Source organism: Pseudomonas sp. LB3P14, from assembly GCF_054898045.1.
In genome coordinates this window covers 5,142,532-5,200,202 of sequence record NZ_CM142714.1, presented here as the reverse complement: position 1 = coordinate 5,200,202, position 57,671 = coordinate 5,142,532, and the positions used below count along the sequence as shown (strand labels likewise).

Annotated in this window: 49 protein-coding genes and 1 tRNA gene (2 of these 50 only partly in view); 39 read left to right on the top strand and 11 right to left on the bottom strand. The window is 60.1% G+C overall.

Annotation, left to right across the window (positions count from 1 at the left end; translation table 11 throughout):
- The 7 genes from ACYZT5_RS23790 to ACYZT5_RS23760 form a co-directional block, all read left to right on the top strand.
- Positions 1-5, top strand: partial view of an MFS transporter gene (locus tag ACYZT5_RS23790; protein WP_462047661.1) — the 3' portion only. 1,531 nt of this gene lie to the left of the window's left edge; 5 of the gene's 1,536 nt are visible here — the last part of the coding sequence; its start codon lies off the left edge, out of view; the stop codon is at positions 3-5.
- Positions 6-31: 26 nt separating this feature from the next.
- The gene (locus tag ACYZT5_RS23785) at positions 32-1,099 is read left to right on the top strand and encodes an HlyD family secretion protein (protein WP_462047660.1); all 1,068 of its coding nucleotides are present in this window, start codon (positions 32-34) and stop codon (positions 1,097-1,099) included.
- Positions 1,096-2,658 (top strand): efflux transporter outer membrane subunit, encoded by a 1,563-nt coding sequence (locus ACYZT5_RS23780; RefSeq protein WP_462047659.1) that lies wholly within the window; start codon positions 1,096-1,098, stop codon positions 2,656-2,658. The genes ACYZT5_RS23785 and ACYZT5_RS23780 overlap by 4 nt, the downstream gene beginning before the upstream one ends.
- A 280-nt stretch (positions 2,659-2,938) precedes the next feature.
- Positions 2,939-3,715, top strand: a complete 777-nt coding sequence (locus tag ACYZT5_RS23775; RefSeq protein ID WP_462047658.1) for an efflux RND transporter periplasmic adaptor subunit — start codon at positions 2,939-2,941, stop codon at positions 3,713-3,715.
- On the top strand, positions 3,712-5,031 hold the full coding sequence (locus ACYZT5_RS23770) for an efflux RND transporter periplasmic adaptor subunit (protein ID WP_462047657.1): 1,320 nt from the start codon (positions 3,712-3,714) through the stop codon (positions 5,029-5,031). The genes ACYZT5_RS23775 and ACYZT5_RS23770 overlap by 4 nt, the downstream gene beginning before the upstream one ends.
- The gene (locus ACYZT5_RS23765; RefSeq protein ID WP_462047656.1) at positions 5,032-7,128 is read left to right on the top strand and encodes a site-2 protease family protein; all 2,097 of its coding nucleotides are present in this window, start codon (positions 5,032-5,034) and stop codon (positions 7,126-7,128) included.
- Positions 7,129-7,139: 11 nt separating this feature from the next.
- A complete protein-coding gene (locus ACYZT5_RS23760; RefSeq protein ID WP_462047655.1) occupies positions 7,140-7,637 on the top strand; it encodes a GNAT family N-acetyltransferase in 498 nt (165 codons plus the stop codon).
- Between the two features lie 122 nt (positions 7,638-7,759).
- On the opposite strand, the gene ACYZT5_RS23755 is transcribed toward ACYZT5_RS23760, so the two are convergent.
- From ACYZT5_RS23755 to ACYZT5_RS23740, 4 genes are all read right to left on the bottom strand, one after another.
- Entirely contained in the window at positions 7,760-8,071 is a 312-nt protein-coding gene (locus ACYZT5_RS23755; protein WP_462047654.1) for a DUF6916 family protein, read from the bottom strand.
- A gap of 96 nt (positions 8,072-8,167) precedes the next feature.
- Entirely contained in the window at positions 8,168-9,718 is a 1,551-nt protein-coding gene (locus ACYZT5_RS23750; RefSeq protein WP_462047653.1) for an anti-phage dCTP deaminase, read from the bottom strand.
- A 20-nt stretch (positions 9,719-9,738) separates the two neighbouring features.
- Entirely contained in the window at positions 9,739-9,933 is a 195-nt protein-coding gene (locus ACYZT5_RS23745) for a hypothetical protein (protein WP_462047652.1), read from the bottom strand.
- Positions 9,934-10,325: 392 nt separating this feature from the next.
- Positions 10,326-10,913, bottom strand: coding sequence for a phage tail protein (locus ACYZT5_RS23740; protein ID WP_415758421.1), 588 nt, complete (start codon positions 10,911-10,913; stop codon positions 10,326-10,328).
- 246 nt (positions 10,914-11,159) lie between these two features.
- Here ACYZT5_RS23740 and ACYZT5_RS23735 point away from each other — a divergent pair, with 246 nt between their 5' ends.
- The 7 genes from ACYZT5_RS23735 (at position 11,160) to ACYZT5_RS23705 (ending at position 26,505) form a co-directional block, all read left to right on the top strand.
- Positions 11,160-12,731, top strand: a complete 1,572-nt coding sequence (locus tag ACYZT5_RS23735; RefSeq protein WP_462047651.1) for a glycosyltransferase family 39 protein — start codon at positions 11,160-11,162, stop codon at positions 12,729-12,731.
- Positions 12,732-12,850: 119 nt separating this feature from the next.
- Positions 12,851-13,696 carry a sulfotransferase family protein gene (locus ACYZT5_RS23730; RefSeq protein ID WP_462047650.1) on the top strand — a complete coding sequence of 282 codons (846 nt, stop codon included), beginning with the start codon at positions 12,851-12,853 and terminating at the stop codon, positions 13,694-13,696.
- A gap of 50 nt (positions 13,697-13,746) precedes the next feature.
- The gene (locus ACYZT5_RS23725; protein ID WP_462047649.1) at positions 13,747-22,527 is read left to right on the top strand and encodes an Ig-like domain-containing protein; all 8,781 of its coding nucleotides are present in this window, start codon (positions 13,747-13,749) and stop codon (positions 22,525-22,527) included.
- Between the two features lie 40 nt (positions 22,528-22,567).
- Positions 22,568-24,082 (top strand): TolC family protein, encoded by a 1,515-nt coding sequence (locus tag ACYZT5_RS23720; RefSeq protein ID WP_462047648.1) that lies wholly within the window; start codon positions 22,568-22,570, stop codon positions 24,080-24,082.
- Positions 24,066-24,671 carry an adenylyl-sulfate kinase gene (gene cysC, locus ACYZT5_RS23715; RefSeq protein ID WP_462047647.1) on the top strand — a complete coding sequence of 202 codons (606 nt, stop codon included), beginning with the start codon at positions 24,066-24,068 and terminating at the stop codon, positions 24,669-24,671. Before ACYZT5_RS23720 ends, cysC begins: the two co-directional genes overlap by 17 nt.
- Positions 24,668-25,453: an aspartyl/asparaginyl beta-hydroxylase domain-containing protein gene (locus tag ACYZT5_RS23710; protein ID WP_462052301.1), complete on the top strand. Its 786-nt coding sequence runs from the start codon at positions 24,668-24,670 to the stop codon at positions 25,451-25,453. Before cysC ends, ACYZT5_RS23710 begins: the two co-directional genes overlap by 4 nt.
- Positions 25,441-26,505, top strand: coding sequence for a sulfotransferase family protein (locus ACYZT5_RS23705; protein WP_462047646.1), 1,065 nt, complete (start codon positions 25,441-25,443; stop codon positions 26,503-26,505). Before ACYZT5_RS23710 ends, ACYZT5_RS23705 begins: the two co-directional genes overlap by 13 nt.
- Here ACYZT5_RS23705 and ACYZT5_RS23700 read toward each other — a convergent pair.
- The 3 genes from ACYZT5_RS23700 to ACYZT5_RS23690 all read right to left on the bottom strand — a co-directional run bounded on the left by ACYZT5_RS23700 (position 26,495) and on the right by ACYZT5_RS23690 (position 28,497).
- Entirely contained in the window at positions 26,495-26,878 is a 384-nt protein-coding gene (locus tag ACYZT5_RS23700) for a DUF6124 family protein (protein WP_462047645.1), read from the bottom strand. The two genes, ACYZT5_RS23705 and ACYZT5_RS23700, sit on opposite strands and share 11 nt — an antisense overlap.
- A 324-nt stretch (positions 26,879-27,202) precedes the next feature.
- A complete protein-coding gene (locus tag ACYZT5_RS23695; protein ID WP_129439535.1) occupies positions 27,203-27,961 on the bottom strand; it encodes a slipin family protein in 759 nt (252 codons plus the stop codon).
- 2 nt (positions 27,962-27,963) lie between these two features.
- Positions 27,964-28,497: an NfeD family protein gene (locus ACYZT5_RS23690; RefSeq protein ID WP_462047644.1), complete on the bottom strand. Its 534-nt coding sequence runs from the start codon at positions 28,495-28,497 to the stop codon at positions 27,964-27,966.
- 198 nt (positions 28,498-28,695) lie between these two features.
- Between ACYZT5_RS23690 and ACYZT5_RS23685 the strand changes: the two genes are divergently transcribed.
- The 14 genes from ACYZT5_RS23685 to pgaD all read left to right on the top strand — a co-directional run bounded on the left by ACYZT5_RS23685 (position 28,696) and on the right by pgaD (position 44,144).
- Positions 28,696-29,157, top strand: coding sequence for an aminoacyl-tRNA deacylase (locus tag ACYZT5_RS23685; protein WP_462047643.1), 462 nt, complete (start codon positions 28,696-28,698; stop codon positions 29,155-29,157).
- A 139-nt stretch (positions 29,158-29,296) separates the two neighbouring features.
- The gene (locus ACYZT5_RS23680; RefSeq protein WP_462047642.1) at positions 29,297-29,542 is read left to right on the top strand and encodes a DUF2789 domain-containing protein; all 246 of its coding nucleotides are present in this window, start codon (positions 29,297-29,299) and stop codon (positions 29,540-29,542) included.
- Positions 29,543-29,639: 97 nt separating this feature from the next.
- Positions 29,640-29,831, top strand: coding sequence for a type II toxin-antitoxin system Phd/YefM family antitoxin (locus ACYZT5_RS23675; protein WP_462047641.1), 192 nt, complete (start codon positions 29,640-29,642; stop codon positions 29,829-29,831).
- A gap of 137 nt (positions 29,832-29,968) precedes the next feature.
- Positions 29,969-30,397, top strand: a complete 429-nt coding sequence (locus ACYZT5_RS23670) for a MarR family winged helix-turn-helix transcriptional regulator (RefSeq protein WP_462047640.1) — start codon at positions 29,969-29,971, stop codon at positions 30,395-30,397.
- Positions 30,394-32,466: an FUSC family protein gene (locus ACYZT5_RS23665; protein WP_462047639.1), complete on the top strand. Its 2,073-nt coding sequence runs from the start codon at positions 30,394-30,396 to the stop codon at positions 32,464-32,466. Before ACYZT5_RS23670 ends, ACYZT5_RS23665 begins: the two co-directional genes overlap by 4 nt.
- Positions 32,463-32,672, top strand: coding sequence for a DUF1656 domain-containing protein (locus ACYZT5_RS23660; RefSeq protein WP_149416595.1), 210 nt, complete (start codon positions 32,463-32,465; stop codon positions 32,670-32,672). Before ACYZT5_RS23665 ends, ACYZT5_RS23660 begins: the two co-directional genes overlap by 4 nt.
- Positions 32,669-33,556, top strand: a complete 888-nt coding sequence (locus ACYZT5_RS23655; protein WP_461967679.1) for an efflux RND transporter periplasmic adaptor subunit — start codon at positions 32,669-32,671, stop codon at positions 33,554-33,556. The genes ACYZT5_RS23660 and ACYZT5_RS23655 overlap by 4 nt, the downstream gene beginning before the upstream one ends.
- Entirely contained in the window at positions 33,553-35,001 is a 1,449-nt protein-coding gene (locus ACYZT5_RS23650) for an efflux transporter outer membrane subunit (protein WP_462047638.1), read from the top strand. The genes ACYZT5_RS23655 and ACYZT5_RS23650 overlap by 4 nt, the downstream gene beginning before the upstream one ends.
- A gap of 82 nt (positions 35,002-35,083) precedes the next feature.
- The gene (locus ACYZT5_RS23645) at positions 35,084-35,722 is read left to right on the top strand and encodes an NADH:ubiquinone oxidoreductase subunit N (protein WP_462047637.1); all 639 of its coding nucleotides are present in this window, start codon (positions 35,084-35,086) and stop codon (positions 35,720-35,722) included.
- Between the two features lie 283 nt (positions 35,723-36,005).
- Positions 36,006-37,511, top strand: a complete 1,506-nt coding sequence (locus ACYZT5_RS23640; protein WP_462047636.1) for a YdgA family protein — start codon at positions 36,006-36,008, stop codon at positions 37,509-37,511.
- 261 nt (positions 37,512-37,772) lie between these two features.
- Complete coding sequence (gene pgaA, locus ACYZT5_RS23635; protein WP_462047635.1) at positions 37,773-40,253, top strand: poly-beta-1,6 N-acetyl-D-glucosamine export porin PgaA; 2,481 nt, start codon at positions 37,773-37,775, stop codon at positions 40,251-40,253.
- 12 nt (positions 40,254-40,265) lie between these two features.
- Positions 40,266-42,263, top strand: coding sequence for a poly-beta-1,6-N-acetyl-D-glucosamine N-deacetylase PgaB (gene pgaB, locus ACYZT5_RS23630; RefSeq protein ID WP_462047634.1), 1,998 nt, complete (start codon positions 40,266-40,268; stop codon positions 42,261-42,263).
- A gap of 1 nt (position 42,264) precedes the next feature.
- Positions 42,265-43,620 carry a poly-beta-1,6-N-acetyl-D-glucosamine synthase gene (gene pgaC / locus ACYZT5_RS23625; RefSeq protein WP_462047633.1) on the top strand — a complete coding sequence of 452 codons (1,356 nt, stop codon included), beginning with the start codon at positions 42,265-42,267 and terminating at the stop codon, positions 43,618-43,620.
- Entirely contained in the window at positions 43,617-44,144 is a 528-nt protein-coding gene (gene pgaD / locus ACYZT5_RS23620; RefSeq protein WP_462047632.1) for a poly-beta-1,6-N-acetyl-D-glucosamine biosynthesis protein PgaD, read from the top strand. The genes pgaC and pgaD overlap by 4 nt, the downstream gene beginning before the upstream one ends.
- Here the strand turns inward: pgaD and ACYZT5_RS23615 are convergent.
- A complete protein-coding gene (locus ACYZT5_RS23615; RefSeq protein ID WP_462047631.1) occupies positions 44,141-45,670 on the bottom strand; it encodes an FAD-dependent oxidoreductase in 1,530 nt (509 codons plus the stop codon). The genes pgaD and ACYZT5_RS23615 overlap by 4 nt on opposite strands.
- A gap of 139 nt (positions 45,671-45,809) precedes the next feature.
- On the opposite strand from ACYZT5_RS23615, the gene ACYZT5_RS23610 reads away from it, so the two are divergent.
- The 8 genes from ACYZT5_RS23610 (at position 45,810) to ACYZT5_RS23575 (ending at position 50,883) form a co-directional block, all read left to right on the top strand.
- Positions 45,810-46,370: a YbhB/YbcL family Raf kinase inhibitor-like protein gene (locus ACYZT5_RS23610; RefSeq protein WP_462047630.1), complete on the top strand. Its 561-nt coding sequence runs from the start codon at positions 45,810-45,812 to the stop codon at positions 46,368-46,370.
- Between the two features lie 87 nt (positions 46,371-46,457).
- Positions 46,458-48,170: a vWA domain-containing protein gene (locus tag ACYZT5_RS23605; RefSeq protein WP_462047629.1), complete on the top strand. Its 1,713-nt coding sequence runs from the start codon at positions 46,458-46,460 to the stop codon at positions 48,168-48,170.
- Between the two features lies 1 nt (position 48,171).
- Positions 48,172-48,738, top strand: coding sequence for an RNA polymerase sigma factor (locus ACYZT5_RS23600; RefSeq protein WP_462047628.1), 567 nt, complete (start codon positions 48,172-48,174; stop codon positions 48,736-48,738).
- Positions 48,735-49,364 carry a hypothetical protein gene (locus ACYZT5_RS23595; RefSeq protein WP_462047627.1) on the top strand — a complete coding sequence of 210 codons (630 nt, stop codon included), beginning with the start codon at positions 48,735-48,737 and terminating at the stop codon, positions 49,362-49,364. Before ACYZT5_RS23600 ends, ACYZT5_RS23595 begins: the two co-directional genes overlap by 4 nt.
- Before the next feature lie 20 nt (positions 49,365-49,384).
- Positions 49,385-49,660 carry a hypothetical protein gene (locus tag ACYZT5_RS23590; RefSeq protein WP_462047626.1) on the top strand — a complete coding sequence of 92 codons (276 nt, stop codon included), beginning with the start codon at positions 49,385-49,387 and terminating at the stop codon, positions 49,658-49,660.
- Positions 49,657-49,848 carry a hypothetical protein gene (locus ACYZT5_RS23585; RefSeq protein ID WP_462047625.1) on the top strand — a complete coding sequence of 64 codons (192 nt, stop codon included), beginning with the start codon at positions 49,657-49,659 and terminating at the stop codon, positions 49,846-49,848. The genes ACYZT5_RS23590 and ACYZT5_RS23585 overlap by 4 nt, the downstream gene beginning before the upstream one ends.
- Before the next feature lie 451 nt (positions 49,849-50,299).
- Positions 50,300-50,554: a type II toxin-antitoxin system HicA family toxin gene (locus ACYZT5_RS23580; protein ID WP_046047280.1), complete on the top strand. Its 255-nt coding sequence runs from the start codon at positions 50,300-50,302 to the stop codon at positions 50,552-50,554.
- On the top strand, positions 50,551-50,883 hold the full coding sequence (locus ACYZT5_RS23575) for a type II toxin-antitoxin system HicB family antitoxin (protein ID WP_046047281.1): 333 nt from the start codon (positions 50,551-50,553) through the stop codon (positions 50,881-50,883). Before ACYZT5_RS23580 ends, ACYZT5_RS23575 begins: the two co-directional genes overlap by 4 nt.
- A gap of 119 nt (positions 50,884-51,002) precedes the next feature.
- On the opposite strand, the gene ACYZT5_RS23570 is transcribed toward ACYZT5_RS23575, so the two are convergent.
- A tRNA-Arg gene (locus ACYZT5_RS23570) sits at positions 51,003-51,079 on the bottom strand.
- Between the two features lie 349 nt (positions 51,080-51,428).
- Here ACYZT5_RS23570 and gabD point away from each other — a divergent pair.
- The 3 genes from gabD to ACYZT5_RS23555 all read left to right on the top strand — a co-directional run bounded on the left by gabD (position 51,429) and on the right by ACYZT5_RS23555 (position 55,697).
- Positions 51,429-52,871, top strand: coding sequence for an NADP-dependent succinate-semialdehyde dehydrogenase (gabD, locus tag ACYZT5_RS23565; protein ID WP_462047624.1), 1,443 nt, complete (start codon positions 51,429-51,431; stop codon positions 52,869-52,871).
- 184 nt (positions 52,872-53,055) lie between these two features.
- Positions 53,056-54,333, top strand: coding sequence for a 4-aminobutyrate--2-oxoglutarate transaminase (gene gabT, locus ACYZT5_RS23560; protein ID WP_462047623.1), 1,278 nt, complete (start codon positions 53,056-53,058; stop codon positions 54,331-54,333).
- Positions 54,334-54,482: 149 nt separating this feature from the next.
- Complete coding sequence (locus ACYZT5_RS23555) at positions 54,483-55,697, top strand: HDOD domain-containing protein (protein ID WP_462047622.1); 1,215 nt, start codon at positions 54,483-54,485, stop codon at positions 55,695-55,697.
- 124 nt (positions 55,698-55,821) lie between these two features.
- Here ACYZT5_RS23555 and ACYZT5_RS23550 read toward each other — a convergent pair whose 3' ends face one another.
- Positions 55,822-56,811, bottom strand: coding sequence for a GGDEF domain-containing protein (locus tag ACYZT5_RS23550; protein WP_462047621.1), 990 nt, complete (start codon positions 56,809-56,811; stop codon positions 55,822-55,824).
- Between the two features lie 142 nt (positions 56,812-56,953).
- Positions 56,954-57,671 carry the 3' portion of a delta-9 fatty acid desaturase DesA gene (gene desA / locus ACYZT5_RS23545; protein ID WP_462047620.1) on the bottom strand. Its footprint extends 467 nt past the window's final position, so the window shows 718 of its 1,185 coding nt (coding positions 468-1,185); its start codon lies beyond the right edge, outside the window; its stop codon occupies positions 56,954-56,956.

The window sequence follows — 57,671 nt, the reverse complement described above, 5'->3', positions numbered from 1 at the left end:
CTTGAATGCTTCGCTGAAACAGAAGGTTTTTATGACGACTCAATCAAAGCAAAAAGTGGCCGTTGGCGTCGCCACAGTGGTGGCGCTCGGCGTACTGGTTTATCTGCTGGCACCCGGCCTGTTGGGCAAACGTACGCAGCAAAACACCAATGACGCCTTTGTCTCGGCGGACTTCACGCTGGTGGTGCCGCGTGTGGCCGGGTTCATCAAGGAAGTGCTGGTGGAGGACAACCAGCAGGTCAAGGCCGGGCAGCTGCTGGCGTTGATTGATGATCGCGATCTGCGTGCCGCCGCTCAAGCCGCTGACGCTGAAACCCTGGTGGCCAGGGCGCAACTGCAAAATGCCCGTGCGACCCTTGAGCGCCAGGCTTCGGTGATCGCTCAGGCCCAGGCTACGGTCGTGTCGGCCAAGGCTGAAATGGCCTTCGCCGAGCATGAGTTGAATCGCTACAACCATCTCGCCGGCGTGGGCGCCGGCACCGTGCAGAACGCTCAACAAGCGCGGACTCGCATCGATCAGGCCGCCGCGCGGTTGGCTAACGTGACAGCGGTGCTGGCGGCGGAGCGCAAGCAGGTGGAAATCCTCACCGCCCAGCGTGACGCGGCGGAAGGTGGGCTGAAACGGGCGCAAGCGGCGCTGGAAATGGCCAGCTACGAGCTGTCCTACACGCGCATCGTTGCACCTCAGGACGGTATGGTCGGCGAGCGCGCCGTTCGGGTCGGCGCCTATGTCACGGCAGGGAGCAAGATCCTCGCGGTAGTGCCGCTTGCGCAGGCCTATGTGATCGCTAATTTTCAGGAGACCCAACTGACCGACGTGCAACCGGGGCAGGGCGTGCAAGTGCGTGTCGACAGCCTTGGCGGTGAGGCCCTGAGCGGTCGCGTCGAGAGCATCGCACCGGCCACGGGTGTGACGTTCGCCTCGATCAAACCGGACAACGCCACCGGCAACTTCACCAAGGTGGTGCAGCGGATCCCGGTGAAAATCGTCCTCGATCCGGGTCAGGCATTGGCCGAACGGTTGCGCGTGGGGATGTCGGTTGAGGCGAGTATTGATACGGCCGGTGCGGCGACGGCGTCTGAGGTGGTTCAGCGATGAAGAGCTTTGTTGACCGGGCTGACGCCTTCGCGAGCAGGTCGAATCGTCGCACCGTCGCTCCCACAGGGGAATGCATTTCAATGAGGGAGCGAGCCTGCTCGCGAAGAGGCCGGTGGCCTCACCTCACCTTTTGCGCCTTGTTTGTCATGAGCCTTTGCGCCTGCACCGTCGGCCCGGACTTTCAGAAACCTCAGGCACAGCCCATCGCCGAGTGGTCGAAACCGTCCAAGTCCGCCGCCAGCCAAGCCATCGCCGAAACCATGGACGAGCGTTGGTGGGAGGTGTTCCACGACCCGAAACTCTCAGCCCTGAGCCAGCGTGCCCTGACCGACAACCTCGACCTGAAACTCGCCAGCAGCCGTTTGCAGCAAAGTCGCGCCGCGCGTCAGGTGATCACCGCCGACCGTTACCCGAATACCGCCGCCACTGGCAGTTACGGGCGTAAACGCAACAGCGGCGAAGGCTTGAGCGATCCGTCGGGGCACAACGGCGACTCGGCGTTCAACCTGTGGGACGCAGGCTTTTCCGCGTCCTGGGAACTGGATTTCTGGGGCCGTGTGCGCCGCGAAACCGAAGCGGCTGACGCCACCCTGGAAGTCGCGGAAAACGACCGACGTGGCGTGCTGCTGTCGGTCCTGGCCGAAACCGCTCAGGACTACATTCAGTTGCGCGGTGTGCAAAGTACGCGTGCCGTCACCGAGCAGAACCTCGACGTCGCCCGCCACAGCCTGAAACTCTCGCAGCTGCGCCTGGCCGACGGTGTCGCCACCGACCTGGACGTCGCCGAAGCCGCCGCCCAGGTCGCGGTCATCGAATCGCGCCTGCCAGCGCTGGAGCAGCGCCAGTCGCAACTGATCAACGCCTTGAGCTTGCTGATGGGCGAGCCGCCGCAAGCGCTGCATGCCGAGTTATCCACCGACGCCCCGGTGCCGGAAACCCCGCGTCAGGTCGCTATCGGTCTGCCCTCGCAACTGGCCGAACGCCGCCCGGACATCCGCCAGGCCGAAGCCCGCCTGCATGCCGCGACCGCGAGCATCGGTGTGGCCAAGGGTGATTTCTATCCGCGGATCACCCTGTCGGGCAACATCGGATCGCAAGCCATGCAACTCAGCGATTTCGGCTCCTGGGGCTCGCGCTCCTTCGGTATCGGCCCGCAATTCAGTTTGCCGCTGTTCGACGGCGGACGCCTGCGCGGCGTGCTGCACCTGCGCGAAGCCCAGCAACAAGAAGCTGCTATCGCCTACCAGCAAACCGTGCTGCGCGCCTGGCATGAAATCGACGATCAACTGACGGCCTACAACGCCAGCCAACTGCGCCGCGACAGCCTCGCCGAAGCCGTCCGCCAGAACCAGATCGCCCTGCGCACCGCGCAACAGCAATATGTGGAAGGGGTGGTGGATTTCGTCAACGTGCTGACCGTGCAAGGCGCGTTGTTGGCGACTCAGGAGCAGTTCGTGGAGAGTTCGACCGGGGTATCGCTGGCGATGGTGGGGTTGTACAAGGCATTGGGTGGGGGGTGGGAGTCGGTGTATCCGGTGGCAGAAACGGCACAGCGTTAATCGGTTCGCAAAAATTGAAAAACCGGCCGAAGCCGGTTTTTACGCCTTTAACGGCCAGCCGAACTTAATCGCTGCGTACAAGGGTGGTCACGGCGAGATTACGGTGACCCGCTCGTGCCTGCAATGCACGGCTGTCCGGGGATGGTGTAGGACTCGTCTTGGTAGTTTGTAAGGGAATGAACACTCATCACTGAACACTCCCTTTCAGCAATGATGGCTATTCGCTTGACGCAACCCCCCGCTGTCGTAGACTCCGCTCATCCGTCAGGGAGTTACGGTTATGCGGCTTGTTCGTGTGTGGGTTATCGGATTGACCTTTGTAACGTGCGCAGTACAAGCGCAAACACCTGCGCCAGACGATCCGCTGCTGGAAAACAGCGCGGCCAATGCGCAGGCCGGCAGTGAAGCCCGAGGTGTGCTTCGGGCTCGGGATCAGGCGGTGCTTGCCAGCGAGTTACCCGGGCGGATTGTCGAATTGCCGTTCAGCGAGGGTGAGTCGTTCAAGAAGGGCGACACCCTGGCGAAGTTCGATTGCTCGGGTTTTCAGGCCCAGCTCAATGCGGCCCAGGCCGCCAGCCGTGGGGCCAGTGAAGAACTGGCTCATAACAAGCAATTGGCGGCGTTGAATTCGGTCGGGCGTTTCGAAGTGGCGCGGGCCGAGGCCAAGGTCAGCGAAACCCAGGCGCAGTCCCAGGTTTATCAGGTGCAGGTCAAGCGTTGCAGCGTGCTCGCGCCGTTTGACGGCCAGGTGGTGGAGCGCAAGGTCCAGCGTTATGAAAGCGTGGCTGCCGGCGCGCCGTTGCTGGATGTGGTCGACAACCGCACCCTGGAAATTCATCTGCTGGTGCCGTCGCGCTGGATGGGCAAGCTCAAGCCCGGCCAGACCTTCAGTTTTGTTCCCGATGAAACCGGTCAGCCACTGGATGCCACGATCAAACGCCTGGGTGCGCGGATTGACGAAGGCAGTCAGACCTTGCTGCTGGTGGCAACGCTTCCCAGCGCTAACGGTTTGCTGGCCGGCATGAGTGGCACGGCGCGTTTCGCGGAGTTGAAGTGAACGCCCCGGTCACGGGGGGCGCCGAACAGGTATTCGCGCGCTTTCTTGATCTTGAACGCCTTACCCGTGCCGCTCGCACGCCTTCGCAACTGGCTTACAGCCTGGTCAATGACGGCCAGGCGCTGTTTGGCTTTCGCCACGCGGCGCTGTTGATTGCCGGCAAGGTGCAGGCCGTGACGGGTGTCAGTGCGGTGGAGCCGAATGCGCCGTTCGTGGCGTTTATCGAGCAGGCAGTGGCGCAGTTGTTCAAGCTCGAGGTGCTGAAACAGGCGCGGGTGATCCCGGCGAATGTTCTCAACGAATCGATTCAGGTGGACTGGCAAAGTCTTTCCGCGGCTCAGGTGTTCTGGCTGCCGCTGATCGATCACCAGGGTGAGGTGTTTGGCGGTCTGTGGCTGGCGCGGGATCAGCCGTGGAATCCTTCCGAGCAAGTGTTGCTGTCGCAACTGGGGGACACCTACAGCCATGCCTGGCTGGCGCTGCAACCGCGCAAACCGTGGCGACTGCGCTGGACGCGAAAACGTCAGGTGGCGCTGGTCGCGGTGGTGTTGCTCGGGTTGTTCATTCCGGTGCGCCAATCGGTGCTGGCACCGGCCGAAGTCGTTCCACTGGGCGGTCGAGTCGTTGCGGCGCCGCTGGACGGGGTGATCGCCGAGTTTCTGGTCAAACCCAATCAGACGGTGAAAGCCGGCGACCTGTTGTTGCGCTTTGAAAGCACCACGCTCAAAGCCCAGGCCGACGTGGCCGAGCGGGCTTTGGGCGTCGCTGAAGCAGAGCTCAAAGCCAATTCCCAACGCTCCTTCGCCGACGCCGAGTCCAGCTCGAAAATCGATCTGCTCGCCGCACGAGTCGAGCAAAAACGCGCTGAACGGGATTACGCCCGCGAACTGCTCAAGCGCAGTGAAGTACGCGCCGAGCGGGCTGGCATTGCGGTATTCGCCGACGCGGAACGCTGGACCGGTAAACCGGTGCAGACCGGCGAGCGGTTGATGGAAATTGCCGACCCGACCCAGGCTGAATTGCGTATCGAACTGGCGGTGGGCGATGCGATTGCTCTGGAGCCGGGCGCGCAAGTCGCGCTGTTCCTCGACAGTGATCCGTTGCAACGGCATTTGGCCCGACTCGAACGCGCAGCTTACGAAGCACAACCCACGGCCGGCGGTCAGTTGGCTTATCGGCTCGACGCCAGTTTCCAGCAAACACCACCGCGTATCGGGCTGCGAGGGACGGCGAAAGTCTTCGGTGACCGTGCACCGCTGGCGCTGTACCTGTTACGTAAACCCCTGGCCGGTTTGCGCCAGAGCGTGGGGCTTTAGATGAACCTGCCGAGCCTGCGCGCAGATTTGCAGCTGACGCCTGCATCACCGGCACTCGATGGCTCGCCGCGCTGGACCCTGGCCGATCCGGTGCGCGGTCGCTATTTCAAACTCGGCGCGGCGGCGATGCGCCTGCTGCGCCATTGGTCCTTGGGTGATCCCGAACACGTGCTGCGTGCAGCCAACCGCGAGCCAGGTTTGCCGCTGGATGGCACGGAGCTTGAGCAATTGCTGGGCTTTTTGCGCAGCCACGACCTGATCACCGCCCTCGATCCGCAACAGCGCGCCAGTTACAGCCTCAAAGCGGCCGCTCAACGACAGACGCTGTGGCAGATCCTGTTGCACCAATACCTGTTTTTCCGCATTCCGCTGTGGCGCCCGGACGCTTTTCTCAATCGCGCCTGGCCATGGCTGCAGCGTTTCGGCCCGCGAGCGTTACGCTATGGATTGCCGGTAACCCTGGGGCTCGGCGTGTTTCTGGTGTCTCGGGACTGGCAGCGCTTTATCGCGACCTTCCCGCATTTGTTCAGCCTCGGTGGCGCACTGGCGTTCGGCGTGGCGCTGTTCTTTGCCAAGCTCTGCCACGAGTTCGGTCACGCCTTCATGGCCAAGCGCGCCGGTTGTCGGGTGCAGAGCATGGGCGTGGCGTTCATGGTGTTGTTGCCGATGTTTTACACCGATGTCAGCGACGCCTGGCGGGTCAATGATCGTCGCGCACGGCTGCTGATTGGTGCCGGCGGCGTACTGGCTGAATTGCTGCTGGCCTGCCTCGCACTGCTCGCCTGGTCGCTGCTGCCAGACGGTCCGGGACGCACCGCGGCCTTCATGCTGGCCAGCGCCACCTGGATGACCACGCTGCTGATCAACCTCAACCCGTTCATGCGTTTCGATGGCTATTTTTTGCTCAGCGATTTTTGGCAAGTCGACAACCTTCAGGGGCGTGCGTTTGCCCTGTGTCGCTGGCGGTTGCGCGAGTTTTTATTCGGTTACGGTGCAGCGGCGCCGGAGCCATGGTCGCCGAAGATGCAACGGCGTTTACTGATTTGGGGCTATGGCTCGTGGCTGTGGCGCGCGGCGTTGTTTTTCGGGATTGCGCTGGCGGTCTACCACCTGTTCTTCAAAGTGTTGGGGATTTTCCTGATGCTGGTGGAGCTGGTGTGGTTCATCTTCCTGCCGATCATGAGTGAGTGGCGGCAATGGTGGACTCGCCGCGAACAGGCTCATGCACCTCGGGTGCTGCTCAGTGGCCTGGCCTTGCTTGGGCTGTTGCTGATGCTGGTTGTGCCGTGGCGCAGCGCCGTGGAGTTGCCGACGATGCTGGAGGCCGGCCGCGCCAGTGCCTTGTACGCGCCAGTCGCGGCGCGGGTCAAAACGGTGAATGTTCACGATGGCCAGGGGGTTGCCCAGGGCGAGGTGTTGATTGAACTGGAATCCCCGGATCTGGATTCGCGTCAGGCCATCGTCCGCCGCGAAATCCAGATCCAGCAGTTGCAGATGCGCCGCCAGGCCAGTCGCAGTGAAACCGCCGCCGACGCCGGTATCGTCGAACAGCGCCTGGCCGAAGCGGTCGCCGAATACCGAGGCCTGGCCGCCCAGCGTGAGCGCCTGCTGCTGCGAGCGCCCCACGCCGGCAAGGTGCGCGATCTGTTGCCGCAGTTGGCGGTTGGACGCTGGTTGTCGACCAAAGATCCCCTGGCGCGGGTGGTCGAGGACGGCGCGCGGTTGCGCGGTTATCTGGCCGAGGTCGAGCTCTGGCGCGTCGCCACGGGCGCCAGCGGACGCTTCATCGCCGACGATCCGATGCACCCGGCGATCGCCGTGCAACTGACCGAAATCGACACTAACGGTGCGGCCTTTGTCGATCAGGAAGCGTTGACCTCCGATCACCATGGACCGATTGCCGTGCGCCGGGATCAGCATCAAAGAGCGGAGCCGGTACAGGCTCAATATGGGGCGCGGTTGAGCGTCCTCGAAGACGTACCGACGCCGGTGCAACCCTTGCGCGGCATTGCGGTGTTGCAGGGGCGAGGCGAATCGTTGCTGGGTGTCGCCTGGCGACGCATGGCGGCGCTGGGTGTCAGGGAAAGCGGTTTTTAAGGAGAGCTGGGATGGCGAATAACGATTCAGTGGCGGCCGATGGCTTGGTGATTCGGCCTTCACGGGCAAGCGATGGGCCTTTTCTGCACAGTCTTTATCAGGCAGCGCGGCCGGATCTGCAGTGGATCGACGGTGAACCAGAGGTGGTTGAGCACGTGGTGGCCCAGCAATTTCAGGTGCAGGAGCAAGGTCTGGGGGAGCGTTTTCCCAACGCCATGCATTACGTGATCGAAAAACTCGGCACAGCCATCGGTGCGTTGACCACCGATTTTGGCCCTAATGAAATTCGTGTGCTGTACCTGGCGTTCATTCCAAAGGCTCGCGGCCAGGGCTATGGCCGCACGGTGCTGCAAGGTGTGCAGAAAGCCGCGCAACAGATTCGTTGCCCGGTAGCGACGGTGGTCTGGGCCAATAATCCCCATGCGCGCCAGCATTACCTGGCGCTGGGGTTTCAGGTCGAAGAGCGCAACCCGGCGGCGGAGCGGTTGGTGTGGTATCCGCAAAGTTGAATACACCACAGTCCCCTGTGGGAGCGAGCCTGCTCGCGAATACGGTGTATCAGTCGACATCCCTGTTGGATGTCATACCGCATTCGCGAGCAGGCTCGCTCACACATTGGGATTCGGTGTGTTCAGTTGAAGGCGATGTAGAAATATCCCACGTCCGGGTCACGTCCCATGGCCGGTATACGGGAGACAAAGATGTCTTGCACCTGACCCAGTTCCGGCAACTCCAGCGTACATAACCCATCGACAAAGTCTGTGGGTCTCAGGCTGTTGAATTCGACACTGAACGGCATGCGCTCGCTCTTGGGCATCCGCGATCGGGGTGTTTCTTCAAGGCTGTCGATATGGATCGGCAATTCACTTCCATCCGGCAGCCGCAGCGTTCCTGTCTTGCCCAGCAGCGCCTTAAAGTGTTGGCTTTGAACCTGTTCTAACATTTTATCAATCCAAATCTGGTTACCGATTTGATGGGGTTTTCAAAATGTGATGTGGCTTGGTAGTTAATTTTTTTTAATGTTTTAGGCGTTATGGAGTTAAGGTGTGCTTGGAAGCTGTTTGTTTGCTTGTACTACGACTTTTAATTCGACATCCAAGTAAGAGTCTATGTATTCGACTGATATGTGGTTTGCACTTTTGTTGATGATGTCGGTTGCAAAGCCGTTTGCATCTTTGCGGGGGAGATTTGCGGTGAAAAAAGAAGAATATCGACTCGGGGCGACCCCTTCAAACGTTTCAAAAAATGTCTTTTGTTTGTCGTTCCTGTTGGTGGTAATTGCGTCAGAATGAAGTTTCATTGCGAGGCTTTTATCATAAGGTTGGATATAAAGAACTCTATCGATTCCGGCAGCAATAATATGCCTTGCACAATTATGGCAAGGGAAGGTAGTGGTATATAGAGTCGCACCTTCTGTAATGCAGCGTTGTGATCTGGCAATGTTTAATATAGCTTCCATTTCTGCATGAATAGCCCGAGAGTATTCGATTATTGATCCGGCTCTTGTTTCTTCATGAATTAGTTTTGAGATTTTCTCAATTTGAATTCTGGATAATTTAACTTCGTCGCTAATTAAATCTGTGATGCTATCCACAAGTTTGTTTTTGTAGATGTCATTGGAGCATTTTTTTCCGCTATAAACGCATCGATGATCAGGCTTATCATCTGCAGAATAGAGGCCTCCCCCAAAGCGAGGAACATCATTCCATCCTAAAGATATTATGGTTCCTGACTTGTCTGCAATTGCAGCGCCTACTTGTCTACTTAAACAGGCCGAGTTCAGAGATGCAGAAAAGGCTGCATACATGCCAGATTCGTCCTTGGTTGGGGTGATTCCATTTTTTCCGTGAACAAGACCTACAAATCTAGCACAAGGGCCCTCTAAATTAGTTCCATCTGTAAGATTGTTGCGAATAAAAAAATCTGCTTGTTGAACAGTCTTTTCTAACCGTTGACCGTAATTGATATTTTCATATCTGTCGCGTTCGATCAGCGTATGAGCATCTACGATGCTGAGATCATCATTCTCTAGTTGGCGAAGTCGAGCTTCTTGGTCACTCAAAATACCAACTAAGTAAAAGATATTTTTGTATACAAGCCGAAAAAAATCAACTTCGGCTGGGTTTTTTAGTTGGTTTATTATGTAGACAGTACGTGGTGGTGTTAGATTGTCAGACTCGCTCATTTGTAGTTCGCGTTCTACCGAGATCTGCTTAATGGCTTGAACGGCAAGCGCTGTTGAGTCTAGGTCTTTTCTGATCTGGTTTCCCAAGTCCTGGAGAGTATTATAGCGGTCGGCGCCTTTTAGGGACTTGAGGTCTTTACTTGCATGAGCGGGAGGGAGTTGGTTGATGTTGAAGTATTCAATTATAATGTCGCTTATTTTTATATGTTTTACTTCGTAGCCATAACTCTTGAATTGATCGGTTATCTCTCGCGAAACTTCCGCGATTCCGCAGCCCGCAGCGCCACATAGGGCAATTACGATTTCGTTAGTGCTTCGGCCTTTAATGCGAGTGGTTAAATCTTTGTCTTTGGTAGTTCTAGATTTTAACAGAGACGCCAAATCCTTTCTGACGGTAGTAGACATCCTTGAACCCCATTGCTGAATTACCAGTCTGTTTTAGATGCCCTGCTCAATATTTTTTCCAAGGCCTTCTTATGATCATTTTGTTTGCGTTTTTGCATGAAAACTTCGGCTGAAGTAATAACAGAGTCGGAGTTATCAGAGATATCATGATATTCCAGACTATGTTGAGCCAGATTTTTCGACTCCATTACCGTGCGGATATCTTGAATTTTCATTGCCCTTCTCCTGCTTTTGGCTCTGTAGCAAAAAACTTCGTAGCATAGACACTATGGATAACTATATCGGTGAGCGTAGACCTATAGGTTCATTACGCAAGGGCAAGGTTCCGAAAAGGTCAACTGCTTTGCGATGAACGGAGCGTTTGTCAAGATCCTAATACGACGTTTTTATATGAAGAACGTCAAATTTGATCTCAGATTTTCTGGGCGGCGAGCTTACCACTTCCAAAATCGAGAGATGTATCAATTCTTTGTATCAATCGACATAGCAGTCTATTGAAGTAAAGAGGATTTGACCTACAAGGCGTCTCATTTGAGCCACATGAGACGCCTGGTTGTTAGCTAACCCTTTTAATTGAAAGAGATTTTTTTCTGACTGGTCGAAGTCCTCAGTTGCGAGAAGGGAACAACCCGTTCAGGGCGATGCTGAAGTTGAGCACCAGGAACGGGTTCATCGTTTCCATGGGCAGGCCGTTACCGGCGGACGAGATTTCCCCCGTGACCGTGGTGGCCACGCCTTTGAGTGGCACGGCTGAAGCGCCTTGCGCATCGGAGTAGATGCTCGCCGAACCCGGGCCGCCGCCGGAGGCGCCGATGTACGAGTTGGTGGCGGTTGGATTGGTGACCGGGTTGCTCGCCGGGCTGGCCAGTTGCAGGGTGGTGGTGGCCGTGAGCCCGGACAAGGCGTGGGTGTGGTTGGGCAGGTTGGTGATGGTCGCGGTGACGTTCTCGGTCCCGGAGAATTCGCCAATGACGCGTGGGGTCAGGCCCAGGCCGTTGCCCTGTGCCATCGGCAGACGGCCTTGCAGGTTGGGTAGCATGAAATTGGTGGTGCCATTGCCTCCATAGTAGGTTCCCAGCAGTGAGAAAAGCGCCTGGTATTGCGAGATCCCCAGCGTCTGGCCGTTGCACAGGGCCCAGCCGTTTGGGGCAAAGTTAAAGGCGAAAGACTGAATAGTGCCCATGAATACTTCCATAGTTCCTCATCCCTCAGGTTAGTTGTCTGGCGCGAGACGCAGGTGGCCCGGGTATTGCGGGCAGACCGTTGTGATCAGCCGATTTCCTTTCATCTCCGTGGCTACGTCACGCCAAGCCAGAGCGTAGACCCGGATCCACATGGCTGCCGAATGTCGTTGGTCGCAAAGCCAGCATCGACGACGGCGCTGCCGCTGTCCTACAGTGATTGCAAGCTTCAAGGTTTTTTACCGGTCCGAGGGGAGGCAATGGAGGCGCACAGAGAAACGCCGCTTGACGGCACTCAAGGCCCGCACGCGGCACCCGGCGCCTGGGCGAGTGTTCAGCGCTTGCTTCGATGGGTGCGTGAGCATTGGCTGATACCCATCCTGGCATTGGCCGCACTGGTGCGTTTTTATGACCTGACAGCGGCGGCTGTCTGGGGCGACGAAGGTTCCAGTCTGCTGCTGAGTCAGTATTCGCTGGCCGGGATCTGGGTGCATGCCGCCCATGATGTGCATCCGCCGCTGTATTTCATGCTGCTGCATGGCTGGATCGAGCTGTTCGGCGATGGCATTTTTTCGATTCGAAGCCTGAGCGCACTACCTGGGATTGCCACCGTGGCGCTTGGCGTCTGGCTGGTGGACTTGCTCGCCACTCGCCGCGCTGCGTTGTTGGCCGGCGTCCTGTTGGCGCTGCTGCCTACCGCCGTGCGTTACAGCCAGGAAGTGCGCATGTATTCGTTGCTGGGGCTGTGGCTGATCGGTGCCACGATCGCCCTGGTTTACTGGATCAAACGCCCCGGGCGTAGGCGTTATCTGGTGATTTACGCACTGCTGATGAGCGCGGCGTTCTACACCCATTACTTCACGGCCCTGTGCGTGTTGTGCCACTGGCTGTATCTGGGGGTAATTCGCGTACAGCCAGGCTATCGCTTGCGGCATATCCAGCAGCCCGGTTGGTGGTTGGCGAATGTGGCAATCGTGCTGTTGTACTTGCCGTGGGTGCCGAGCCTGATCGATCTGATCCAGCACATGGGTCAGCTCAAAGCCAATGGCGATGTAGGGTGGGAAACGCCGATCACGTTCGGCTCGCTGCCTTCGATGATCTGGTCGTTCCTGATCCAGGACGATGGCGAGAACCTGCCCACATCGACTTTCATCACGTTGCCTTTGGCGTCGCTGGCCTTGGTCTGGGTGGCGCTGGCGCGGGATCGCAGTGTCATTCGTGGCAGTGCGTTGCTGGTGATCTACACCGTTTTGCCGTTGTTGCTGGTGTTTTCGGTGTCGTTCATCTCGCCGGTGTTCATCGAGCGTTACCTCACCGCGTATGCCCTCGGCCTGCCGATGATTGCCGCACTGGCCATTGATCGCTTGTACGCAGTCTTTCGGGTGCTGGCCCTGACGGTGCTGGTGTTGTTTGTCAGCGTCGAACTGGTGGGCCTGAACAACAACGCCACGGTCGATACCAACGATCAAATCAGTGTCATGGTGGACTACGTGAACCAGCACTTCGTTGCCGGTGACCGGATCGTCACCAGCGACATGCTCTGGTACCTCAGTTACGTCTATTACAACCGCGCCGACGCCAAACCGCTGCTGTACACCCCGCCGTTGGCCAAGGGTGTTTCGAGCCGGCCGAATGCCTATGGTTTCGGCACGCTGGTGACCCAGGACATTTACCTCGACAGCCTCGGCGATTTGCCCAAAGGCACTGGCCGGGTGTGGTTGATCGGCACCCTGGATGTGCCGGACGAATTCGCGCCGTTGCCCGCAGGCTGGCAGAGCGTTGGCGTAACGCAGGCGGGAGGCGCCAACGCGCGTTTGTTTGTGTTGCATTGAGTCTGTAACAGAAAACGCGTTTTCCAGGCGATTTAGCTTCGATTTGATATCAAAACACCACTACCCATATGGCCATCCATGGTCTAGGCTCCGTCGTACATAAAGGACTTATGACTAGGGTGAAGGGATTGTCACAGTTCCACTTTATTTCCGGCTTGCCGCGCTCAGGCTCGACCCTGCTTTCTGCAATCCTTTTGCAGAACCCGCGCTTTCATGCCGGCATGACCAGCCCCGTGGGCGCCCTGTTTTCCGGTGTTCTGGAGCAGTGCAGCGCCGGCAGCGAGTTCGGTGCGGTGATCGATACCGATCTGCGCCGCCGTTTGCTTCGCGGTCTGTTCGACTCCTTCTACGCCGACAAGGCCGACAAACCGGTGGTGTTCGACACCAATCGGTTATGGAGTTCGCGCCTGCCGGCCATCAGCGATCTGTTCCCTCAAGCCAAGGTCATTGCCTGCGTGCGCAATGTCGCCTGGGTCATGGACAGCATCGAGCGTCTGTACCGCGCCAACCCTTTTGAAAACACCAAGCTGTTCGGCGACGCGATCGAGCGCAACACGGTCTACAGCCGTTGCGAAACTCTGGCGCAGCGCAATCGTCTGGTGGGTTTTGCCTGGGCAGCGCTCAAGGAAGCCTATTACGGCGAACACGCCGACTCGTTGCTGATTGTCGATTACGACTTGCTGACCCAGGCACCTGATCGGGTCATGCGGCTGGTCTACGACTTCATCGGCGAACCGTGGTTCGAGCATGACTTTGACAACCTCGCCTACGACGCGCCGGAGTTCGATCTAGCCCTCGGTGTATCCGGTTTGCATAAAGTAAAACCCAAGGTCGAGCTGCAATCGCGGCGCACGATCCTGCCGCCGGACTTGTTCAAACAATACGCAGAATTGTCCTTTTGGCTCGATGGCTCAGCCAGCGCCGCCAATGTCATTCGTATGAAGGCCGACGCCGCGATCAGTTGATCGCGGCGTTTTCATTGATCCGTCAAAAAGTTCGAGTCCGGGTGAGCAACATGTGGTGGAGCAACGGCAAGTCACGGGTTACCAAAGGCGCACGAGCGCTGGCCTCTCCAATGATCATGTCCCTGGAGCCGCGCATGCTGTTCGACGGCGCGGTGGCGGCCACTGTGGCCGATACCGCCCAGGCTGACAGTCACAGCACTGTTGACGCCGCCAAGACGCCGACGGCCGACCAACCGGTCGCCAGCAAGGACACCCACGGCCAGGCCGATGCCACACCCGCGCCAGCCCCCGTTGCAGTGCCGGGCCAGAGCGTGGTGTTCGTCGATTCCCGGGTCAAGGATGCCGACAGCCTGCTCAAGGGCGTGGCGCCTGGTACCCAAGTGGTTCAGCTGGATGCGACCAAGGACGGCTTGCAACAGATTTCCGACTATCTGGACACCCATCAGGGCATCAGTTCGGTGCAGATCATTGCCCACGGCAACGCGGGCGATCTGTGGCTGGGCAACAATTATCTGTCGGCCGACAACGTCGCGGCCCGCAGCGCCGTGCTGGCGGAAATCGGCAAGGACATGAACGTCGGCGGCGACATCATGATCTACGGCTGCTACACCGCCGAAGGTGAGCGCGGCTTGAGTTTTGTCGACTCGCTGGCGCAACTGACGGGCCGTGATGTGGCCGCGTCCAGCAACCGCACCGGGATCGGTGGCGACTGGAATCTGGAGATCGCCACCGGCAACATCGAAAGCGCCAACGTGCTGTCGACCCAGGCCATGAGCGAGTATCAGTGGGGCCTGGCGACCTGGACCGCCACCAACAACGCCAACACGGGCGTTGGTTCGCTGCGTGCCGCCATCGCCTCGGCGCAGAACGGCGATCTCGTCACCTTCAACGCCAGCATGACGGTGCAGCTGACGTCCGAACTGCTGATCAACAAGAACATCACCGTTGATGGCGACTTGAACAACGACGGCGCGGCGGATGTGATTCTCGATGGTCAGTACAGGACCCGAGTGATTGAAGTGGTGTCTGGCAGTACCGTGACACTCGATGGCCTGGTGATCACCCGAGGCCTGGTGTCGGGCACGGGCGGCAACGGAGGCTACGGTGCCACGGGTGCGATGGCCGGGGGCATTTTCAACGCAGGGCTTCTAACCCTGAACAACGTTACCGTGACCTCCAACGCCGCTTCCGGTGGCGGTGGCGGCGGCGGTGTCACAGGCGCTTTTTACGGCGGCGGCGGTGGTGGTGGCGGCGGTTTGGGCGGCCAAGGCGGCGGGCATGGCGGTTCGGCAGGGCCGGGCACCGGCACGTTGGGCGGCGGTGCGGGGGGCGGTGGCGTCGGTGGTTACGGCGGCGGTTATGACGCGACCCACATGGGCGGTCGCGGCGGCACCACCACCGGCGGCACTGGCGGTGTGGGTGTTTCCTACTACAGCAACGGCGGTAACGGTTCGACGGCCAGCAATGGCACGATTTCCATTGGCGGCGGCGGTGGCGGCGCCGGTTGGGACAAGGTCGGTGGCGCGGGCGGCAACGCGGCGGGCGGGATCTACAACGCCAGCAGCGGCACCATCACCATCATCGGCACCTCAAGCATTACCAACAACATTGGCGCCGGCGGTGGCGGCGGCGGTGGGGGTGGCTATGGCAGCAACGCCTCCAACGGCGGCATCGGCGGCCGGGGCGTCGGTGCAATCTGGAACAAAGGCACGCTGCTGATCACGGCAGCCAACTTCGCGGCCCTGGCCGGTAATGCCGCGGCCAGTGGTGCCGGGGGTGCCGCGCTGGGCGGGGGGACAACCGGTACTTCGCCGACCTCCTTCGCGACCATCTACAACGATGGCGGTGTGCTAAACACCGCGTATTCACCGCCGCCGACCGCGACCATAGTGGTCGCTGACACCACACTGAGCATCGGCGAAACGTCCTTGGTGACGATCACCTTCTCCGAGGCCGTGACCGGTCTCACCAATGCGGACCTGACCATCGCCAACGGCACCTTGAGTGCGGTCAGCAGCGGCGACGGCGGTATCACCTGGACGGCAACGTTCACGCCGACCGCCAGTCTTTCCGATACGACCAACGTCATCACCCTGGACAACACCGGGGTGATAAACGGTCTCGGCACTGCCGGCGTCGGCACCACCAATTCCAACAACTACATCGTCGACACCGCACGCCCGACAGTCGGCATCGTGTTTACCGACACGGCCCTCAAGGTCGGCGAAACCTCGCTGGTGACCTTCACCTTCAACGAGGCCGTGACCGGTTTCACCAACGCCGACCTGACAATTGCCAACGGCACCTTGACTGCCGTGAGCAGCAGCGATGGCGGCATCACCTGGACGGCGACTTTCACGCCGACCGCCAGCATCACTGACGCGACCAACCTGATCACCCTGGACAACACCGGGGTTAGCGACCTGGCGGGCAACGCCGGTAGCGGCACCACCGATTCGAACAATTACGCCATTGATACTGTGCGGCCAACGGCGACCATCGTGGTGACGGACACGGCGCTGAAAATTGGCGAAACCTCACTGGTGACCATCACCTTCTCCGAAGCGGTGAGCGGTTTCACCAACGCTGACCTGACGATTGCCAACGGCACATTGACCTCGGTGAGCAGCAGCGACGGCGGCATCACCTGGACCGCCACATTCACCCCGAACGCGAGCATCAATGACACGACCAACCTGATCACCCTGAACAACACAGGGGTCAGCGACCTGGCGGGCAACGCTGGCAGCGGCACTACCGATTCCAACAACTATGCCATCGATACACTCCGTCCGACCGCGACCATCGTGGTGGCGGACAATGCGCTGAAAATCGGCGAAACCTCGCTGGTGACCATTACCTTCGCCGAAGCGGTGACCGGTTTCACCAACGCCGACCTGACGATTGCCAACGGCACGTTGAGCACGGTGAGCAGCAGCGACGGCGGCATCACCTGGACGGCGACTTTCACACCGACCGCCAGCATCACCGACGCGACCAATCTGATTACCCTCGACAACACCGGAGTCAGCGATCTGGCCGGCAATACCGGCAGCGGCACTAGCGACTCCAACAACTATGCCATCGACACCGTGCGCCCGACGGCCACCATCGTGATCGCGGACACGGCACTGAGAATCGGCGAAACCTCCCTGGTCACTATCACCTTCAGTGAAGCGGTCAGCGGTTTCACCAACGCCGACCTGATCATTGCCAACGGCACGTTGACCGCGGTGAGCAGCAGCGACGGCGGCATCACCTGGACGGCGACCTTTACCCCGAGCGCGAGCATCAACGACACGACCAACCTGATCACGCTGGACAACACCGGGGTCAGCGACCTGTCGGGCAACGCCGGGAGCGGCAGCACCGATTCCAATAACTACGCCATCGACACCGTGCGCCCGACCGCGACCATTGTGGTGGCCGACACCAGCCTGAGCATTGGCGAAACGTCGTTGGTGACCATCACCTTCTCCGAGGCGGTGAGCGGTTTCACCAACGCCGACCTGACCATCGCCAACGGCACATTGACCTCGGTGAGCAGCAGCGACGGCGGCATCACCTGGACCGCCACGTTCACCCCGAACGCGAGCATCAATGACACGACCAACCTGATTACCCTGAACAACACGGGGGTCAGCGACGTGGCGGGCAACGCCGGGAGCGGCACTACCGATTCCAACAACTATGCCATCGATACACTCCGTCCGACCGCGACCATCGTGGTGGCGGACAATGCGCTGAAAATCGGCGAAACCTCGCTGGTGACGATCACCTTCGCCGAGGCGGTGACCGGTTTCACCAACGCCGATCTGACGATTGCCAACGGCACGTTGAGCGCGGTGAGCAGCAGCGACGGCGGCATCACCTGGACGGCGACTTTCACACCGACCGCCAGCATCACCGACGCGACTAATCTGATTACCCTCGACAACACCGGAGTCAGCGATCTGGCCGGCAATACCGGCAGCGGCACTAGCGACTCCAACAACTATGCCATCGACACCGTGCGCCCGACGGCCACCATCGTGATCGCGGACACGGCACTGAGAATCGGCGAAACCTCCCTGGTCACTATCACCTTCAGTGAAGCGGTCAGCGGTTTCACCAACGCCGACCTGATCATTGCCAACGGCACGTTGACCGCGGTGAGCAGCAGCGACGGCGGCATCACCTGGACGGCGACCTTTACCCCGAGCGCCAGCATCAACGACACGACCAACCTGATCACCTTGGACAACACCGGGGTCAGCGACCTGTCGGGCAACGCCGGCAGCGGCACCACTGATTCCAATAACTACGCGATTGACACTGTCCGTCCAACCGCCACGATTGTGTTGGCCGATACGACGCTGACAGCAGGCGAAACCTCGCTGGTGACCATTACCTTCTCCGAGGCGGTGACCGGTTTCACCAACGCGGACCTGTCGATTGCCAACGGCACATTGAGCGCGGTGAGCAGCAGCGACGGCGGCATTACCTGGACCGCGACCTTCACCCCGACCGCTGGCGTGAATGACGTGACCAACGTCATCACGCTGGCCAATACCGGTGTGGCTGACCTGTCCGGTAACGCGGGCAGCGGCACCACCAACTCCGGCAACTACACGATCGATACCGTGCTGCCGACGGCCACCATTGTGGTCGCCGACAACGCGCTGAACATCGGCGAAACATCGCTGGTGACCATCACGTTCTCTGAGGCGGTGACCGGCTTCACCAACGCCGACCTGACCATCGCCAACGGCACGTTGACGGCGGTGAGCAGCAGTGACGGCGGCATTACCTGGACGGCGACCTTCACCCCGACCGCCAGCACCACCGACGCGACCAACCTGATCATATTGGACAATAGCGGCGTGCAGGCTGCCGCCACCGGCAATGTGGGCAGCGGCACCACCGATTCCAACAACTACGCCATCGACACCGTGCGCCCGACGGCCACCATCGTGGTCGCGGACACGGCACTGAGAATCGGCGAAACCTCGCTGGTGACCATCACCTTCAGTGAAGCGGTCAGCGGTTTCACCAACGCCGATTTGACGATCGCTAACGGCACGTTGACGGCGGTGAGCAGCAGCGACGGCGGCATCACCTGGACGGCGACCTTTACCCCGAGCGCCAGCATCAACGACACGACCAACCTGATCACCCTGGACAACACCGGCATCAGCGACGTGTCGGGCAACGCCGGTAGCGGCACCACGGATTCCAATAACTACGCCATCGACACGGTCCGGCCTACCGCGACCATCGTGCTGGCAGACCCGACCCTGAGTGCCGGCGAGACCTCGCTGGTCACGATCACCTTCAGTGAAGCGGTCAGCGGTTTCACCAACGCCGACCTGACGATTGCCAATGGCACCCTGAGCGCCGTCAGCAGCAGCGACGGTGGCATCACCTGGACCGCGACCTTCACGCCGACCGCGGGTGTAAATGACGTCACCAACGTCATCACTCTGGCCAATACCGGCGTGGCCGACATAGCCGGCAACACGGGCAGCGGCACCACCAACTCCGGCAACTACACCATCGACACCGTGGCTCCGACGGCCACCATCGTGGTCGCCGACAACGCGCTGAACATCGGCGAAACATCGCTGGTGACCATCACGTTCTCTGAGGCAGTGACCGGTTTCAGCAACGCCGACCTGACGATTGCCAACGGCACGTTGAGCGCGGTGAGCAGCAGCGACGGCGGCATTACCTGGACGGCGACGTTCACGCCGACCAACGCCATCACTGACAGCAGCAACCTGATCACCCTGGACAACAGCGGTGTGCAAAATGGTTCGGGCAACGCCGGCAGCGGCACCACCGATTCCAACAACTACGCTATCGACACCGTGCGCCCGACGGCCACCATCGTAGTCGCGGACACGGCACTGAGAATCGGCGAAACCTCCCTGGTCACTATCACCTTCAGTGAAGCAGTCAGCGGTTTCACCAACGCGGATTTGACCATTGCCAACGGCACATTGAGCGCGGTGAGCAGCAGCGACGGCGGCATCACCTGGACCGCGACCTTCACGCCGACAGTGAGCGTCAACGATGCGACCAATATCATCACGCTGAACAACACCGGGATCGCGGACGTGGCCGGCAACGCTGGCTCGGGGACCACCGATTCCAACAACTACGTGATCGACAGTCTGCGTCCGACTGCCACGATCGTGGTCGCCGACAGCACGCTCAGCGCGGGCGAAACGTCGCTGGTGACCATCACCTTCAGCGAGGCGGTAACCGGTTTCGACAACAGTGACCTAAGCATTCCAAACGGTACCCTGAGCGCGGTGAGCAGCAGCGACGGCGGCGTGACATGGACCGCGACCTTCACGCCGACGGTCAGCGTCAGGGACACCAGCAACATCATCACCCTGAACAACACCGGGGTCGCCGACATTGCCGGCAACACCGGCAGCGGTACCACCAGTTCGGCGAACTACACAATCGACACTGTGCTTCCGACCGCCACCATCGTGGTCGCCGACAACGCGCTGAACATCGGCGAAACATCGCTGGTGACCATCACGTTCTCTGAGGCGGTGACCGGTTTCAGCAACGCCGACCTGACGATCGCCAACGGCACGTTGAGTGCGGTGAGCAGCAGCGATGGCGGCATCACCTGGACGGCGACGTTCACGCCGACCAACGCCATCACTGACAGCAGCAACCTGATCACTCTGGACAACAGCGGTGTGCAAAATGCCTCGGGCAACGCCGGTAGCGGCACCACCGATTCCAACAACTTCGCCATCGATACCGTGCGCCCTACGGCCACGGTCGTGGTGGCGGATAATGCGCTGAAAATGGGTGAAACCTCGCTGGTGACGATCACCTTCAGTGAAGCGGTCAGCGGTTTCACCAACGCAGATTTGACGATCGCCAACGGCACGTTGACGGCGGTGAGCAGCAGCGACGGCGGCATCACCTGGACGGCAACATTCACGCCGAGTGCCAGCATCAACGACACGACCAACCTGATCACCCTGGACAACACCGGGGTCAGCGATCTGGCAGGCAACACCGGCACCGGCACCACCGATTCCAACAACTACGCCATCGACAGCCAGCGCCCGACCGCCACCATCGTGTTGAGCGATACGACCCTGAAACCGGGAGAAACCGCGCTGGTGACCATCACCTTCAGCGAAGCAGTGACCGGTTTCGACAACAGCGACCTGAGCATCGCCAACGGTACGTTGAGCAATGTCAGCAGCAGCGACGGCGGCATCACCTGGACCGGGACGTTCACGCCGACCCTCGGCGTGACCGACGCCACCAATCTCATTACCCTGAGCAACAGTGGCGTCACGGACCTGGCCGGTAACAGCGGAGCGGGCACGACCGACTCCGTCAACTACGTGGTGGAAACCCAAGTGCCGACCGCCACCATCGTGGTCACCGATAATGCCCTCAAGGCCGGCGAAACCTCAGGGGTGACCATCACCTTCAGCGAAGCGGTGAGCGGCTTCACCAACGCTGACCTGACCCTGGCCAACGGCACGTTGAGCAGCGTGTCGTCGAGCGACGGCGGAATCACCTGGACCGCGACCTTCACACCCACGGTCAATGTGACCGACACCACTAACCTGATCCGTCTGGACAACACCGGTGTGATCAACGCTTCGGGCAACAGTGGCGTGGGCGTCACCGACTCCAACAACTACGCCATCGACACCGCTCGCCCGACCGCGACCATTGTGGTCGCGGACAATAAGCTGGGCATCGGCGAGACCACCACGGTGACCTTCACCTTCAGCGAAGCGGTATCCGGTTTCGACCTGTCGGACCTCAGCGTGGCCAATGGCGTGCTGTCCAACCTGGTCAGCAGTGACGGCGGTGTGACCTGGACCGCCACGCTCACACCGACTGCGAACCTTAACGATGCGACCAACCTGATCCTGCTCGACACCGGCAATGTGCTCGACGCTGCGGGCAATACCGGCGCCAGCATCGCCATCTCCAACAACTACGCGCTCGATGCGACTCGCCCGACCGCCTCCATCGTGGTTGCCAACCCGAACCTGGGCATTGGCCAGACGACGCTGGTGACTTTCACTTTCAATGAGGCGGTAAACGACTTCGATGTGTCGGACCTGAGCGTCACCAACGGCGAGCTGACCAACCTGGCCAGCACCGACGGCGGCAAGACCTGGACCGCGACCTTCACACCCACCGGGAACATCACCGACCCGAGCAACTTCATTGCGCTGGATACCAGCAATGTGACGGACCTGGCGGGCAACATAGGCGCCAGCTTTGCGGTGTCCAACAACTACGCGATCGACACCGCACCGGCGCCTCCCTTGGTCTTGACACCGGTGGTCGTAGCCGATCAGCCCAACGTGCCACTGCAACCGATCATCTTTGCCCCACCCACCGGCAATCTCGGCTCGCCGCTGACCTTTACCCCGTTGTTCGAAAACCGGGTGATCGGCAACGGCATCCGGCCGCTGGGTGACATTTTCATGAACCACGGCGCGTTGGCGCCAAGCTTCATCGCCCAGGTGTTCAGCAGCAGCGACGCCGGTGGCGATGGCTCGAGCCACGGCTTCCTCGGCTTTGGCGGGGGCGATGGCGGGGTGTTCGGCGCCAGCACGTTGTCGAGCCTGTTCAATCAGGACACTGGCAGCGAACGGGATTCGGCGAGTTCATTCGGCAGCCATTCGATCAAGGCCGGTGATGTTTCCCAAGGTCTGCGCGGCGTATTTGGCGCGCCGAGTCTCGTCCAGCAATTACAACAGCTCAAAGACACCGAGCAATGGCAGGTCGACAACCTGGCCGCAGCGTTGAAGCAGGTCGGCATCAGCGAAATGCAGGCCTGAAAAACACCTAAAACAATGCAGTACCTAGGGACGGTCAAGGATGAAGAGAAGTCAGAAGTTGTTCGGCGCCAGCCTGTTGGCGCTTGCGATCAGCGGATGTGCAGTCACCAGTAAACCGATCGAACGCAGCGTCAGCGAACAGCGCGCCAGGAGCGATCTGCAAAACATGTACAAGGATCAGGAGCCCCTCAGCGGTCCGCTGACCCTGCACCAGGCCATGGCCCGAGCGGTGAAGTACAACCTCGAAGGCCGGCTCAAGATCATGGAAGAGGCCCTGGCCAAGCGCCAACTCGACCTCGCCAGTTTCGACATGCTGCCGCGCATGGCGCTGGATGCCGGGTACGTCGGTCGCAACAACGTCAACGCCTCCAGCAGCCAGAGCGTACAGACCGGAACCCAGTCGTTGGAGCCATCGACTTCACAGGACCGCGACCGTGACGTGGCGGACCTGACCATGGTCTGGAACGTGCTCGATTTTGGCGTCAGCTACATCAGCGCCAAGCAACAGGGCGACCAGCGACTGATTGTTCAGGAGCGTCGGCGCAAGGTGATCAACACCATCGTTCAGGATGTGCGCTCAGCCTATTGGCGGGCCATGGCCGCCGAGCGTCTGCTCAAGCAGATCGACAGCCTCATGGCCCGGGTCGAAACCGCGCGCGGCAACAGCCAAAGCATGAGCCAGCAGCGAATCGGCGATCCGATCCAGGCATTGGCTTATCAACGCTCGCTGATCGAAGCCACGCGCCAACTGGAAGAACAGCGCCGTGCGCTGTCGCTGGCGAAAACCGAACTGGCGACCTTGATCAATCTGCCGCTGGACACCGACCTGACACTGGCGACCCAGGACGACTATGTCATTCCGGAATTGAAAGTGGACCTCGCCAGCCTGGAGCAGGAGGCCCTGACCAGTCGTCCGGAACTGCGCGAGCAGGATTATCAAAGCCGCATCAGCGCAGCCGAAACCCGCAAAGCCATGTTGCGTCTACTGCCGGGACTGGAATTTTCGGCCGGCGGGCATTACGACAGCAACTCGTTCCTGGTGGAGCAGGGTTGGGCCGACTACGGCGTGAAGGTGACGTGGAACCTGTTCAACGTGATCTCCGCACCGGCGGCAATCAACGTCGCCAAGGCCGGTGAAGAAGTCGCCGCGGCGCGCCGCCAGGCCATGTCGATCGCGGTGCTGGCGCAGCTTTATGTGGCCAACGCCAACTACCGCGAGGCGCTACGGCAGTTCAAGACCAATCAGCAACTGTCGGATATCGACGGACAGATCGTTGGCCAGTTGCGCAGCCGTTATCAGGCGGCCGGGTTGGGTGAACTGGACCTTATCCAGGGCGAACTGAACACCTTGCAGGCCGATTTGCGTCGCGATCTGTCGTACGCCGATCTGCGTAACGCTTACGGCCAGATCTTTGCCAGTGCGGGGCTTGATCCACTGCCGGATCAGGTGCAATCCACTGAAGTCCAATCCATTGCCACGGCGTTGGCCACTCGCGAAGCGGCATGGGCGGCCGGTAACATCACAATACCGGTGGCCCATGCACAGGTTCAATAACGTGCTGGCACCGACGACGAGCATCAGCCGTGCACAACGGGAGGTGCGCAACGGCCATCGCGGCACGGCGATTTTGCTGACCGGTTTGCCGGCGGCGGGCAAATCGACCCTGGCCCAGGCGCTGCACGCCGAGTTGTTTGAGCGCGGAATGCAGAGCGTGGTGCTCGATGGCGACGGGCTGCGAGTCGGGCTCAATCGCGATCTCGGTTTTGCCGACAGCGATCGTCTGGAGAACATCCGTCGCGCCAGCGAAGTCGCGGCGCTGCTGGTGGAGAACGGGCAGATCGTCATCCTCGCGATGATCGCGCCGCTGATGGAATTGCGAGAGTTGTTCGCCCGGCGACTGGGCGAGGATTACCGCGAAGTCTGGTGCAGCGCTTCCCTGGCCGTCTGTGAGCAGCGCGACCCGAAAGGTCATTACGCCCGTGCACGACGGGGCGATTTGGCGGGATTCACGGGCGTGTCTGCGCCGTATGAACCGCCGCCGTCCGCCTCCTTGGTGCTCGATACCGGCGTGCAGTCGGTTGAGGCTTGTCTCGACCGACTGCTGACCTGGCTCGGTGAATGCGCGGTGTTGCCGAAACGATGAGTCGAGCGGCGTTTTCTCGCTTGCCGGTGACGGCGGATCTGCCGTTGCTGTTGCAGGCACTGGCAGCGATTGGCGAGGACGAGTGGCGCGGTCATTTCAACAGTGCTTACTACGCCGGAGACTGGAGCGGCGTGGCGCTGATTTCGGCGGCGGATGCGTTGACCGAACTGGCGCCGGGTCGTGGTGAACCGCTGTTGCGTGCGCCCTGGCGGCGGGATGTCAGGTGGCAGCAGGGCTTGCGGGATCTGCCGGTGGAAATCGTCTCGGCGCGCTTGTTGCGGCTCGGTCCGGGCGGGCAGATTCATGAGCATCGCGACTATGACTTGGGCGAACCAGACGCCGATTTGCGCCTGCACATTCCGCTGCTTAGCCCGTCCCATGTGGACTTTCTGCTCGATGGCCAACGCATGCCGATGGCCGCGGGCGAATGCTGGTTTCTCGACCTGTCGCGGCCGCATCGCGTGGACAATCGTGGTACTGAGGCGCGAATTCATCTGGTGCTCGATTGCCGGCCCGGCGCCTGGCTGGAGCAGGCGATTGCCGACGGTGTATCGACCACGCCGCCGCCCGGCTTTGGTGACGGGGTTTTGCAGCAGTTTCAGCGATTAGTGGCCAGCGATTCGCAGCTTTCGAAGACGTTGCAGGGCTTGCCGGACACTGAGGTATTTATCACCCGCACTTTGGAACTGGCGGCTGAGCGAGGCTTGCTGATCTCCCGCGAGGAGCTGCGCGCGGCGATGCGCAACGGTCGTCGCCAATGGAATGAACAATGGAACGCCTGAGCCAGGAAGGCTGGTTGCCGATTCGGATCTGGCAGCAGGCCGGCGAGTGGCAGGTCGATTGGTGCTGGTTCGGCGACACGCCGCTGTATCAGCCGTTTTTTCGTGATGCCGTGGAAGACGCGCTGCGGCTGCCGTTCAACCAGGCGTTTCGCCGGCAAACGCCGCTATCGGCCCTCGGCGACTGGCAGGCGAGCCGTCCCGGTTTGGCGCCGAGCGCGTTTATCTTCCACGCTTCGCGCTGCGGCTCGACCCTGATTAGCCAAATGCTCGCCCGACTCGACAGCCACATCGTCGTCAGCGAGCCACCGCCGTTGGATGCCCTGCTGCGCAGTGGCTTGCCGGCAGCCGAACGGCGTGTCGCCATCGAAGGGTTGTTGTCTGCGTATGGCCAACGTCGTTGCGGTTCGGAGCAACGACTGGTGATCAAACTCGATGCCTGGAACATCGCTGAATTGCCTTTGTTGCGCGAGTGCTTTCCCGAAACGCCTTGGTTATTTCTGTACCGCGATCCGCTGGAAATCGCCGTTTCACACCTGCGCCGCCCGGGCATGCATATGGTGCCGGGAATGATCGGAGCGAGCGGGCTGGATGACGAATTACCGTTCGATAGCCGCGAGGATTACATCGCACGGCGGTTGGGACGATTGCTGGCCTTGGGGTTGGCGCAATGTCGGGAGTTTGGTGGGTTGGCGGTGAATTACAGCGAATTGCCGGGGGGCATGGCGGGGCGGTTGGCTGATTTTTTTGGATTGGATGACTTGCAGCGTGAGCAAGTGTTTGCGGCGGTGGGGCGGCATGCCAAACAGTCGTCGGAAGTGTTTGTCGGGGACAGTGATAGCAAGCGCCGCGAAGCCTCGGTGCTGTTGCGTGAGCGGGTAGAGCGTTGGGCGCGAGCGCCTTATGAAGCGCTACTTGCCAAGTCATGTATCGACGGCTCTGACGCCATCGCGAGCAGGCTCGCTCCCACAGGGGACTGCATTCCAACTGTGGGAGCGAGCCTGCTCGCGATGGCGGCGGTCAATTCACCACAAATCTACCCGGCTAAACCTTGACCCGGGCCTGCATGATCTCCGACTCCTCCCAATGATCCAGCGCTCGCTCCACGAGCAACTGCACGCCATCGGCCATGCGGCTGAGCGCCAGGGCTACGGAGCGCCGTGTCCCGTCCACATCGTCCGCCAGATTGGCAGCGATGGCGCTGATGGACAGCAGGTCTTCGGAGGCGTTGGCCAGACGGGTTTCGGTGTTGATATCGGGGGCGACGGTGAAGAGGTTGCCTTTGCGGTGCTTGGGCGGTTTTTCGGCGGTCGGGGGGAAGTAGTGGGCGAAGGCGCGGTCGGCGGCTTCTTTGCGTTTTTCGTCTTCGAGGGATTCTTCGGATGGGGTGCCAGAGTTGTCTGGCGGATTTGGAGATACCTTGAACATATAAAATTCCCTAAACAGTAGTTGGAGCCGTCACCGTTCGTTTGCACGCGAATTGGGTGGCGGCCGTGCGCAGGTGTGCAAGACCGGGACTGTTTAGGACACCCAGCAGATCCGAGGATCTCCTGCGCGCAGCCGCCATAAAGCAATGAGCCATGGCAATTGCGCCCTAAACAGTTTCGTCGGACTTGCACGTCCGTGTCACCGTTTTTTCAGTGACAAGGCCAGACTAGACCTGGGTTTGGGTCGTAACAAGTTCACCAACACCGCTACAACTTGAAGGAAATCTCCGATGGGATTACCGGACGTTGGTGTCTGTAGGAAAGGTCAGGGTTTGGACGACAAATCCGCCATCCCCTTGAGCAATTCGATCGGCAACGGAAAGACAATCGTCGAACTCTTGTCCCCGGCAATCGAACTCAATGTCTGCATATACCGCAACTGCATGGCCCCCGGCTGGCGCCCGAGCATTTCAGCGGCCTGCATCAGTTTTTCCGAGGCCTGCAATTCGCCTTCGGCGTGGATCACCTTGGCCCGGCGTTCCCGCTCGGCTTCGGCCTGTTTGGCGATGGCGCGGATCATCGATTCGTTGAGGTCCACGTGCTTGATCTCGACGTTGGCGACCTTGATGCCCCAGGCATCGGTCTGGGCGTCGAGTACTTGCTGGATGTCGATGTTCAACCGCTCACGCTCGGCGAGCAGTTCATCGAGCTCATGTTTACCGAGCACCGCCCGCAACGTGGTCTGAGCCAACTGGCTGGTGGCCATGAGAAAGTCTTCGACCTGGATGATGGCCTTCTGCGGATCGAGGACGCGGAAATACAACACTGCATTGACCTTGACCGAGACGTTATCGCGGGTGATCACGTCTTGTGGCGGTACGTCGAGGACCACGGTACGCAAGTCGACGCGAACCATTTGCTGGACCACCGGAATCAGCAGGATCAGGCCAGGGCCCTTGACCTGCCAGAAGCGCCCGAGCTGGAAGACTACCCCGCGCTCGTATTCGCGCAGGATGCGGAAGGTCGACCCCGCCAGTGCAATCACCAGTAACAGCAGCGCGGCAAAACCCAGTTGCAGGCCCATGGTTATTCTCCACCCGGCGCCGCGTCAGCCGCGGCCACTTCCAGCAATAATCCCTTGCGTGCCACCACCCGGACCCTTTGCCCGGGTTGCAGCGGTGTGGCGCTGAGTACTTGCCACTTTTCTCCTTGCAGGTGCACCCAGCCGTTATAGGCACTGCCGGCCTGCAACGACGTCACCGGGGTCACGCTACCCAGCAACCCGGCATCGCCACTGACCGTTTGGCGCGGTCGGGTTTTCAGGGCGTGGATCAGCAGGAAGATCAGCAACAGGGCACTCACCAGTCCCAGGCCGATCATCAACGGAACAGGCACCTCGGTGTTGGTCATAATCACCGCACCGATCACGAACATCACAATGCCGCCCAGACCGATCACGCCGTAATTGGGCAGGGCCGCCTCGGCGATCAGAAACGCGATGCCGAACGTGATCAGCCAGATCCCGATGGGGTTGGGCACCAGCAGGACGACGGTGTCCGCTGCGAATACCGATCCGCTCAAGGCCAACAGCAGCGCAACCGCAAAACAACGAGTGTTCACGTGACCCTCCGGGAGAGTCATTGATGGTTCTTTATACAGTCTAGCTGAGCTCTGAATTGTACGAATTTTGATCAGTTGTCGACGTTATTCCGGCGGGCAGATTTCCCGCGCGATCGCGCCAGCGGGCCTAGACTTTTAGTGGAGAGAAAAAGTTTAACCATTGTCCGCGAACAGTTGTTGCGGACACCGAGGTGCATCATGCGTATGGCAAGAACTGTGCAGGACAGTCTGAACAAGGCTCAATGCGAATTTGACGTCGTCACCCATCCGCACTCGGCCAGCAGCCTTGAAACGGCGCGGGTCGCGGGCATTCCCGCCGAACGGGTGGCCAAATCGGTGATCCTCGACGACCACCACGGCCATTATCTGATGGCCGTGCTGCCGGCGAGCCGTCACCTGGACCTGAGCAAAGTACGCGGCAGCGGCGAATGGCAGATCACCCGGGAAAGCACCCTGGCGCATCTGTTCCAGGACTGCGAACGCGGCGCGGTGCCAGCGTTGGGCGAATCCTATGGCATGGACATGGTCATCGACCCACTGCTGACCCGGCAAAAAGACATTTACCTGGAGGCTGGTAACCACAACAACCTGGTGCACCTGAGCATGCCGGAATTCCTGAAAATGGTGCCGCATGCTGAAGTTTGCGAGTTGAGTCAGTAATTTTTGCGGCGCCAGTGACGGCGCCTTCGCGAGCAAGCCCGCTCCCACATGGAAATGCGGTCAACTGTGGGAGCGGGCTTGCTCGCGAATGGCCGCGCCGCGGTCACCCATTCAATACGCGTTTACAAAGGAGCCCGACATGGAATCCCCAACCCACAGCCTCCCCTCCCTGTTTAAACAACTCGGCCTGCCTGATGACGCCGAAAATATCGACAAATTCATCGCCACCCATTCCCCCCTCAAACCCGAACTGCACCTGGCGGATGCGTTCTTCTGGACCAAGAGCCAGGCGGATTTCCTGCGTGACGATATTCTGGATGACGCGGATTGGGCGGAGGTGGTGGATCAGCTGGATGTGCTGTTGAGGAAGGGGCGAGGGGTGTAAAAAATTTGAGCGCAAAACCTTGTCACAGCTTTTCTGAAAGGGATTGCCTGAGCTGAAGTAGCTTTCATGGCGTTGAGTCCGACTATGAGACCGAGTCATGCAACGTGTTTTGGCAGAAAGAGTCATCAGCATCTCTGAGCTAGCGAAAAACGCAGGAGCTACAGTACGCGAAGCACAAGCCGGGCCTATTGCGGTGCTGGAAAACAATAAGATCAAGGCATATCTGGTTTCGGCAGATTTTTATGAAGCGATGCTGGTGCGTCTAGGTGATTTCAACCTGGCGTCCTGAAGAGTGTCGGAAAAATGTCCGTCCGCCTAAGAATTGTTTCAAAACTTGACCAACTTTCCCCTCCAATGCCATATTGATAGTTAGCAAACTAACAGTGTGTGCATTCCCTCGTGCCGAAGACCCTCGACGCTCTCCAGATGAACATCAGCAGCTCCATGGTGGTGGCCGCCAGGCATTGGCGGAAGATCTGCCAGACCACGCTGGTCAACTATGGAATCTCCGAAGCCTGCGCCGTCCCGTTGTTGATGATCGGGCGTTTGGGCGAGGGTGTGCGACAGGTGACGGTGGCGCAGGCGGCCGGGATGGAGAGCCCGTCCCTGGTGCGCCTGCTGGATCAACTGTGTCATGCCGGCTACGTCCGCCGCACCGAAGACGCCCATGACCGGCGCGCCAAATGCCTGAGCCTGACCGAGACCGGCCGTGAGTTGGTGCATGCCGTCGAGATCGAGCTGGTGCGCTTGCGCCATGAAGTGCTCGAAGGGATCGATCAGAGTGATCTGGAAGCGGCGTTGCGGGTACTGAGAGCTTTTGAGTCGGCCAATCATCTGCCGGTGGTGAGCCCTTGAGCGGATTTTTCACCGGCGTTCCCCCAGCGCGGGACTGGTTCTACGGTGTGCGGACGTTCGCGGCATCAATGATCGCGCTGTACATCGCCATGCTCATGCAAATGCCGCGTCCGTATTGGGCGATGGCCACGGTTTACATCGTTTCCAGTCCGTTTGTCGGGCCTACCAGTTCCAAGGCGTTGTACCGCGCGGTCGGCACCTTTCTCGGCGCCGCAGCAGCGGTTTTTTTCGTGCCGATGTTTGTCCAGAGCCCTTATGTGCTGGTGGTGGTCATTGCGCTGTGGACCGGGATTCTGCTGTTTCTGTCGCTGCACCTGCGCACCGCCAACAGTTACGCCCTGATGCTCGCCGGTTACACCTTGCCGCTGATCGCCCTGCCAGTGGTGGATAACCCGTTGGGGGTGTGGGACGTGGCCGAAGCGCGGACGGAAGAAATCTTCCTCGGCATCGCCGTGGCTGCGGTGGTTGGCGCCATGTTCTGGCCCCGGCGGCTGGCCCCGGTGTTCAATGATTCGGCGAACAAATGGTTTACCGATGCCTCGACTTACAGCCTGCGTTTCCTCCTCCGCAATGTGCAGCCGGACGAAGTCAGCGCGCTGCGTTCTTCGATGGTCGCGACCTTCAACACGCTGGAATTGATGATCGGTCAGTTGCCCCACGAAGGCGCGCGGCCGCAAACAGTGCGCAACACCAAGGAACTGCGCGGCCGCATGATTCACCTGCTACCAGTGATCGACGCCCTGGACGACGCGCTTTATGCCCTTGAACGACGCACACCTGAGCTTGTGGATAAATTCTCGCCGTTGCTGGCCGCGACCACCGAATGGCTCGGCCACAAAGACGCCGACCTGGAGCGCTGGAAAACGCTGAAAAACCAGCTCGAGGCCCTGCAACCCAGTGCCGAGGCACTGAATGATCGCAAGCAGTTGCTGTTTTCCAATGCCCTGTATCGCCTCGGTGAGTGGATCGATTTGTGGCAGGACTGTCGCAGCCTGCAGTACGCCATCCAGTGTGAAAGCCAGGACAGCTGGCGCGCGGTCTATCGGCACTGGCGGCTCGGTCGGCTGTCGTCGTTTCTCGACCGTGGGTTGATGTTCTATTCGGCGGCGTCCACGGTCACGGCCATCATCGTCGCTTCGGTGCTGTGGATTCTGCTCGGCTGGACCGACGGTGGCGCCGCAGTCATTCTGGCGGCGGTGGCGTGCAGCTTTTTCGCTTCGATGGACGACCCGGCGCCGCAGATCTACCGGTTCTTTTTCTGGACGGCGATGTCGGTGTTGTTCGCCAGCCTCTATCTGTTTCTGGTCCTGCCCAACCTGCATGACTTCCCGATGCTGGTGCTGGCGTTTGCCGTGCCGTTTATTTGCATCGGCACCCTGACAGTCAAGCCGCAGTTTTATCTGGGCATGCTGCTGACCCTCGTCAACACCTCGTCCTTCATCAGCATTCAGGGCGCCTACGACGCGGATTTCCTCAGCTTCGCCAACTCCAACCTGGCCGGTCCCGTGGGCTTGTTGTTCGCCTTCGTCTGGACCCTGATCGCCCGGCCGTTCGGCGCCGAACTGGCGGCCAAGCGTCTGACCCGTTTCAGCTGGCGCGACATTGTCAGCCTGACCGAGCCGGCCACGTTGTCTGAGCACCGGCACTTGGGCGTGCAGATGCTCGATCGCCTGATGCAGCATCTACCGCGCCTGGCCATGACCGGCCAGGACACCGGCATCGCCCTGAGGGAAGTGCGTGTGGCGCTGAACCTGCTGGATTTGCTCGCCTATACACCGCGAGTGGTCGGCGTACCGCAAGCGCTGCTGCACCAGGTGGTGGCCGAGGTCGGCGAGTATTTCAAAGCCTGCCTCAAGGCTGGCGAACGTTTGCCGGCACCGAGTCCGTTGCTGATGACCCTGGACCGCACCCGTCGTGCCCTCAACACGGAGTGCGATGAGGGCGCCCGTCTGCATTTGCTGCACGCCCTGAGTGGTCTGCGCCTGTCGCTGCTGCCAGGGGTGGAATTCGTCGGCAATGGCGAGCTCGAAGAACCGCTTCCCCATGGCATCGATGGAGCGCCTTTATGATCGGTGATCTGGATATCAGCGGGGTGTTCCTGCCCACGCTGCTGGTGCTGATGGGCATTACGTACGTGTTTTACCTGCTGGTGCACGGGTTGCTGACGCGCCTGCACTTTTACCGTCTGGTCTGGCACCGGGCATTGTTTAACGTGGCTCTCTACGCTGTGCTGCTCGGCGCCGTGGACTCACTCAGTCGATACCTGATGACATGAAAAAACCTTTTTTGACCCTCGGTCGCGTGGTCCTGACCCTGCTGATCGTGACCTTCGCCGTCGTCGTGGTCTGGCGCATGGTGATGTATTACATGTTCGCGCCCTGGACCCGGGACGGCCACATCCGTGCCGACATCGTGCAGATCGCGCCGGACGTGTCCGGGTTGATCCAGCGCGTCGACGTGCGTGACAACCAACTGGTGAAACGTGGCCAGGTGCTGTTCAGCATTGATCAGGACCGTTTCAAACTGGCTTTGCGTCAGGCCAAGGCAGCGGTCGCCGACCGTCAGGAAACCCTGGCTCAGGCGCAACGCGAAGCCAAGCGTAACCGTGGCCTCGGCAATCTGGTGCCGGGCGAGCAACTGGAAGAAAGCCAGTCCCGGGTGGCCCGCGCCGAAGTGGCGTTGATGGAAGCTCAGGTGGCCGTGGACAGCGCCCAGCTCAACCTCGACCGCTCGACCATCCGCAGTCCGGTGGATGGCTACGTCAACGACCGTGCACCGCGAACTCAGGAATTTGTCACGGCCGGGCGCCCGGTGTTGTCGGTGGTGGACAGCAATTCGTTCCACATCGACGGTTATTTCGAGGAAACCAAACTGGACGGCATTCATGTCGGTCAGAGCGTCGATATTCGGGTCATCGGCGACCGCGCTCGCCTGCGCGGGCATGTGGAAAGCATCGTCGCCGGCATCGAGGACCGCGACCGCAGCAGCGGCAGCAACCTGTTGCCCAACGTCAACCCAGCGTTCAGTTGGGTGCGGCTGGCCCAGCGGATTCCGGTGCGGATCGCTTTCGATGACGTGCCGACGGATTTCCGCATGATCGCCGGGCGTACTGCTACGGTGTCGATCATTGACGATCAAACCCAGGAGCCGGCGAAATGAGCAGGGTCTCGGGTTTGGCTATCGCCGGATTAGGCCTGCTGTTGTCAGCCTGTCAGGTGGTCGGGCCGGATTATCATTTGCCGGACGAGGCCGCCGTACACCGTGAAGACTTGCAGGGCGACTTGGCGGTGAACGGCAAGAATGTCGTCTCGGCACCGGTGCCCAGCGATTGGTGGCGCTTGTATCAGGACCCGCGCCTCGATCAATTGGTCCAGCAGGCCATGGCTTCCAACACCGATTTGCGCGTGGCAGCGGCGAACCTTTCCCGGGCCCGCGCGCAGGTCGATGAGGCTCAAGCGGCAGGTGGCTGGAGCGGCGGCGTGAAGATGGGCGCCCAGCGGTTGCAGGAGTCCGGCGAAGCATTTTTGCTGACGGATAAAGTGCCCGTGGCCAACGTTGGCGACATTGGCATTACCACCTCGTATCAGTTCGATCTGTTTGGCACGTTGCAACGCGGCATCGAGGCGGCCAAGGCCAATGCCGACGCGACTCAAGCCGCGGCGGATACGGCGCGGATTACCTTGGTGGCCGATGTGGTTCGGGCCTATACCCAAGTCTGCGCGGCCAACGAAGAGCAGGAAATCGCCCAGCATTCCCTCGACTTGCAAGCCCAGGGCACCACGCTGATCCAGCGCTTGCGCGACGCCGGGCGTGGCGATGAAACACAGGTCACCCGCTCACAAACCCAATTCAAATCCTTGCGCGCCGACATGCCGCGTTATGAGGCGGCGCGTCAGGCCGGTTTGTTCCGGTTGTCGATGCTGCTGGCCAAACCGCTGGATCAACTACCGGCCGGCACCGACCGCTGCGCCGAACTGCCGAAAATTACGCAATTGTTGCCGGTCGGTGACGGCGCGACGTTGCTCAAGCGTCGCCCCGATGTGCGGCAGGCCGAGCGACGACTGGCTGCCGCGACCGCCGGCATCGGCATCGCCACCGGCGAGTTGTACCCGGACATCAGCATTGGCGCGACCGTCGGTACCGTTGGCCTTCTGGAAAACCTCGGCAAACCGGCGACCAATCGCTGGGGCTTCGGGCCGTTGCTGACCTGGACCGTGCCGTCCAACGGCTCCCGAGCACGAATTCGCGAGGCCGAAGCCGTCACACAAGGCGCGCTGGCACATTTCGATGGCGTGGTGCTCAACGCCATCCGCGAAACCCAGACGGGTCTGGCCCAGTACTCCGCGTTGTTGCAACGTCGCGATGCGCTGGCCGACGCCGACCAATCGGCGCAACTGGCGGCAGACCAGACCCACCGCTTCTTCCAGGCCGGTCGCGCATCGTTCCTGGCGGACCTGCAAGCGACCCGCACCTACACCGATGTGCGGGCGCAACTGGCCTCTGCCAACACGCAAGTTGCCATGAGCCAGATCGATTTGTTCCTCGCTTTGGGCGGCGGCTGGGAAAGCGGACGAACGCAAGGCACGAACTCCGGCAAACCCTGAGGCCGTTGCTATGCTTTCATTTGATGAGGTCGCGCGTCGGGCTCATCAATCAAGGCTCGCGTTGGTCATGGGGATTCCAATAATGAAAAACCCTTATGCTCCCGGCTTCTGGTGCGCTATTGCGGCATTGGTGTTGCTGTCGGCCACTTATTTCTACGGCATCATGCTGGCCCACCAGATCGACAAGGCTCTGGTGTTCCTCGACAGTGCTTCAGCGCTGATTGCCGTGATGGCAATCGTGGTGGTGGCCTGGGCTTCGCTCCAGGGCCAGCGCATCAAAAAAAGACAGCTCGAACAAGGCAAGACACTGGTGCTGATCTGGGACACCAAAGTCGCGCTGCGCCGTGTCGAAACGGTGTTCGATCGGTATTTCTGGGGCAGTTACTGGCAACCAGGGCGTACGTTCCAGGAAGTCATGGGCGAACTCACCGGCACGCCGCTGGAAAAAAGCCTCGAAACCCTGAAAAAACAATGCCAGGCGCTGGACAAGCAAGTGTCCGAGGACGGCTGGCACTGGCTCAACAACGCCCGTGAACTCTCCGATGTCGCCACCGCCATGGCCCGCGAACGTTATCAACTGGACTTCTGCGACCCGCGCTCGGAATCCCCAAGCGGCACGGCGGTGATTAATCGCGACTTTGAAGTGCTGGTCTATACATGGACCGCACGGCTCAAGAGCTTTGATCATCAGCTTGATGAGATTGAGGTTCAGTATTCCTGATTCTGTGTTGGCAGGACTGACGCCATCGCGAGCAAGCTCGGCTCCTACAGGTTTAGCGCAATCCCTGTGGGAGCGGGCTTGCCCGCGATAGCGATCTCATGACCGCCGAAACTCTCAACCCCCCTGCGCGGTCCATAGACACTCTTTAACCTTTAATCATTGGGTCGCCCGCTGCGCCTGATGCTAATCTGCATCGCACTTTTAGCGCAGTCGTGACCGCAGCCCGTCATGGGTTCAGGGAAGACGACCACACCTTCAACAACGGACATTGATCGGGTTATTCATGAATAAATCAGCAGGCGTGCTTCTAGGAATTGTTGTCGCCATCGGTGCAATCAGCGCCGGCGGTGCCTGGTATACCGGGGCCAAGCTCGAAGGTGTGCTGAATACCTCGATCGCCGACGCCAACAAAGAGCTGCAAGCCGCGCTGGTCGGTTCCAACGGCACGGCGTCGCTGGAACTGGTGTCGCTGGAGCGCAATGTATTCAGCAGCACCGCGCACTACCGCCTCAAGGGCGAAGGCGAGATGTTCGGTGAAGCACCGGTAGAGCTGCTGTTTGTCGATCACATTGAACACGGTCCGCTGCCGTTCTCGCGCCTGGTGTCGCTGAAGTGGCTGCCGGTCCTTGCCACCAGTCACTACGAACTGGAAAGAACCCCGACCACCGAAAAGTGGTTCGCCGCTGCCAAGGACAAATCCCCACTGACGGGCGTGGTCAACATCGGCTACGACAACTCCACCAAGAGCACCCTCGAATTGCTCCCGCTGGACGTGGCGCTTGACGACAAGTCCAACCTGAAATTTTCCGGGCTGAACCTCGATGTCGCCGCCAGCGCTCAAGCGCAGAAGGTCAAGGCCAACGGCTACATGGACAGCCTGACGCTAAGCACCGTCGCCGAAGACCAGACGCCGGTGAAGGTCGAACTGAACGGCCTGACCCTGGCCAGCAATCTGACAAAAAGTACTTACGGTTACTACACCGGCGAGAACACCGTCGAGCTGACCGACAGCAAGACCACCTTCGGCGCCAAGCAGTCGGTATTGGGTTTCAAGAAATTTGAAATGAAGAACCAGACCGAGGAATCCGGCACCAGCGCTTCGGGGCGTGCCGATTACAAGGTGGGTGAGGTGACCTTGAACGGCAAGGCTGTCGGGTCTGCGCAGATGGCCATGAGCCTGAAGAACCTCGACATCCCGGCGACCCTGTCGCTGATGCAGATTTACCAGACCAAACTGCAACCGTACGAGAAGGCCGCCGCTGAGGCCGCTGCTGCGGGTGAACCGGCCCCAGAGTTGGTCTTGACCCCGGCCGAAGAGGCGCAAGTCAAAACCGGCCTGGAAAAACTGCTGGCCGCCGGGCCGCAGGTCGCCCTGGAGAATCTGTCGTTCAACACCCCCAATGGCGAAAGCCGCGCCAACCTGGTGCTCGACCTGACCAAACCACAATCCATGGACCTGCCGCCGGACCAGTTGACCCAACAACTGATCGCGCTGCTGGACGTCAACGTGCAAGTGTCCAAGCCAATGCTCGTTGACCTGCTGAGCGTGCAGTCGCAAATCGACGGTCAGACCGACGCCAAGCTCATCGCCGATCAGGCCACCGCCACCGCCGACATGTTTGGCAGCATGGCAGTCGGTACGCAGTTGGCAAAACTGGAAGGCAATAACATCGTCAGCAAACTGCACTACGCCAATAATCAGGTGGACTTCAACGGCCAGAAGATGACCGTCGAAGAGTTTGTCGGGTTTGTCATGAGCAAATTCGGCGGAAATGTCACCGTCCAGTAAAACCAGACCTTACCTACCGACGCCCGGCCTCTGCGCAATGCAGACGCCGGGCGTTTTGCTGTCTGGCGTTTGAAACGGGACAAGGAGCGACGCCCGCAATCTCACGAATCTGAACAATTATTGTGTTCTCAATAGCGCACCACACTCGCGTGCAAGACTGCGCCCCGATCAAGTTTGGCTGGGTCACCTGAACCCGGCTTTCCGTTACGACTGGGCAAGGAGGGCATCACGACCCGGCTGGCCATGTAAGGATGCTGACAAATGCCGCGTATTGATGGTCCCTTTTTTCATCGTGGTTTACGCCCTTTGTTTCGCGTTGCGCTGTGCAGCCAATTACTCTGGCCGGCACTGGCGTTTGCCAATACCCCTTACGACCAAATGGTGCTTGATGCCCGGGCCGGACATTACACCCCGGCGCTGAGCATGTTGCGCCAGGTGCCCGTGGATCAGGCCACCACCGGACAGATCAGCGATCATTTGCAGATCGCTGGTTGGGCCGGCCTGGACGCCGAAGTGGTCAAGGTCTATGAGACTCAGGGGCGCGATCGGGCGCTGCCGGTCCAGGCCTTGACCGCCACCGCGCGGGCCTATCGCAATCTCAAGCGCTGGGATTCGGCGACCCAGGTGTACACCAAGGCCCTGGCGCTTGAGCCCGAAAACCCTGACCTTCAATTGGGTCTGGCGCTGACCCAGGCCGACGCCGGCAAAACTGATGAATCGGTGACGCGTGCCAAGGCGCTGGTGGCTGCCAAACCGGATGATCCCTCCCGCCGTCTGGCCCTGGCCTACGCCTTGACCCGCGCCGGCAATCATTACGACGCGCTGTTCGAATACGACCAGGCCTTCATCCGCGCCGGCAATAAACCTGAAGTCGCCCGCGAATACGTGGTTGCACTGCAACGTGCGCGCCTGCCGGAACCGGCCTTGCGCCTGGCCCATCAGCGGCCGGGGCTGATTGATCCGGTCACGTTGCGCAGCATCGAAGGTGACCTGGCCGCCGAGCGTGTGCGACTGGCCGAACTGGCCACCCGCAGCGAAAAAGAACGCTACGTGATCGCGGATCGGGCGTTGGCCGATTACGACACATTGATTGCCACCTGGTCTGCGGACCCACGGGCCCACGAAGACGTCGTCCGCTGGCGCATCGACCGCATGGGCGCTCTCAAGGCCCGGGCCCGAACCGCTGAGGTGATCACCCAATATCAGAAACTGCTCGCTGAAGGGGTGAAGATTCCGACCTATGCCCTGCGTTGGGTGGCGTCGTCTTATCTGGATCAGCGTGAGCCGGAAATCGCAACCGACCTGTATCGCCAGGTACTGGTGGCGCCGGACGCCGATGTCGGTGATCGCCTGGAAGACAGCACCGCGCTTTACTACGCCTTGCTCGAAAGCGATAAGGCGGACGAGGCGCGCAAAGTGGCCGAGGACCTGGCCAAAACCCAGAGACCACGGGTAGAACTCAAGGGCTTGCCGGTAGGCGACCCCAATGATGAATGGATGGATGCCCAGCAACTTGCCGCCCAGGCCGGAACCTACGGTTCCGATTTGCCCCACGGCGAGGAGCGTTTGCAGACGTTGGTGGATCAGGCGCCGGGCAACATTGGCCTGCGTCTGGCCCAGGCTGATCTGTACCTGGCGCGTGACTGGCCGCGGCGCGCCGAGAACCAGCTCAAGGAAACCGAAAGCATGGCCCCGCGGGACGTCGGGCTGGAGGTCGCACAGGCTCACACCGCCATGGAGCTGCAGGAATGGCGGCAGATGGATGCGTTGACTGACGATATCGTCGGGCGTTTCCCGGACAACCGGCAGGTGCAGCGATTAGCGCGCCAGCGTGAAGTGCATGACATGGCCGAACTGCGCGTGGAAGCCTATGGCGGCAAGAGTTATGGCGGTGGCGACAGCGACGTCGGGGCGGTTAACGGCAGCCGTGATTTCGGCATCGAAACCACACTGTACAGCCCGCCCATCGATGAAGACTGGCGCGTATTTGCCGGCGCCGGTTATGCCACGGGCGATTTCCAGGAAGGCACTGGACACCATCGTTGGCAACGAGTCGGCCTGGAGCGGCGGACCCGCGACATGACCCTCGAAGCGGAAGTCTCCAACCACGCCTATGGCTTCGGTGACAAACAGGGCACGCGCCTGGCCATTGCCCGTGACATCAACGATCACTGGCAGTACGGCGGCAGCCTCGAATATCTGTCGGCGCAAACACCGTTGCGGGCCTTGAACAGCGACATCACCGCCAACGGCGGCAGTGGCTTCATCCGCTGGCGTGCCAACGAAAGTCGCGAGTGGAAACTGGCCGTCAGCCCGTCCCACTTCAGCGATGGCAACAACCGCGTCGAAGCCGTGCTCACTGGGCGCGAAGGCGTCTACAGCGCGCCGGGGGTGCAAGTCGACCTGGGCCTGGAAGTGGGCACCAGCCACAACTCCAAGTCTGACGATGTGCCGTACTTCAACCCCAAATCCGACTTCAGCGTCCTGCCGACGGTGAACGTCAATCACGTGCTCTACCACCGCTACGAAACCTCCTGGAGCCAACAGTTCCAGGCCGGTGCGGGTACCTACAGCCAGCGCGATCACGGAACCGGGGGTATCGGCTTGCTCGGCTACGGCCAGCGCTACAGCTGGAACGACGTGTTCGAGGTGGGTGGTTTGCTGAGCGTGATCAACCGGCCCTTCGATGGCGATCGGGAAACCGATCTGCGCCTGCTTGTCGACCTCACTTACCGCTTCTAGAAGAGTTTGAAGATGCCTTTTATTTCGCGTTTCAGCCTCCTGCTGGGAGTGCTGTTAATCAGCGCCTGCGCCCAGCAGGCACCGGCCTTTGCGCCGCCGTCCGAGCGCCCGATGCCGGTCAACGAAACCCCGTGGCCGAAAAACCATGTGCTCGGCATCGCCTACCATGATGTCGAAGACCGCGACCCCGACCAGGCCGTGGTGGCCGTGCGCACCGAGCGCATGATCGAGCAGCTGGCGTGGCTGCGGGAGAACAACTACAAACCGGTGACCGTCGACCAGATCATGGCCGCTCGCAACGGTGGTCCCGAGCTGCCGCCCAAGGCGGTTCTGCTGAGTTTCGACGATGGCTATTCGAGCTTCTACACCCGCGTCCTGCCGGTGCTGCGCGCCTATAACTGGCACGCACTGCTGGCGCCGGTCGGAAGCTGGGTCGATACGCCGCTGAACCAGCCGGTGGATTTCGCCGGTACGCCGCGCAAGCGGTCGGACTTCCTGACCTGGGATCAGGTGCGTGAAATCTCGACCTCCGGGCTGGTGGAAATCGCCGCTCACACCGATGCCAATCACAAAGGTGTGCTGGCCAACCCTCAGGGCAACCTGCAGCCGGCCGCCGCCACCCGTCGTTACGATACGGTCACCGGCCGGTACGAAACCGAGGCTGAATTCCAGGCTCGCCTGCGCACTGACGTTGCGGCGATCTCGGAGAAAATCCGCAAAGTTACCGGTATTAGTCCGCGCGTTTGGGTTTGGCCATACGGCGCCGCTGATGGCACTGCATTGCAAGTCGTCGGCAGCCAGGGTTACCAGATGGCCCTGACCCTGGACGACGGCCTCGACACCCTCGACAACCTGATGAGCAGCCCGCGTTTCCTGGTGGCCTCTGACCCGGACGGTGAGCATTTCGCCAACAGCATCGTTTCGGTGCAGTCCGAACCGCCGATGCGGGTGGTGCATGTGGACCTCGATAACGTCTACGACGCGGACCCGGCCCAACAGGAAATCAACCTCGGCAAATTGATCCAGCGCATGGCCGACATGGGCGCCAACACCGTGTTCCTGCAAGCGTTCGCCGATCCGAAGGGCGATGGCCTGGTGCACTCGCTGTACTTTCCTAACCGTCACCTGCCGATGGCCGCTGACATCTTTGACCGCGTGGCTTGGCAGTTGCGCACTCGGGCCCACGTCAAGGTTTACGCCTGGATGCCGGTGTTGAGTTTTGCCCTGGATTCGAAGCTGCCACGGGTGACTCGTTGGGACCCGAAAACCGGCACCACGTCGGTCGACCCGGACCAGTACAAGCGTCTGTCGCCGTTTGACCCGAACGTGCGACGCATCATCGGTGAGATCTACGAAGACGTGGCGCGCCTGACGTCGGTCGACGGCATCCTCTACCACGATGACGCGGTGTTGTCGGACTTCGAAGACGCCGGCCCGCAAGCGCTGAAGGTCTATGCCGCCAACGGGCTGGCGGGCTCGATTGCCGCGCTGCGTGAGGATCCGGCCGCGATGCAGCGCTGGACCCGCTTCAAGAGCCGTTACCTGATCGATTTCACCAACGAGCTCACCGCCAAGGTCCGCGCCATTCGTGGTCCGCAGGTGGAGACGGCGCGCAATATTTTTGCCGAACCGATGCTCAACCCCGACAGCGAAGCCTGGTATGCCCAGAACCTCGACGACTTCCTCGGCACCTACACCTGGACGGCGCCGATGGCCATGCCGCTCATGGAAAAACAGAGCCAACAGCAATCAGGTCCGTGGCTTGAAAAGCTGGTCGCCAGCGTCAAGACCCGCCCCGGCGCGCTCAACCGCACGGTGTTCGAATTGCAGGCCCGGGACTGGACGAAACAGACCGACGCCGACATCGATGGCGAGCAACTGGCCGACTGGATGAGCCGCCTCAAACGTCAGGGCGCGACCAGCTTCGGCTACTACCCCGACAACTTCCTCGAGAACCTGCCGGACTTGAAAGCCGTGCGGCCTGAGCTCTCCAACAAGTGGAATCCCTAACATGCTGGATAGACTTCTGGCCCTGCTGGTTCTGGCGATTGTCCTCGGGATTCCCCTTGGACTGATCTTCCTGGTCACCGGGCAATTCCTGATGGACTTCGTGTTTTTCTACCCACTGTTCATGTCCGGGCTGTGGATCGCTGGCGGCCTGTATTTCTGGCTGCACTGGGAACGTCACTGGCCGTGGGAGCGCGACACATTGCCGCCACCGCTGGAAGGCGAGCCGATGATCTCGATCCTTATCCCTTGCTACAACGAAGGTGATAACGCCGCCGACACCATTCACGCAGCGTTGGCGCAGCACTACCCGAACATCGAAGTGATTGCGATCAACGACGGCTCCAAGGACAACACGGCCGCCGTACTCGACGCATTGGCGGCGCATGATCCACGTCTGCGGGTGCTGCACCTGGCGGAAAACCAGGGCAAGGCCGTGGCCCTGCGCATGGGTGCCATCGCGGCGCGCAGCGAATATTTGGTGTGCATCGACGGTGACGCGCTGCTGGCGCCGGACACCGCGGCTTATCTGGTCGCGCCGATGCTCGACAATGCGCGCCTCGGCGCCGTGACCGGCAACCCGCGGATTCGTACCCGATCGACCCTGGTAGGCCGGGTACAGGTCGGCGAGTTCTCGTCGATCATCGGGCTGATCAAACGCACCCAGCGGGTCTTCGGGCGAATCTTTACCGTCTCCGGCGTGATCGTCGCTTTCCGTCGCACGGCGCTGAACCGGGTCGGCTATTGGAGCCCGGACATGATCACCGAAGACATCGACATCAGCTGGAAACTGCAACTGGATCACTGGAGCATCTTCTACGAACCCCGTGCGTTGTGCTGGATCCTGATGCCGGAAACCCTCGGTGGATTGTGGAAGCAACGACTGCGTTGGGCCCAGGGCGGCGCCGAGGTGCTGTTCAAGAACATTCGCGGCATCTGGCAGTACCGTCATCGCTACCTCTGGCCGCTGCTGTTCGAATACTGCCTGTCCACGGGGTGGGCCTTCACCTTCCTGCTCTCGGTGATCTTCTGGGGCGTGGGCAAGTTCATCGAAATGCCCGACGCCATCGCCGTCCATCACCTGATGCCGCCGGCCTTTACCGGGTTGCTGCTGGCGCTGGTCTGCCTGATGCAGTTTGCGATCAGCATTTTGATCGACCGCCGTTACGAGAAAGGGCTGTGGAAAACCATGTTCTGGGTGGTCTGGTATCCGCTGGTGTTCTGGCTTATCAGCCTGCTCACCACCTTGGTCAGCTTTCCCAAAGTGCTGTTCGGCCAACATCAGAAGCGTGCGCGCTGGGTCAGTCCGGACCGAGGCATCAAGCCGTTGGACGACGATGAAGAGGAAGTCATTGGATGAAAATCATCAGAACCCGGCAGCGGCCTTTTCTGGTCGTAATCGATGTCTTTTTCACCGTACTGGCGTGGATCGGTCTGCTCTATTTGCTGCTAAGCGGACTCTGGCCATTGTTCGATTCCCGCGACGGCCCACGTATCGATGCGTCGGTGTTCGACGCGCTCGGCACGTTGCAGATTTATCTGTGGGTGGCGCTGTTGAACGCGGTGATCCTGATTTCGTGGGCACGTTATCAACAGCGCAAAAGCAAGCGCTACGCCCAGCGCCGTCTGCCGGCACCGGTGGTGGACGATCACGGTCTGAGCAAAAGCTTCAAGCTGAGCGGTGATCGGTTGCAGAAACTGCGCACCCTAGGATCCATGACCATCCACAACGATCAGGAAGGCGATGTCAGTCATGTCGTCACTCATTTCTTCCCGATCACACCGACGCTGAAACCGTCCGCCCTGGCGCCGCTGGAGCATCCGCGGGTGATACGCCTACCGGCCGAAGAAGACGACAACAGAGAGCGGCTGAACCACGTTTAGCCGATGTCCCGAATCAGCCGCCATGCCTCGTCCACCGGCAGCGGCTGCTTCATCCGTTCGGCGAGCAGCGCTATCGCACGTTCTTCATCGCAAGCTACCGCGGCGACCACCAATCCTTCCTTGCCGAACAGCCCGATAAAGGGTGGATGGTCGGGGTCGCCTTTGAACTCGACCTCGTCCCAGGTTTCGGCGTGTCCAAGGTAGTCGTAGTTTTTACCGAAGTGCCAGGTCCAGAAATAGGGCACACCGAGGTAATGCTCGTCGCCGCCAAGCATGTTCATCGCCGCGATCCGCGCCTGTTGCTGTGCCAGGCGCCAATGTTCGATCCGTTGAGGCTGGCCGTTGAGCGGGAAGGTCGCGATATCGCCGGCAGCCCAAAGCCCATCGGTCACGCGCATCCCGCCGTCGACTTTCAGCGACTGGTCCTTTTCCATGGGCAGGCCAGTAAATGCGCCAGTTGCCGGGCTGACACCAATGCCGACCAACACCAAATCCGCCGGTATACGTTGGCCGTTGTCCAGACGCACCGCTTCCACCCGGGCTGTTCCTTCGATGTGCGTTGCTTCGCCATCCGTATGAAACACCACGCCGTTGGCCTCGTGCAGGGCACGAATCGCTTTGCCGACCGCGTCGCCAAACTGTTTGGCGAAAGGCACTGAGTGGCGGGCCAGAACGGTGACGTCCAGGCCGTATTGACGCAGGGAGGAAGCGGATTCCATGGCGATAAAACTGTCGCCGATGATCACCGCTCGTTGGCCTGGTTTTGCCGAGTCCAGAATTCGCTGCGACTGATCCTTGGAACGCAGCACGAACACCTGCGGCAGGTCGGCGCCAGGCAGCGTAAGAGGATTGGGTGTGCCACCGGTGGCGAGCAGCGCGGCGTCGTAGCTCAGCGATTGACCATCAGCCAACTGCAACGTCTTGTTCACGGCGTCCAGGCTCGCCACTTCAGCGTTTATTCGCTCAATGCGCTGTTCGCGATAAAAGTGTTCATCACGCAGCGGCGGGACTTCTTCCGGCGGCATCTCCCCGGCAATCACGAATTTGCTCAATACGGTGCGGTCGTAACCGGCGTCGGTTTCACGGTCGATCAACAGCACCCGGCCACCGAAGCCTCTCTCCCGTAGCGCCGCCGCACCCGCCGTGCCTGCGGCGCCGGCGCCTATGATCACAAACGTGCGCTCATCGTCCGCCGGTGGGGTGTGAGCGTCGGACATCGGCTGATCGTCGACCCAGACCTCGTCATCGCGCATTTCCAGCGGATAACGCTTGAGGCTGTCCAGAGCTGGCGGTTCACATAGCGCGCCGTCTTCGATCCGAAACGTTCCCTTGTGCCACGGGCAGATCAGGCGCCCATGACACAGCGCACCCTCGACCAGCGGTGCGCCGGCGTGGGGGCATTCACCCTGATAGGCACGCAATTGATCGCCGACCCGCAGCAGGACAATTTTCGTGTCCGCGATCTGGACTTCAAGGCCCCGGTCTTCGGGCACATCGGCGAAACGGGCGACGCGGTGCAGAGCCATGATCATTCTCCAGGCAAGCGTTTCACTTAAGAGTTTGGCGCTTATCTCGAGGTTCAGCCAATTCCCGCTGCCACCGAACGAACGGTCCGGCTATAGTTTGCACGCCGACGACGGCCCCACCCGCACAAGGTGCTCCGGTATGACCCGATTGACCTCTCTGAACCCTTGGCTGGCGGCCGTTGCAGTCGCCCTTTGCGTGCAGTTTCCGGCGCAGGCCCAGGAGCGTTTCACCCTGAACATTCCAGGTGTCACCGACGATCGACTGTTCACCTCGGCGGCTGCCAGCGATGCGCCCAATTGTGGTGGGCACAACCAGTCACCGGCCTTGAACTGGAACGCCGGGCCGGCGGGTACTTTGAGCTATGCCATCGTCATGCACGATCCTGACGGCCAAAAAGGCCAAGGCGTCGATCACTGGGTGCATTACGGCATCAAAGCCACGACTCATCAGATTGCCGCCGGCGTCGGCGCAAAATCCGCTCTTGAAGGCGTCGGTGGCACCAACAACAAAGGCACCACAGGTTATGTCGGTCCTTGTCCGCCGGTCGGCGACAGTGCGCACCACTACATCATCCAGCTCTACGCCCTGGACCTGGCCCCGGAAGCTTTACCTGCCGGCCTGACGCGCGCGCAACTGCTGGAAAAAATCAAAGGCCATGTGTTGAAAAACAGCAGTGTGGTGCGGCGTTATCACCGCTGAAGTTTTTTTCAGCGGTCTTAACCCGAATCTACGGGGCTGTCCGTCTCAGAGGATGAATGGATCAATTTCCTCCTGAGGTCAGCCCCCATGTCCCTCCCTCTGCATTTCCTCCGCCCGGCCGCCCAGGGTTTCGCCGCCGGGTTGCTGCTGGCCATTGCCGGTTGCGGCGTTTCATCCAAGCCTGATTCCGCTTCTGTGTCGCCACCGGCTCAAGGTGCACTGCCGGCTGAAGTCTTGGTGCGCAGCGAGGCCGTCATGGCGGACACCTCGATGGCCAAGCGCAGCGTGCGTCCGGCACCGACGGCGAGCTTTGCGCCGATGCCGGCGGGCGAGGCATCTCCGCAGGGCTATCGGGATGAGCAGCGGGAGCAGTATCAAGCGCTGGCGGATAATCCGATTCACAGCGTGGCCGAAGCGCCCGTCTCGACCTTCAGCGCCGACGTCGATACCGGCGCTTACGCCAACGTCCGTCGCTTGCTCAATCAGGGGCGCCTGCCACCGGAAGGTGCGGTCCGACTGGAGGATATGGTCAATTACTTCCCCTACGATTACGCATTGCCCACCGATGGCTCGCCCTTCGGCGTGACCACAGAGCTGGCGCCGTCGCCGTGGAACCCGCATACCCGATTGCTGCGCATCGGCATCAAGGCCTCGGACCGCGCGGTAGCGGAGTTGGCCCCGGCGAACCTGGTGTTTCTGGTGGACGTGTCCGGCTCGATGGACCGACACGAGGGTTTGCCGCTGGTCAAAAGCACCCTGAAATTGCTGGTCGATCAATTGCGCGAGCAGGACAGGGTCTCGTTGGTCGTCTACGCCGGCGAATCGCGTGTGGTGCTGGAGCCGACCTCAGGACGCGACAAAGCGAAAATTCGTACCGCCATCGATCAATTGACCGCCGGCGGCTCCACTGCGGGTGCGTCAGGCATCGAACTGGCCTATCAGATGGCGCAGCAGGCGTTTATCCCCAAGGGCATCAACCGCATCCTCCTGGCCACCGACGGTGACTTCAACGTCGGCATCAGCGACTTCGACAGCCTCAAGCAAATGGCTGTGGATAAACGCAAGACCGGCGTTTCCCTGACCACGTTGGGGTTTGGTGTGGATAACTACAATGAACACCTGATGGAACAGTTGGCCGATGCCGGCGACGGCAACTATGCCTACATCGACAACCTGCGCGAGGCGCGCAAGGTGCTGGTGGATCAGCTCGGCTCGACCCTCGCCGTCGTGGCGAAGAACGTGAAGCTGCAAGTGGAGTTCAACCCGGCACAGGTCAGTGAATATCGGCTGTTGGGGTATGAGAATCGTGCGTTGAAGCGTGAGGATTTCACTAACGACAAGGTTGATGCCGGTGAAGTGGGTGCAGGGCATACGGTGACTGCGTTGTACGAAATTGTGCCCAAGGGTGAAAAGGGTTGGCTGGAGCCGCTACGGTATGGCAATCCTGGGGCCGCTGTTTCCGAAAATACGGGGGAATTGGCGATGTTGCGAGTGCGATATCAGTTGCCTGAGGGTGGGAGTAGTCGCTTGATCGAGCGGCCGATCGTCAATGGTCAGGTCGGCAAAGCCAGCGATGACTTGCGATTTGCAGCGGCCGTGGCGGCGTTTTCCCAGCAGCTCAAGGACGGGCGTTATACCGGTGATTTCAGCTTGGAAGACACGGAAGCCTTGGCCCGTGGCGCGCGGGGTGATGATCGATTCGGTCTGCGGGCAGAGTTCGTGCAATTGGTGGAGTTGGCGCAGAGCCTGCGAACCACGACCGCCTCCAATAGTGAGCCGCATAAAGGAGATTACAACTGACATGTCAGCTCCTGAACCGAGCGACGAATCGCTGCTGGCCCGTTATCGCGCAGGCGACGGGCCGGCGTTCGAGATTTTGTACGCTCGTCACCGCCAAGGGCTCTACCGATTCCTGCTCGGCCTGAGCGGCAAGTCCGAACTGGCCGAAGAGGTTTATCAGGAAACCTGGTTGAGCCTGATCCGCAGCACCAGTCAGCCACAAGGCCGGGCGAATTTTCGTACCTGGCTTTACCAGATTGCCCGCAATCGACTGATCGATCACTGGCGCAAGCACGGAATCCACAACCCGTTGCACGACAGCTACGACGAACAAACCCACGCCCTGATCGATGACACTGCCGATCCCGAACAACTGCTAAGCCTGAGCCGCGACAGCCAGCGCCTCGAAGCGGCCCTGCAAAACCTGCCCGCTGACCAGCGCGAAGTGTTCCTGCTCCGCGCCCACGGCGATCTCGATTTGCCGCAGATCGCCACCCTCACCGAAACACCGCTGGAAACCGTCAAAAGTCGCTTGCGCTACGCCCAGCAAAAACTGCGTCGGCTGCTGGCCGAGGAGGTACTGACATGACTGACGCCCGACCTACACCAGAAGACCAAGTGCTGAAGCATTTTCGCGAGCATACGACCGGCGAACCACCGTCCCATCTCGACGCTTTCATCCTCGCCACAGCGCAACGCGAAGTCCCTGCACAGAAACCAGGTCTGTGGAAACGCTGGGTTCAGGCCTGCCAGAAACCCCGTTGGCAAGTCGCATTTGCCAGCCTCGTCGGCGTGGCCCTGATGCTTGCACTGGTGCAACGCACGGAGGAGCAACCGCCGAGTTACGACTTCGCCCCTGCACCCAAAGCGTCTGCACCGGTCGCCAAAAAAGAAGCTGCAGAAGCACCCCCTTCGGTCGCTCGCTCGCTAACTGCCCCGGCCGGCGCGATGTCCGCACCCGCACCTGCGGCGCCAATGGCCGATTTCGCCGCACCCGCGCAGAGCGAATCGATCAATGCCGAAATGGCAGAAGAAGCAAAGGTCAGCAAACGGGCAGCAGCTCCGGCGAAAACGCTGGATGAGCAATTGCGTGAAGTGGTGCGCCTGCAAAAGGCCGGTCAGACGCAAGCCGCCGATGCGCTGTTGAAGACATTGCACAAGCGTTTCCCTGACGAAAACCTCACGGCCCGACTCAAGGCGTTGCAGAAAAACTGAAGGACACAGCAGTCGCCAATTTGGCATCGACGGCGGAAAGCGCGCACTATCGGCCCATAGCCGATGCGTTGGAGGAAGCCATGGCGAAAAAAATCGACCGCATCGCCCAAATGCTCAACTGCCCGGTGAAGGGCGAGGAATTACGGCGAGCGGTTACTGAGAGTCGTAAGGAGTTTCTGCTGGCGAAGCAGGCGGAAGAGGCGGAAGACGCGGTAGAGGAAGACGTTCTTGATGATGAAGTGGTCGAGGACGAAGAGGATGATGAATACGACGAGTTTGATTGGACGACTGAATGAAAAACCGCATTAAGCCCGTTTCCGACCATGACACGGGCTCACAGCTTGATCGGTTACAAGCTTCCGAAATTATTGAAGCCATTGCAGCTAGCCGTATCGATCCACGTCCTAATATTGCTGCCGAAACAGTGTTTGCAGAGATTGATGCGCTCATTGATGAGATTAATGCAGAGCAAAGTGGCTCGTAGGAGGCGCTACTCTTCAAATTGCGGATCCCGACAATTGTCTAGTCCTGAAATAGGTTTACACCTGTTTCACCCTAACGCTCGATGCATCGCATCGGGCGTTTGTATTTTAAGGACGGTTGTCTCTGCTTTGATTGGGACGCCAGTGCCCGACTGCAGTTGACGAGAAGTCCTCAACCCTTGCAATCGTCCACAACACGGCCTCTATCGGTTGAAGTGCTTCGGTGCTGAGACTGCTTAGGGGTTTTTTATTGCCTAGGATTTTTCCGTCTTACCGGTCGAGTTTCTGTCAGTCTTGGTCACTTCTATCCGTCCAGGCCCAGAAGAATCAGATTCGGGAAGCCATCTTCCAGCTGGGAGCATCAATTGGCCGCCATGCGCTTGGGGTGTGGACAGGGCCGATGAGTCAGGATTCACGGTTGCTTTCTTTTGCGCGGTATCATAATTTCATACCATGAATAACAAACAGCTCAGCACCCTGAAAGCAGTATTCTCAAGGCCGACCCCAGCCGCGCTGGAGTGGGCCCGTATCGAGTCTTTATTCGGTGCCGCTGGCGCCAAGACCATTGAAGGCAATGGGTCCCGGGTGCGCTTTGAGCTGAACGGTGTGGTCGCCACCTTTCACCGACCACACCCGGACAAAGAAGCAAAGCCCTACCAGGTTCGTGATGCTCGGGCTTTCCTTGAACAAGCAGGAGTCACCCCATGAGCGTAATGAATTACAAAGGCTATGCCGCCCGAATTGAATACAGCGAGGAAGATGGCCTGTTTGTCGGCCATATTGCTGGTATCAGAGATATTGTTGGGTTTCATGGCGAGTCAGTACAGGAGCTTCGAGATGCATTTGAAGAGGCCGTCACTGATTATCTGGAGACTTGCGCCAAGCTCGGGCGCACGCCGCAGAAGCCCTATTCTGGCCACCTCAGTCTGCGCTTAGCGCCGGCACTCCACGCAACTGTCGCCGTAAAAGCGCAGCTAGCGCACAAGAGTATCAATCAGTGGGTAGCTGAGGTTCTTGATCGTGAGGTGCATGCCTGACCACTGCCATTGCACCTTCCTGAAAAGAAGCCAGAAGGTGTAAACCTTATTCAGGACGAAGCAGCACCCACAAAAAAGCCCCAGACCCTAAGATCTGAGGCTTTCTCGTTTCTACTATATGGTGCACCAGGCGGGATTCGAACCCACGACCACTGCCTTCGGAGGGCAGTACTCTATCCAGCTGAGCTACTGGTGCAATGCGGGCGCCATGATACTCATATGCGTTGCGGGCGTCCATGCTGCTGAATCGCCTGCGGTTTTCCAAAGCGTAACCTGTGTTTGCTACGTTGATCAGAAAAATTAGGCAAATGCGGCGTTTTCGTTCTTTTTTTCGAACAGGCTATTGTCCTTTACCCCCTTTGATCCTAGGATTCGTTTGAGATTTCAAACGCTCTTGTCTGGGTGCTGAACCGCACGAGTTTCAATCAGTGCGTTATTTATGTGCTTCAGCCCGGTGAATGATTTCCCTGACGGCAGCCTATAAGGCGCCTTTCTACAATCATAATTTGCTCCGCGCGTGCGCGGTGCTGTTAAGGAAAGCCGACATGCAGCTTAAAGACACCCAGTTGTTCCGCCAGCAAGCCTTTATCGATGGCGCTTGGGTTGATGCGGACAATGGTCAGACGATCAAGGTCAACAACCCGGCAACGGGCGAAATTCTGGGCACCGTGCCGAAAATGGGCGCTGCCGAAACCCGCCGTGCGATCGAAGCCGCTGACAAAGCGCTGCCGGCCTGGCGTGCACTGACCGCCAAGGACCGTGCGAACAAGCTGCGTCGCTGGTTCGAACTGATCATCGAGAACCAGGATGACCTGGCTCGCCTGATGACCCTGGAACAGGGCAAGCCATTGGCCGAAGCCAAGGGCGAAATCGTTTACGCCGCTTCCTTTATCGAGTGGTTCGCCGAAGAAGCCAAGCGCGTCTACGGTGATGTGATTCCGGGCCACCAGCCAGACAAGCGCCTGATCGTGATCAAGCAGCCAATCGGCGTGACCGCTGCAATCACTCCGTGGAACTTCCCTGCCGCGATGATCACCCGTAAGGCCGGCCCGGCTCTGGCCGCCGGTTGCACCATGGTGCTCAAGCCTGCTTCGCAAACTCCGTTCTCGGCATTCGCTCTGGCTGAACTGGCTCAACGTGCCGGCATTCCGAATGGTGTGTTCAGCGTTGTTTCCGGCAGCGCCGGCGACATCGGCAGCGAGCTGACCAGCAACCCGATCGTGCGCAAACTGTCCTTCACCGGCTCGACCGAGATCGGTCGTCAGCTGATGGCTGAATGCGCCAAGGACATCAAGAAAGTCTCGCTGGAATTGGGCGGCAACGCGCCGTTCATCGTGTTCGACGACGCGGACCTGGATAAGGCCGTCGAAGGCGCGATCATTTCCAAGTACCGCAACAACGGCCAGACCTGCGTCTGCGCCAACCGTTTGTACATTCAGGATTCGGTCTACGACGCGTTCGCCGAGAAGCTGAAAGTGGCCGTGGCCAAACTCAAGATCGGCAACGGTCTGGAAGACGGCACCACCACTGGCCCGCTGATCGACGAAAAAGCCGTGGCCAAGGTTCAAGAGCACATTGCTGACGCGATCAGCAAAGGCGCGACCGTTCTGGCCGGTGGCAAGGTTATGGAAGGTAACTTCTTCGAGCCGACCATCCTGACCAACGTGCCGAAGAACGCTGCCGTGGCCAAGGAAGAAACCTTCGGTCCATTGGCTCCGCTGTTCCGCTTCAAAGACGAAGCCGAAGTGATCGCGATGTCCAACGACACCGAGTTCGGTCTGGCTTCGTACTTCTATGCTCGCGACCTGGGTCGTGTATTCCGTGTGGCTGAAGCCCTGGAATACGGCATGGTCGGCGTCAACACCGGGTTGATCTCCAACGAAGTCGCGCCGTTCGGCGGCATCAAGGCGTCGGGCCTGGGCCGTGAAGGCTCCAAGTACGGCATCGAAGATTACCTGGAAATCAAATACCTCTGCCTGGGCATCTAAGCCCGGGCCAGGCATTGCTTCAAGCACAAAGGGCACGAGAGCGCTGTCCCTTTGTGCGCTTCAAACGGAATTTTCTCTGTGGCCGGGAAAGCTATGGCAGTCGATCATCGCATGCTGCCGTAGTTGCCTCCCCGCCGCATTTTCCTTGAACCACGCCGCCCGATGAGCGGTGAATGAGGACTTTATGAGCAAGACTAACGCATCCCTGATGAAACGCCGCGAAGCCGCTGTACCACGCGGTGTTGGCCAGATTCACCCGATCTTCGCCGAGTCCGCGAAGAACGCCACCGTGACCGACGTTGAAGGTCGCGAGTTCATCGACTTCGCCGGCGGTATCGCTGTGCTGAACACCGGCCACGTGCACCCGAAAATCATCGCCGCCGTGACCGAGCAGCTGAACAAGCTGACCCACACTTGCTTCCAGGTGCTGGCTTACGAACCGTACGTAGAAGTGTGCGAAAAAATCAACGCCAAGGTGCCGGGTGATTTCGCCAAGAAAACCCTGTTGGTGACCACCGGCTCCGAAGCCGTGGAAAACTCCATCAAAATCGCCCGTGCTGCCACTGGCCGTGCCGGCGTGATCGCTTTCACCGGCGCGTACCACGGTCGCACCATGATGACCCTGGGCCTGACCGGTAAAGTCGTGCCTTACTCGGCCGGCATGGGCCTGATGCCAGGCGGCATCTTCCGCGCGCTGTACCCGAACGAACTGCACGGTGTGAGCATCGACGATTCGATCGCCAGCATCGAACGCATCTTCAAGAACGACGCCGAACCGCGTGACATCGCTGCCATCATCATCGAGCCAGTTCAGGGCGAAGGCGGTTTCTACGTCGCGCCTAAAGAGTTCATGAAGCGCCTGCGCGCTCTGTGCGACCAGCACGGCATCCTGTTGATCGCTGACGAAGTGCAGACTGGCGCTGGCCGTACCGGCACTTTCTTCGCCATGGAACAGATGGGCGTTGCTGCCGACCTGACCACCTTCGCCAAATCCATCGCTGGCGGCTTCCCGTTGGCCGGTGTGTGCGGCAAGGCCGAATACATGGACGCCATTGCTCCAGGCGGCCTGGGCGGCACCTATGCCGGTAGCCCGATCGCTTGCGCCGCGGCCCTGGCCGTGATGGAAGTGTTCGAAGAAGAACACCTGCTGGACCGCTGCAAGTCTGTCGGCGAGCGTCTGGTCACTGGCCTGAAAGCCATCCAGGCCAAATACCCGGTGATCGGCGAAGTCCGTGCCCTGGGCGCGATGATCGCGGTTGAGCTGTTCGTCGACGGCGACAGCCACAAGCCGAACGCTCCAGCAGTAGCCGCCGTTGTGGCCAAGGCTCGCGACAAAGGTCTGATCCTGCTGTCCTGCGGCACTTACGGCAACGTTCTGCGCGTCCTGGTACCGCTGACTTCGCCGGACGAGCAGCTGGACCAGGGCTTGGCGATCATCGAAGAGTGCTTCTCGGAGCTTTGATTTAAGTTGCACTGATCGATGTGTGAACTGATCGACAAAAAACCCGCTTCGGCGGGTTTTTCGTGTCCGCGGAACACATCGATGGCAAATGCACTATATCGAATGGCCGGCATTGACTAAGGTGCAAGCGCTACCTTTGGAGTGTGTAAATGATTGCTGTGGTGTTACCCGCTGCACCGCGTGTGCTGATTGCCGAGGCCGACCCCTGGTCCCGCGACCTGCTCAAGCAGGTTTTGTTGAATGTGCGCTGCGACGCACGGCTGGATCTGTGTGCCGATGGTCAGGAAGCGCTACACCTGTTGGCGGAAAATCCTTACGACCTGGTGATCGTCGACTGGGAGTTGCCCGGCATCGATGGTTTGAATGTCTTGCGCAGTGTCCGTCAGCGTAAACGCAACCCACCGCTGCCGTTCATTCTGATGAGCAGTCGCAACGACAGCGCCAGCGTGCGCGAAGTCTTGCCCCTTACGCCTGCGGCGTACCTGACCAAACCCCTGAACATGGAAAATCTGACTCACCGCCTGCAGGATTTGCTCCTGAACGCCGGTGAGGAGGTGTCTTGCGAGACGCCTTCATTGGCGCCGGGCATCACCTTGTCGGCGTACCTGGAGCATCGTCGTGAGTTTGCGGACGGTGCGCCGCTGATGACTGACGTGCAGTTAGCGGTCAAGCGCAGCCTCAATCCCAACGGCCTCGATTTGACTGTGCTGGAGGACGAGATCCGCACCGATCCGCAGATCACCGCGGTGCTGATCGCCGCCGCCAACAGCGCCGCCCATCACCTGGGTGCCACGGTACAGACTCTGTCCCAGGCGCTGCACCGCCTCGGTACTGCGCAAAGCATGAACCTGATCCTGGGACTGGCGCTTAAGCGTAGTGCCCGCCTCAGCGATCCATTTCTGGCCGACTATGCCGAACGTTATTGGGGGTTGTCGCTGCGCACTGCCGAATATGGCCGGACCCTGGCGCGCTTGCTGGATCTGGATCAGGAGCGTTGTTATTGCGCTGGCATGCTGCATCGCCTCGGCGACCTTGCGCTGTTGCGGTGTTTGCAGGAATGGAAGCAGGCCGGTGGTGAGCTGGATGAATGGGAGGAGGTCGGCGAGGCGCTGGCTGAATTCGGCGCGGCCTATGGTTCGGCGCTTCGCACTCGCTGGCGCCTGCCGCTGGAGCTGCGAGAGCTGATTGCGGCGGCCTACCAGCTCGGTGGCGGGGTTTACTCCCGCGAAGCGCTGGTGATGAACATGGCTGCGCAATTGGCGCGGCTGACCGAGCATGAGGGCGTTGAGGAGCTGGCGAAGAGCCGGACTGCGCGGTTACTCAAGATCGGATTGCCGGAATTGATGCGTTTGCGCAAGAAGTAGGTCTAGATCGTTCCCACGCTCTGCGTGGTAATGCCGCCCCGGACGCTCCGCGTCCCTTCGCAAGTCGTGACGCAGAGCGTCACAAGATGCATTCCCACGCAGAGCGTGGGAACGATCAAAAAACCTAGCTGGAAATGATGCGGTTCTTGCCCTGGCGTTTGGCTTCGTACATCGCCGCATCCGCGCGAGCAAACAGGCTGTCGATGCTTTCGTCCTCAGCGGTGAGGCTGGTCAGGCCCTGGCTGACGGTGATGCCGAACGTCTGGTCGTCATGGGTGAAACTTAATCGCTGAATCTCCCGTTGCAGGCGCTCGGCCACCTGCATGGCCATGTCTGGTGCGCAGCCGGGAAACACCGCTGCGAATTCCTCACCGCCAATTCGCCCGAACACATCACCGCGACGCAACGCCGAGCGACCGCTCTCGGCGATCCGCTGCAGTACGTTGTCGCCTTCCAGGTGGCCGTAGGTATCATTGACCACTTTGAAATCATCGATGTCCAGCAGTAGGAACGCCAGCGGCGTGCCTTGGAACCGTGCCTGTTCGAATTCACGGTGGGCGCATTCGAAGAAGTGTCGGCGGTTGCTGCTTTGGGTCAGCGCGTCGGTGGTGGCCAAGCGTTGTAACTCGGTTTCCATCTGCTTCTTGTCAGTAATGTCTTCGGCAATACCGACGATGATCACCGGTTGCCCCGGCTCGGCCTGGCGGTTGATGAAACACTTGTCACTGAGCCAGCGGACCTCGCCGTCGGCGGCAATGATTCGGTACTCGCGGTCTTCAACGGCGCCTTTGACCAGCACCTCGGCCAGGCTGCGTTCGGCATAGTCCAGGTCGTCGGGGTAAATGCTATCGCGCCATTGGTTGTAGTCGGACAGCAACAGGCCTGCGGAGCGGCCGAAAATCCGTTCATACGCGGGGCTGACATAGAGCACCTGACGGGACTCCCAGTCGAAGGCCCAAAGCACCGCGTTGACGCTCACCAGCAGAGCGCTGAACAGCTGTTCGCGTTCGCTAAGGCGCGCCACTTCGCCTTGTGCATGCATCAGCGCCAGCAAGGTTTGCGCGGCCTCGGGCCACTGCGGGAGGGATGAGTCTTGTAGGTTTTTATTGACCATCGGCACAAATCTCATAGGGCGTGTGCCGCTCGAGGTTCGAAAGCGGCCGGCCCGCCTGGATGGCGAAGTGTCTTTGAGATAGGGGATTTGGAGCTAAGTTCCGAAGGGTGCGCCCACGAACGGGGCGCACCGATCAACGGCGTCAGACAGCGGCGGGGCGCAGGGAGTAGGTTTTCAACTGATCGGCGAAGTCGCGCAGGGATTGAATCCCGCTGGCTTCGGCTTCGTGTACCCAATCCTTGATGGCGGCCAGCATGTCGTGACCATTTGAGCTGGTCTTGACCCAGATCTGCTGCAAGGCCAGGCGTTTCTCGTAAATTACCTTCAGCGCCTGACTGTGCTCGAGCATGGTCTGGATGCGAATGTGATGTTTGTCGTCCAGCAGGCTGGTTTCCCGCGAGAGCAAGCGCTTGGCACGGTGGAACTGGTGTCGGACCGAGTGATCGACCTTTTCCAGCTCTTGTTTGACCAGCGGCGCGATCACCAATTTGCGGTACTGGGCCATGATCTGGAAGCGGTTGTTGAGGATCGCCATGGCGGTGTCCATGTCCAGGTTGCCTTTGCCTTCGACCCGGTGGGCGATTGGCGCGACCCGCTGAACCTTGGCCAGACGCAGGAAGCTGAAGACCTGGATCCAGGCCCAGCCGAGATCGAATTCCCACTTCTTCACCGACAGTTTTGCCGAATTAGGGTAGGTGTGATGGTTGTTATGCAGTTCTTCGCCGCCGATCAGGATGCCCCAGGGCACCAGATTGGTCGCCGCATCGCGGCATTCGAAGTTGCGGTAGCCGATGGCATGGCCAAGCCCATTGACCACGCCGGCAGCCCACACCGGGATCCACATCATCTGGATGGCCCAG

What these genes read in the sequence shown, in the direction of transcription:
- ACYZT5_RS23615 (WP_462047631.1), bottom strand. Translation starts at nt 45,670, where the DNA reads ATGGCTCTGCACCGCGTCGCCCGTTTCGCCGATGTGCCCGAAGACCGG.
- ACYZT5_RS23575 (WP_046047281.1), top strand. Translation starts at nt 50,551, where the DNA reads ATGAGCGTAATGAATTACAAAGGCTATGCCGCCCGAATTGAATACAGC.
- pgaB (WP_462047634.1), top strand. Translation starts at nt 40,266, where the DNA reads ATGCCTTTTATTTCGCGTTTCAGCCTCCTGCTGGGAGTGCTGTTAATC.
- ACYZT5_RS23650 (WP_462047638.1), top strand. Translation starts at nt 33,553, where the DNA reads ATGAGCAGGGTCTCGGGTTTGGCTATCGCCGGATTAGGCCTGCTGTTG.
- ACYZT5_RS23760 (WP_462047655.1), top strand. Translation starts at nt 7,140, where the DNA reads ATGGCGAATAACGATTCAGTGGCGGCCGATGGCTTGGTGATTCGGCCT.
- cysC (WP_462047647.1), top strand. Translation starts at nt 24,066, where the DNA reads ATGCACAGGTTCAATAACGTGCTGGCACCGACGACGAGCATCAGCCGT.
- pgaD (WP_462047632.1), top strand. Translation starts at nt 43,617, where the DNA reads ATGAAAATCATCAGAACCCGGCAGCGGCCTTTTCTGGTCGTAATCGAT.
- ACYZT5_RS23680 (WP_462047642.1), top strand. Translation starts at nt 29,297, where the DNA reads ATGGAATCCCCAACCCACAGCCTCCCCTCCCTGTTTAAACAACTCGGC.
- ACYZT5_RS23725 (WP_462047649.1), top strand. Translation starts at nt 13,747, where the DNA reads ATGTGGTGGAGCAACGGCAAGTCACGGGTTACCAAAGGCGCACGAGCG.
- ACYZT5_RS23755 (WP_462047654.1), bottom strand. Translation starts at nt 8,071, where the DNA reads ATGTTAGAACAGGTTCAAAGCCAACACTTTAAGGCGCTGCTGGGCAAG.
- ACYZT5_RS23660 (WP_149416595.1), top strand. Translation starts at nt 32,463, where the DNA reads ATGATCGGTGATCTGGATATCAGCGGGGTGTTCCTGCCCACGCTGCTG.
- ACYZT5_RS23670 (WP_462047640.1), top strand. Translation starts at nt 29,969, where the DNA reads ATGAACATCAGCAGCTCCATGGTGGTGGCCGCCAGGCATTGGCGGAAG.
- ACYZT5_RS23645 (WP_462047637.1), top strand. Translation starts at nt 35,084, where the DNA reads ATGAAAAACCCTTATGCTCCCGGCTTCTGGTGCGCTATTGCGGCATTG.
- ACYZT5_RS23585 (WP_462047625.1), top strand. Translation starts at nt 49,657, where the DNA reads ATGAAAAACCGCATTAAGCCCGTTTCCGACCATGACACGGGCTCACAG.
- ACYZT5_RS23765 (WP_462047656.1), top strand. Translation starts at nt 5,032, where the DNA reads ATGAACCTGCCGAGCCTGCGCGCAGATTTGCAGCTGACGCCTGCATCA.
- ACYZT5_RS23685 (WP_462047643.1), top strand. Translation starts at nt 28,696, where the DNA reads ATGCGTATGGCAAGAACTGTGCAGGACAGTCTGAACAAGGCTCAATGC.
- gabD (WP_462047624.1), top strand. Translation starts at nt 51,429, where the DNA reads ATGCAGCTTAAAGACACCCAGTTGTTCCGCCAGCAAGCCTTTATCGAT.
- ACYZT5_RS23550 (WP_462047621.1), bottom strand. Translation starts at nt 56,811, where the DNA reads ATGGTCAATAAAAACCTACAAGACTCATCCCTCCCGCAGTGGCCCGAG.
- gabT (WP_462047623.1), top strand. Translation starts at nt 53,056, where the DNA reads ATGAGCAAGACTAACGCATCCCTGATGAAACGCCGCGAAGCCGCTGTA.
- ACYZT5_RS23675 (WP_462047641.1), top strand. Translation starts at nt 29,640, where the DNA reads ATGCAACGTGTTTTGGCAGAAAGAGTCATCAGCATCTCTGAGCTAGCG.
- ACYZT5_RS23580 (WP_046047280.1), top strand. Translation starts at nt 50,300, where the DNA reads ATGAATAACAAACAGCTCAGCACCCTGAAAGCAGTATTCTCAAGGCCG.
- ACYZT5_RS23785 (WP_462047660.1), top strand. Translation starts at nt 32, where the DNA reads ATGACGACTCAATCAAAGCAAAAAGTGGCCGTTGGCGTCGCCACAGTG.
- pgaC (WP_462047633.1), top strand. Translation starts at nt 42,265, where the DNA reads ATGCTGGATAGACTTCTGGCCCTGCTGGTTCTGGCGATTGTCCTCGGG.
- ACYZT5_RS23555 (WP_462047622.1), top strand. Translation starts at nt 54,483, where the DNA reads ATGATTGCTGTGGTGTTACCCGCTGCACCGCGTGTGCTGATTGCCGAG.
- ACYZT5_RS23595 (WP_462047627.1), top strand. Translation starts at nt 48,735, where the DNA reads ATGACTGACGCCCGACCTACACCAGAAGACCAAGTGCTGAAGCATTTT.
- ACYZT5_RS23610 (WP_462047630.1), top strand. Translation starts at nt 45,810, where the DNA reads ATGACCCGATTGACCTCTCTGAACCCTTGGCTGGCGGCCGTTGCAGTC.
- ACYZT5_RS23605 (WP_462047629.1), top strand. Translation starts at nt 46,458, where the DNA reads ATGTCCCTCCCTCTGCATTTCCTCCGCCCGGCCGCCCAGGGTTTCGCC.
- ACYZT5_RS23780 (WP_462047659.1), top strand. Translation starts at nt 1,096, where the DNA reads ATGAAGAGCTTTGTTGACCGGGCTGACGCCTTCGCGAGCAGGTCGAAT.
- pgaA (WP_462047635.1), top strand. Translation starts at nt 37,773, where the DNA reads ATGCCGCGTATTGATGGTCCCTTTTTTCATCGTGGTTTACGCCCTTTG.
- ACYZT5_RS23700 (WP_462047645.1), bottom strand. Translation starts at nt 26,878, where the DNA reads ATGTTCAAGGTATCTCCAAATCCGCCAGACAACTCTGGCACCCCATCC.
- ACYZT5_RS23720 (WP_462047648.1), top strand. Translation starts at nt 22,568, where the DNA reads ATGAAGAGAAGTCAGAAGTTGTTCGGCGCCAGCCTGTTGGCGCTTGCG.
- ACYZT5_RS23695 (WP_129439535.1), bottom strand. Translation starts at nt 27,961, where the DNA reads ATGGGCCTGCAACTGGGTTTTGCCGCGCTGCTGTTACTGGTGATTGCA.
- ACYZT5_RS23705 (WP_462047646.1), top strand. Translation starts at nt 25,441, where the DNA reads ATGGAACGCCTGAGCCAGGAAGGCTGGTTGCCGATTCGGATCTGGCAG.
- ACYZT5_RS23745 (WP_462047652.1), bottom strand. Translation starts at nt 9,933, where the DNA reads ATGAAAATTCAAGATATCCGCACGGTAATGGAGTCGAAAAATCTGGCT.
- ACYZT5_RS23740 (WP_415758421.1), bottom strand. Translation starts at nt 10,913, where the DNA reads ATGGAAGTATTCATGGGCACTATTCAGTCTTTCGCCTTTAACTTTGCC.
- ACYZT5_RS23655 (WP_461967679.1), top strand. Translation starts at nt 32,669, where the DNA reads ATGAAAAAACCTTTTTTGACCCTCGGTCGCGTGGTCCTGACCCTGCTG.
- ACYZT5_RS23735 (WP_462047651.1), top strand. Translation starts at nt 11,160, where the DNA reads ATGGAGGCGCACAGAGAAACGCCGCTTGACGGCACTCAAGGCCCGCAC.
- ACYZT5_RS23640 (WP_462047636.1), top strand. Translation starts at nt 36,006, where the DNA reads ATGAATAAATCAGCAGGCGTGCTTCTAGGAATTGTTGTCGCCATCGGT.
- ACYZT5_RS23775 (WP_462047658.1), top strand. Translation starts at nt 2,939, where the DNA reads ATGCGGCTTGTTCGTGTGTGGGTTATCGGATTGACCTTTGTAACGTGC.
- ACYZT5_RS23750 (WP_462047653.1), bottom strand. Translation starts at nt 9,718, where the DNA reads ATGTCTACTACCGTCAGAAAGGATTTGGCGTCTCTGTTAAAATCTAGA.
- ACYZT5_RS23600 (WP_462047628.1), top strand. Translation starts at nt 48,172, where the DNA reads ATGTCAGCTCCTGAACCGAGCGACGAATCGCTGCTGGCCCGTTATCGC.
- ACYZT5_RS23710 (WP_462052301.1), top strand. Translation starts at nt 24,668, where the DNA reads ATGAGTCGAGCGGCGTTTTCTCGCTTGCCGGTGACGGCGGATCTGCCG.